Below are 57,120 nucleotides of genomic sequence, written 5' to 3'. Positions count from 1 at the left end.
TCGGCCATGGCTCATCCCCTTCACCGACCACCAACGCGTCCAACTGCGTGTCTTCCACCACCCGCGGCATGGCGGGGCCGGAGAACGTCAACGGCAGCTTCAAGTCTTCCCCATAGAGCTGCATACGCATGGAGTTGAAGGTCGGATGTGGCCCGCCCATGACCGTGAAGATCTTGTCCTTGTACGTCGCTTTGATGGCCCGGTTGGCCCGGTACATGACGTTGCTTTCACCGGTCTTGGCGCTGTACGCGACAATGTCCGGCCGGATCGCCCCGACTTCTTCCATGAGGTTGTCGTGTTCGAGAACATTCAGGAAGGTTTCGTGCCCCTCCTGCTTGGCCATGGCCGACAACAACTCGATGTTCATTGGGTCAATATAGTCTTCCTTGACCATCACGAACATGATTTTCATAACCGTATCCTTCTCTCTATCGCACAACCGTCACGCGCGCGACTCGATCCGTCGCACGGCTCCGGCATATTTACGACGCTCCGTGACCCGGACTTCCCAGAAGAGCTCGCCGAGGGTACTCAGCACGCTCACGATGTTCTTCAGTTTGAATGCCTTCGACCGGCCATGTTGGCGGGCCTGTAGGGGCATAGGGACTTCGACATAACTGCAGCCGGACCGGATCAGACGGACCAGGATCGCCGCCATGTAGGCAAACCCGTGCGTCCGCATGGGGATGGACTGCAGCAAGGACCGTCGGTGGACGCAGGGACCGTTGAAGTAGCGCAGCCGAAGCCCAAACAGGACATTGACCAGGGCGACAAAGGTGGCTGAGATCGCCTGGCGGCTACCACTCCGCACCGCAGGGGTGGAAATGTAAGGAACGACGATGTCCGCCTCGCCCACTGCGTTCAGAATCGTGCGAATCGCTTCGCCCGGGATCTCATTGTCCCCAGGAAACATCGTGACGTACTCCATGCGAGCCAGTTCCACTCCTCGGTTGTAATTGTACCCAAATCCCATGTTGCGCGGGTTGTGGATCACTCGGATGTGCGGGTTCCCGGCAGCCAACTCATCGGCAATGGCGCCCGTCCGATCGATGCTGCCATCGTCAAAGATCAGCAACTCGTAGTCGGCGAACCGGTCGCCGATGGCCCCCAGCACCGTGCCAACCGCGTCAGCGAGGTTTCCCTCTTCGTTCAGAGCCGGGATGATGATGCTCACGGTACAGTTCATAAATAAGCCGATATCAGAACGGACCGGTAAAGGCCTTGTCGGGCACATCCAGCGGCGTTTCGTGCTGAATACCCAGCTGCGCCTCCGTGACCTCCTGCAGCCCCAGCATCGTCCGGACGCCGTTCACGATGTGCACGGTGCGTGGATAGAAATGCTGCGCAAGGGCCGGGGTGCTGGGTGAGGGGAGATCGGGAAAGGTCACCCGTTGGGGAGCAGCCTTCAACGTGCCATAGGTCCGCTCGGCCACCAGAGCCAGCACTTCCGCGGCAAATCCCAGCGACCGCCACGCTCCGTCCACCGCCAGCACCCGGCCGGTCTTCTGGACGGACCCAAGGATATGCGCTGTGTCGAGGGGGCGGAGGCTGCGCACGTCCACCACCTCGGCCTCGATGCCGTCCCTGGCCAGCAGGTCGGCCGCACGCAGCGACTCCAGGACCATGTAGGAGGTGGCGACAATCGTAACGTCCCGGCCCGGCCTCGCCGTCCTGGCCTTTCCGATCGGCACCGTATAGTGCCCCTCGGGGACCGGCCCGAAGATGTTGTGAAGCCACCGGTGCTCCAAGTAGATGACGGGGTTATTGTCCTCGATGGCGGCAATCAAGAGTCCCTTGGCGTCATAGGGCGTCACGGGCATCACCACCTTGAGCCCGGGCACGTGGGCAAACATGGCTTGGAGGCTCTGCGAATGCTGGGGTCCCTGGCCCCAGCCCCGGCCGATCATCATGCGAATGACCAGGGGCATCGCGTCTTTTCCGCCGAACATATAGTGCCAGTTGGCGGCCTGATTGATGATTTGTTCCACCGCCAGGAGTGCGAATTCGATCCGCTGGTGCACCATGATCGGCCGCATCCCGACGAGGGCCGAGCCGATGGCCACCCCCGTCATGCCGTTTTCCGACGTCGGCATATCCATCACCCGATCCGACCCATACTTTTGCTGCAGCCCCGAGACGGTTCCAAAGATGCCCTTTGGGTCAGCCGGGACGTGCAGGCCCATCAGGTAGACAGACGGATCGCGCGCCATGCAGAGGTCGGTCGCCTCGTGGATTGCCTGAAAGAATCTGAGGTCTCTGGTCATGATGTCTCGGAGTGAAATCCGCGGGTCACGGTGCGTACAAGTGCGCCCCCAGGAGCTGCGGATCGGGGAATGGGCTCGCCTTCGCAAATGCTACCGCTGCTTCGATCTCGTCGGTGAGGGTTGCCTCGACCCCATCGAGGTCCTGCTGGGCGACAAGCCCCCGTTGCAGCAGGCGTTGTTTGAGGCGTGCGACCGGGCAGCGCGCCTTCCACTCCTCGAACTCCTGCTCCGAACGGTACCCGACGTGATTGTCGTAATGAGGCCCGCAATGCTCCCGCCAGCGGTACGTTTTGAATTCCAGGAACGTGGGGCCGCGTCCCGCCCGCGCCTTCTCCGCTGCCGCCTTGGTCAACCCGTAGACCGCCTCGACGTCGTTCCCATCGCCCTGCAGGCTCTCCAGTCCGTATCCGCGAACCAGCTCATAGATTTCCCTGGTAGAAGGCTGACGCACGTCCAATGAAGAATAGACCGAGAAAAAGTTGTTCTCGCAGACGAACACGACCGGCAACCGTTTCAGCACGGCGAAGTTGACTGCCTCATGGAAGACCCCTTCTTCCGTGGCCCCATCGCCCAGAAACACGATGGTCACACGGCGCTCCTTGCGCAGCAGGGTCCCGAACGCGGCTCCGACCCCGATCGGAATGGTGCTGCCCACGATCGGTACAGCGCCCAGAAATCCCACAGACCGATCCACCAAATGCATGGAGCCGCCCTTGCCCTGACAACAGCCGGTCACCCGTCCGTAGAGTTCCCCCAGCATGGCCTTCAGGTTCCCTCCCTTGGCCAGGTAGTGGGCATGGGAACGGTGGGTGCTGAACGCATAGTCCTCGGACGCCAGGGCCGCGCAGACACCCACGGCCACGGCCTCCTGTCCGACACTGAGGTGGACGGGGCAGCGCATCTGCTGCTCCGGATAGAGCTCGGCGATCTTCTCCTCCACCGTGCGAATGCGAAGCATCCGAAAATAGAGGTCCCGGGCTAACCCAGCGTCCATAGCGAGCGCTTTCCCCATGTGCTATAGGATTGTGCCAAGAAGGGTAAAGAGAGAGGAGGAGAACACTATGACCAGTATGAGAGCACGGTACTTGCCCGCGCCTCGCATCTCAACGAAATGGCCGGAAGTTAGTCACACCACCCCCCTAGACGGCTCCTCAAGGCTTGCCTCATCACGAACGACAGGGAGAGATGCTACACGCCAATCGGCTCTTTCCTGCGAACGGGAGAAATGAGCGCAGGAGTACTCTCCGGATGGGCTTGGGTCGAGGGCTTTTGTGCATTGATCACAGACATCTTGGTATGCTCCGGCGGAAGCCCCCATCCACTCGTCACGTACTCCTTTTCCATTGGAACTGGCATACGCTCTTTCAGAGCGGGATTGAGCGCATGCATGAGCGGCTGGGTCATCCAGCGAGGCAAGTATGCGATCAGCAGATTTGTCGCCACGTTAAGTGCCACCCTTGTTACGTGATAGAGCTCTACCGGCTTGAAATACCATCTCTCCGGAAGGCTCACCCATCCGACCCCTTTTTGTCTTGTGAGAATGGCCAAAATCGGCTTCAACTTGAGGTAGGTCCGGAAGTTATAGCGGATGATGTCGCGCTTTAACTCAAACTCGCCCATGGTTTCAGGGACATATGGAAGTGGTATCTTATCGAAAATACTCCGAGTTGCCGAAAGGGTGCTGTTAAAGTTGGCCCAACCGGGCAGCTTTTTCACGCGTGGCGAGTCCTTAAGGTCAGTATAGAGGGGAGTGCCTGGATAGGGGATCAAGTTATTGTATTTGGACATCTGGACATTGAGACTCTGGACCAATTTGTATGTGTCTTCCCGTTCTTGAGCCACTTCCGTCGGCAGTCCAAAAATCATAAACAACGAAGTCTCGAACCCTGCCTTCTGACACCGCTTAACGGCATCAATGTGATCCGCGACCGTCTCGCCTTTTACAATAATCTTGGCGAGTCGCTCACTGCCTGTTTCCATGCCAAACCCAACATGCACGAAGTTGGCCTTCCGCATGTGGGGAATGATTGGATCTGGAATATTATCTGCTCGAGTCTGAATCGAAAAACTACATTTCCGATGGAGGCCCCGCTCGACGATCCGGTCGCAGACTTCGATCACACGCCGTTGCATAAAGCTGAAATTGTCGTCATAGAATAAAATCTGCTTCTGCCCGTAGTCCTCGATCAAAACTTGGAGCTCTTCTACGATCCGTTTCGCAGACTTGTACCGATACGAGGTTCCCGTCAGCATCCGCTGACTACAATAGGTACACTTGTAAGGACAGCCCCTAGAGGACGTGATAAAACCCATCTCGTAGCGCGGGTGTGTAAACATGTCGTAGGGAAACATCGGCAAGCTATCCAGATCCGGAATCAACGGCGCTTCGGGATTGTGCTTGATCGCTCCATTTTGCCGGTAGGACAAGCCCCCGATATCATGCCAGGGCTTCCCCCCACGAATGGCCTGATACAAATGCAGCAGGGCTTGTTCCCCTTCCCCTCGGACCACGATGTCGATGGTGTCATGCTCTAGGGACTCTTCAGGAAGAGCCGATGCGTGCAAGCCTCCCGTGATGACGATGGAATCCGGATACAGGCGCTTGACCATCTTCGACATCTCATAGGCCCGTGCCACGTGAGCCGTGAGGCAGCTGAATCCGATGACATAGGGCTTATCGAGACCCTCCAGAGCTTTTGCCAATGAATCAGGGGTGACGTCCGTGACCTCTTCGTCCAGAATGTTAACCTTGATGCCATGCTGTCGGAGATATCCCGCCAAACTGCCAACAGCCACCGGGATACCGATGGGGACATAACGGGAAAGGAACCCTCCGAACTTTTCGGAGGCCGGATTTATCAGCAGCATGATCTTCCTCTCTTTATTGAAGCGGCGCGAAGGCTACATACGGCTTCGCGGAAATTCTAGGATTTGCATTCACCCGACGCGACCATTGAAACCAGGGCGAAGGTGATAACCGAAAGTAGCAGAAGGTAGGGTACATGCCATGGCATAGGCTGTCAAGATTTTTGCCATTTTTCTTAATATTTCAATGCTTAAGCACGGTGGCCGGAACGAACCTTTCGCTTTCCCCCACTTGATTCTACTGGGACATTTTCGTTACACTGCGCCCCGTTTTCCCAAGGAGCCCGCACCCGCATGGACACACAGCCCAAGCCCTGGATCAACTGCTACCTGGTTCAAGACAAGTCCTCTCATGAGGGGTCTGGGGGTGGGTTCACTGTGGTCAAATTTTTCCATCTTGCAGTGGAAAATCGTTCTCCGGCTTTCCTGCAAAAGGTAAGCGCCCACTATCGATTAATGAAAGGTGATGAATGCTTTCAGGAGGACGACTTATTCGCCGAAAATATCGCGCCAGGGGCAACCGTCATATCCGAGACCTTCATCCGGGATAGCACCGTATTTGACCGAATAGAATGGGTGGGCGACATCTCAGTGCAAGCGGATCAAGAGGTTCCCCTAAGCTGGATCACCTTCAAGACCACTACAACACGGACTTTCAAGCCAGGCTGCTTGATCACCGTCCTGCTAGGACTGTTCGCGGTACTCGCATACATCCTGCTTCAGGGTTAGAACCATGCGGGCCCGGCTCAGGCTCAGATAAAGTTGACGTGTGCGGGGGGATGCTGGAGGTCCCACAAGTAGCGGTTGACTTCATCCATCCGGCAGTTCTGACGGCACTCAGAGATGTTGAGTTCGTGGCGGACGTGATGGAAGCTCCGCTGCCTGACCTCGCCCTCCCAGATCTCAGTGAAACTCTTCTCATTGATATTGCCGTAGCAGAAGCGGGGATCTTCCAGATAGGCACTGCAGCCGTAGACGTCCCCGCTCGCCATCACGTAGGCCCAGAAGAAGGGGGTGGCTTGGCAGACCGAATAATGCCGGTCCCCTTCCAGCAGTTTTTCCATGGTCCGGCGGCGGAAAATCACCTTAAATCGGTTGTCCTCCAGCGCGATCAGCTCGTTCTCCATGGGGAAAATCCTGCTGTAGTCGAAGTCCTTGTAGTCTTTCTCCATCGTGCCGGGACTCAGAAGGTGCTGGGAGTAGGGCTTGATCACCACGTAATCAGCCCCGGCATCTTTGGCCCTCAATGCCAGCGTGACGGCCTCGTGCTGATTCTCCGGAAGCAGGACCATCTGCACCCCGATCGTACAGGCATAGCGGTTGGCTTGCTTGACTTCGGCGGCCTTGGCCAGGTTCCGAAACACGCGGTCGAAGTCATCCGCCTTGGTCTGGTGGATCGCCGCATAAGTCTCTCTGGTGCCAGCGTTGACACTGGCCTTGATCCAGGTGACGGAACCCAGCGCCTCCTGGATCAGGTGCTCGTTGAGCGCCACCGCGTTGGTGGTCAGCGACACGTCGATCCCCACCTTTTTCGTGTGCACGATGATCTCGCCGATGTGCCGGTGCAGGAGTGGCTCTCCCTCGCCTGCATACATGATGCTCTTCACGCCGCGTTCGGCCATCTCGGCGACTCGCCGTTTCAGCAAATCCTTTTCCAAACTTCGGGTCTTGTAACCAATGTAATCCACCGCACAGAAGGTACAGCGGTGGTTACAGGCTCCGGCCGTCGCGATTTCGACATACAAAGGGTAAACCGACTTGGCCTTTTCCCATTCATCCCCGGCCGCTTTCCATTGAGCAATGCGGTCGGGATGGTACATCAGCTTATGAGAATCAATGCGGTACAGGTCCATGATCGCTTCCGGGAAATGTGATAGAGATAGCCGCCGCCTTAGTGAAGCCACGGTCGACAGCCCTGAGGGCGGTCAGCCTACAGCCTAAAGCCTCGTCAATGCAAGCTCAATCTTGCCACGTGGAGGCGCTACCCCCCAGGCCCCAGGCATAGGATACGTTTGCAGCGAGCGAGGACGCCCGCAACCAAACGCCCACGACCCGTCGTCCGATACCATCCATTCTCTTCGATCAGGTACCCGGCCTGTACCATACGGGCCAGCCGGCGACCCAGCATCCAATCATGCCGATACCGCCCGGTTAACTCCTCCAGGGTGAGCCCCTTCTCTGGGCTTACGGACAACTCGATCATTGTCCTGGCCCCCACGGAACTTTCAGCCATGTAAATGAACTGGGCATACCCCATGAACAGAAAGAAATACAGGAGCACCCCACAAGTAAAGGTCAGTCCGTCCGATGCTGCGACGAAAGGCGCCGGCCATAAGGCACTATCGTCTGGCAGCGCGGCGTACAGCCCAGCATACACCGCCAGTCCTGCAATCCAGATGGTAACAAGCACCGTCGCGCGACGGGTTACTTTGATTGAATGAAACACCGCCACCTGGACGATGAAATAGACCGCAAACGCCAGCAAGCCCGCGACCAGCCCCCGCATTACCCACCTTCTCCCAGCTGCAGGAAGCGCTTTACAAAGGCGAACATCGCGGCCGCTGATTGCCCCTTGGCGGTATTGCAAAATCTGCCTTCTTTGACAACGATGCGGCCGATTTCCAGCATTTCTCCGAGCCGGCGCCGCAACACCGTCTCCATTGAATAGCGCGCCACAATATCTGGCCGGCGGAGCCGACGCTCGGGCGACTGTTCGATTTCAATCATGATGCGGCCAGAAAATCCCCGATCCACGAGGAAGTAGAACATGCAGTAGCCGATAAACAGGAAGCCGTATACCAACGTCCCATTGAGCAGATCGACGCCCCAACCGGCACCCGTGGAGGAGGCCGACAAGAACCCCAGATCCGACGGGGTCATCCTATGAAACGCGATCATGCCCACACCGATCGCTGCAGCCAGTCGCACCATAGCCACGAACCGTCGTTCTGGCATAAACCAGCGAAACAGGGCGGCATGGGCCACCAAAAAGATCAGGAACCCGCCCGATGCCAGGAACAGTCCCTTCAACATCAGCGAGCCGTCTTGACGTCTGGCCGTGTCATTGCAAGCAGGCCGGTCCAGCTTACGGAGCGGTCAGCCAGGAGACATCCAAGACCGACCCCGTTGATCGCCAGCCAATGGCTCCCATGGAGAAGCGTAGCATATACGGCCGCTCTGGTTGGATCGGCGCCGGCCACCAGCGCCAAGGCAGCCACGCAGAAGCCGTGAAACGTACCTACGAACCCTGGCGCTGAGGGAATGGCCACGCCGAACAACACGATCACCCAGACCAGAATCGCTTGCACAGCGGTGAGCGGCAAGGCCACGCCCCTCCCCATCGCATAAAAAGACGCGATGGACAGGCTCCAGACGAGGACAGACAGGACAATGACCATTAGCCACTGCCTTCCGCCTTGGAGGACACAGAGCCCATCCAGGAAGTGCCGCCCCTGCTCCACCGCGCGCAGAACCCAGGGACGACCGCTTTTGCGGGCCCAAGCTTCACCGGCCGATATGAACTGCTCCCGTCGGTAGATCACCAGAACGAACCCCGCCGCAAGAATGACCACCCCGGCCAGCACCACCATACCGGCACGCCCGAGCAGATCGGCTGTCCCGCTGCCCAAAGCCGGAGAGAACATGAGACCGAGTCCGAGTAGAAGCAGCGCCGTCACCACATCCGCCAACCGTTCAATAAAGACGCTGGCCAGAACGCTGGAGGTACTCGTCCGCTCCCGGCGCGCCAGGACCCAAGCTCGCACAATCTCGCCCAAGCGGGCCGGCAGAAGGTTGTTGGCCATCATGCCCACAAACGTCGCTGACACCAACGACCAGTATCCGATGATGCGTTCCTCGCTGAGCAAGTAACGCCACCGCATGCCGCGGAGGACCAGACTGGAAAGAGCCACCAGAATGCTGACCGCCACCCAGCCACCACCGACCTGGGCAATATCGCCGGCCATCGCGGAGAAATCTACTCCACGGAACGCATACCACAAGCAAATTGCGCTGATGAGAACACCGGGAAGCAGATGAAGGAGCGTCCGTCGAGACATGAAGCTGCCAATCAATGATCGTTCACGTGCTGCGCGGTGGGCACTACTTCAGCAGCGCCGTAATAAACTTGTACAAAGGCACCGGCTCCACCGCCGACCGGTTGCCCACGATGCGCACCGCCAGTGCGCCCACGGCGTTGCCGATAAATCCAACCAAGTCCATTGGCATACCGGTAGCCACGCAGGGCGCCGCCACCGACAAATAGGCATCCCCAGCGCCCACCCGATCCACGATCTTGCTAGAAAAAACCGGTATCTCGAAAAACCCATCCTCGGCCGCATAGCTCATGCAGCCCAGATGTCCCCGGGTAACCACGGCCCGCCGACTCCTCAGCTTCGATGCCGTGCCCGTGATGAGGTTGCGAAGATCGTTCACACGGTCATGGCAGGCCAGACGCATTTCCGGCTCGTCAATGCAGATGAAGTCGGCGCGCGGGTACTTGGTGATCAGATTGTAGCCGGCGTTGGCACTGTTGGTCTGGGTGTTGACGGCTAAAAAACGGGCCTCAGCGCTGAGCGAGTTGATGATCTCCGGACCCATCAGGCCGTGGCCATAGTCGGCCACGAGAACCAGGTCATACTCACCAATCACACTCTTGAGATAGGAGCAAATCTGCCGTTCGATATGAGGCGGAATCGCACTGTCGTCAAGAAAACAGACTTCAAACATCTTGGACAGGAATGTATGGTCCAGGTAGCGACGCTTCACGATCGTGGAGGAATCGTCGCGGTGGAAAAATTGAGCCGTCACGTTGGGCTTGAGATGGGTGCGCACGAATTCCTCGTGGGAATCCTTGGATCCAAGGCAGGTTACCAGGTGCACATCCTCACAGAAGCCGGCAATGTGGTTGGCGCAGGCCAGGACCCCGCCTGCGAATACCTCATCTCGCAGATACTTGGTAGTCACCAACAGTTCCTTGGGCGACTTGCCCATGGCCTGGCAGTAATGATACTCATCGATGATCGCCTCGCCGATCACCAACACCTTTAGCTTGCGGAGGGTGTCGAGCTGCTTGATGACCTCTCCCGCCGAGTACCGCTGTCGGAACCCCTTGAGAAACGCCTGCGCATCGTCGGGATAGACGTCGAAATGGCTGTTGAGCAGTTCGGTGGAGCTGAAGGTGATTTCGTTGGTGAAATGAATGCGTCCGCCACCGGCCTTGACCGCCGCCTCCTCGTGCGCGATCATGCCAGTGACGTCGCTCTCCGGCGCGGCATACTCACCGCCCTTGACGTAGACGGTCGGTTTGAGCAACTTGATTACTTCCACCGCACTGGGCCACCGGTTGACCGCTACGAAATCCACGGCCTGGAGCGCCGCCACGGATTCCGCCCGTAGCCGCTGGTTGAAGACGGGCCGGCCTGGTCCCTTGTTCACAAACCCGTCCTGGGTGATCGTCACGACCAGCACGTCGCCTTCCCGTTTGGCCGCCTCGAAGTGCCGGATGTGGCCCGGGTGAATCAGGTCGAACACGCCGTGGCAGTGCACAATCGTCTTTCCATGTTGGCGAAGCCTCGTGAGGATGTCCGCCAATTCCTCCAGTTCCTTGACCTTGTTCGTCACGTCCAGCGCTTTCATGACCCCCCCGCTGTCTGGTGCATGCCTACTTGCCCAGATACTGGAACCATTCCTTGGTCGCGCCGGCAATGGCCTCCGGCGTCCAGACCGGCGCCATCCGCCAGTCGTCGATGGCAGTCAGCAACCGCGCGACCCCCTCCTCGAACGTTACCTCAGGTTTCCATTGCAACTGTCGACGGATCTTGGCAGTGTCGGCAAAGGTGCAGTCCGGTTCCCCGGGACGTTTCGGAATGTGACTCACCGAGCCGCCGAGCAGTTCGACCAGTCGGTTCACGCTGTAGGTCCCGCCGGACCCTACGTTGAAGATTTCCTGCTGCACGTCCGACTCGGCCGCGGCCAGAAACGCCTTCGCCACGTCGGTCACGAACGTAAAGTCCCGGGTTTGCGTGCCGTCTCCCACAACCGTAAAGGGTTTGCCGTTCAGCTTCTGTGCCAGGAACACGCCGAAGACCGCCCCGTAGGTCCCCGACGTGCGGGAGCGCGGGCCATACACGTTGAACAGCCGCAAGGAGACCACGGGGAGCTGATACACCTGTCCCCAGTGCAACGCGATGCGCTCTCCCAGGGCCTTCGTCAGTGCATAGGGATACTGGGGGCGGAGTTCCGCGGTCTCCGGGGTCGGAAAGGCATCGGGAATTCCGTAGCAGGAGGAGGACGCCGTGTAGAGGAAGCGCTTGACACCGGCAAGACGCGCAGCCTCCACCACCGAGACCGTGCCGTCCACGTTCGCTCGGTGATACTCCAGCGGCCGTTGAATCGACGGGACGATGTCGGCCAGGGCCGCCAGATGGAATACCCAGTCCACCCCGTCAAAGTGCGGGCGAATCGCCTCCGCATCCCCCACGTCCACCCGGTGGAACGACAACCCGGCGCTGCCCTTCAGATGGGCGAGGTTTTCCAGACGGCCGGTGGACAAGTTGTCCAGCACGATGACCTGATGCCCGCGCTGCAGCAGCAGTTCCGCGAGATGGCTTCCGATAAAGCCGGCCCCGCCGGTTACAATGACGTTCACGATCCCACCCCGCTCCCTTGATGTGTTCCGATCCGCGCCGCTTGTCCAGCGCCGGTTCGATCGCACGACTTACGCCCGTCCGACCCTTCCCCCTGCAGCGATCATGCGCGCCACCAGACGATCCACTACGGCCGGGGCGATCAGATTGAGCATCAAAAACAGCTTCCGGCGGACCGGCTGGACGATCACTTCCGCGCGGGGCCGCCTGATCAAGTCCACAAGCCGCTCTGCCACGCGTTCCGCCGACTCTACCGGACCGACCAACCCGCGGTGATGCTCGGTGCGCCGGCGCGCCGCGGAAAAAAACTCGGTCCGGGTCGCGCCAGGACAAAACAAACTCACTCGGATGCCGCTCCCTAGCAGCTCCGTGCGCAATGACTCGGTCAGCCCCACCACGGCAAACTTCGAGGCGCAGTAGGCGCCCAGGTAGGGCGAACCGCGGCGGCCGGCCGTGGACGCGACATTAATGATATGGCCGGATCCTTGGTGCCGCATCACAGGCAATGCGGCGCGAATGCCATGAAACGTCCCTTTCAAATTGATGGCCAAGATCCGGTCGAGGTCCTCAGCCGTCGTCTGTTCGACCGTGGCGAAGAATCCGACCCCGGCATTGTTCACCAAAACGTCCATCCGCCCGTATAGATCAGCGCAGCCACGAACAGCGGCCTCCATCGCCCCGGGGACCGTCACATCGCAAGGGAACATTTCCGCGGCACCCCCGCACGCCCTGACTTCCTCCACGACCGCCGCAAGCCGGTCCGTTCGGCGGGCAACTAACGCGAGCCGAGCACCGGCGTTCGCCAATGCCAACGCCGTCATTCGCCCGATACCGCTGGATGATCCCGTAATGAGCACCGCCTTGCTTTGGAGCGTGCCTGGTGTCACGTAATACCCACAGCGCAAAGATTTGCAACAGCTCCGCCGCAACATGGGCTCGAACGAGTGAGCCCTCAGTGAGCCCTCATTGTCGGGCCCTGGGACGCGGAGCTTCAGCCCGGCGAGTCAGGTTGGGAGCATCCCTCCATCGCCAGGCAACTTTTTTGGTTAAAAAGGCCACGTCTCCAAGCGTGCGCGGGCCCAACGTACAAATATCAATGGGGCGAATCGGGGTCCGATGCCCAGGAAGGCCAAAGGAATCAGCAAGAGCCGGCCGCCGACATACCACCAGCGCCAATCACGCAGCCGGGTGGGAATCCAGACAAAAGAGAGAGGCTCACGCCGCAACAAGGCCCGGACCTGTAACAGTTGCAGTCGATTCGACACGCACAGCAGAGTCTGGATACCCTTCTGCCTGGCCGCCGAAGCCACGTTCTGCGCCTCCTGAACCGTATCCAGTGAAAGCGTTGAAGACGACAGATCCCCGGAGCAGATGACGACTTCGGAATCGACCCCGCGGTCGAGTAGCTTCCCTCTGATGATCCGTTCGACCGACTCGGGATAGCGCGCCGTGCTGCTCCCATAGAGCCAGATAGGGAGCCCCCACTGACGGTGGAGCTGGACGACTGTTTCAATTCTCTCGTCGGCTTCGGCGGTGTCCGGATAATGACAGAGCAGCCAGATCGCTGCGTGCGTTCCAGCCGGTAAACATCCCAGGGCTGCATCAGCACGTACGATATCGTGACAACTAGCTTCAGCGGTCTGCGATAGGGAGGGGAGCATCGGGCGGCTATATCGGCATGACATCGGCGGCATCAATCTCCACCGCTGCCGCCTGCTTGATGAGGTGAACGGACAAGACCAAGCGATACCGTTTATCTTTCCGAAGCAGCACGCCCCGCACCCCCTCAAGCGGGCCACGGATGACCTCGACGGACATCCCCTCCCGCAGATAGGGGTGTGCGTCATACGGCAGCGCACTGTCCATGAGGGACTTCAGTGAGTTGATTTCCCCATCAGGGATCGGCTGCGGCTGTATCCCGCTACCCACGATGCTTATAACGCCGGGAACGGTGAGGATTGGAAGGCGCTCCTGCCAGGAGAAGCGTGCGAAACAGTAACCGGCAAACAAAGGGACTTCTATGGTTTTCTTGCGATCCTTCCACTGGCTTACCCGCATGAGCGTCGGTAGTAATGGCTCGCCCCCTTGCTTTATGAGCCGATCTCGAACGAGCTTTTCATGTCGTGATCGCGTCCGGAGTGCATACCACTGCGGGCGATCCCCGGTCTCAGGCACAGCTTCGCCCTCTCACTTACAGTAAGGAAAAAATCCGGCAACTCCGTTTCTCCGCTCAAAAAGCGGAGAATACACGCTCCACTGCCTAGGCCTGACCGACAGACAACCCCTCGTCAACGAAGGGCTTGAATTAACTGTGCCACGACTACCGCATGGCCATAGGCCACGGGAATCGACCTTACCTGGTGGCCTGAGGTGAACGACTCGCTCCCTGAGGAATCACACGACCGTCTGCTGGCCTGCGGCGTGGGAAAACGCGGGGGATGGCTATCTCTTCGGGTGCCTCGTTGTTGTGCAATTATCAGCAAGCTCTTGGTGAATTTCGATCTTATCGCCGGGCCAACGCAGCCCCCGCTCATTCAACAAGAGGCGACAAGCGAGCAGCTTTCCACGGACAAGGGAATTGGAACCCAATAAGCAGACTTTCTTTTCGCATTTTTCTGAAGAATAGTCAAGAGATTGGATAACTTCATCGACGATACCGGTCCAAGGTTTTTACCGGTATTTTTTGGGTCTATCCACAGCCCATTAGCCCATCATTGGGGGCATGAGGCATGCCCCCTAACTAACCAGAGGAAGAGGATTATTTCAAAAACGGAGGGTGACCATGGTCCAGACAGTACAAGGGAACCGGAGCCAGGGCCTTGGTACCAGGCACCACCTCTGTCCCTCCGTCGGCGGCAGGTCTGAACAGGTCGAGGGCCTGGCTGTAGTGATAGGCGCAGCCGCTTGGGGCCAGTTTGGCCTTGAGGTCACTCGGCGACTCCCAGTTGGCGGTCAGGAGGGCCGTGCGGGCCGGGTTCCGCCGGCTGAACATGAAGGACAGATGGTCCGGGTACCAGTCGGCCCCCCCGGTCGCATAGGAGACGAACAAACGGGCCTTGGCCGCGGCGGCGAGATCCGCCAGGTATCCGTTGGTCAGGTAGCCGTTTTCCCCCACCTCCAGCCACCGCCCCGGATGGGAGAGACAGGCATGGGCTGCATAAGACCGGAGCTCCAGCAGCTGTTGCTGGGAAGCACAGAGGGTGGCGATCGGCCCGTATTTCCTGACCAGCCCGTCGATCACCCCCTCTTTCAGCGCCGATCGGCCGTTGTTCGTCGGCCCGCTATCCACGTGGATGAGCGTGTTTCGCCCCCGATCCGCGATCAGGTAGCAATTACGGGGCATCTCCAAGTCACAGGGGTCTTCCCCAAAAAAAGGCACGGAGACAACGGCGCCCCCCTCAAAATTCCAGGCTTCTCCATGTGCCAGTTCGATCACCTGGGTAAAGCCCAGCTCCCGCAGCAACGCCAGATAATCGAAATACAGAGTCCGGCGGTTCCGCCGGCTGGGAATGACGATCGGGATGTCTTTGGGAAGGTGCAGGAGGGTGCGCGGGTCCACATGGTCGTCATGATCGTGCGAGAGAAAGACCGCGGCGGGCCGAGGCAGCAGCGAGGTCCAGAGGGAGGGGACTGGAGACTCGGCAAACCAGGGCATCAACCAGGGATCGAAGAGCAGGAACTGCTCTTGCGTCCGATAGAGCAGGGCCGCATGGCCCAGATGGAGCAAATCCCGATCGCCCGTCGCAGCCAGCCACTGGTCCCGCACCGTCGCCTTGTCCGTCACAGCGAGGCAATCCTGAGCCTTGAGCGCTTCCAGAAGCCTCGTTAAATGCCGCTCCACATCTCGCCCTGACGCGGTCACCACTGTCTTCACCTCGGCGACCCGATAGCTGCCGTCCAGAAAGCCAAGCAGTTTGCCGATCATCGGCGCGATGGGCCGGTCGAACGGGATCGGCATGGCTTGCCGCTTGACCGCATTAAAGACGCGCAAGCCCGTATAGGTCATCGTCGCGGACTTGGTTGGGTCCAGAGGAAACTCCCATTGGAACGTTCCGGCCGGCCGACGTCCGCAACGGATGTGGGCGCTCAGGTGCGGGCGCGAGGCGACGAGTTCCGCATAGGCATCCTCCAGTCTCACCCGCAGGGAGGGATCATCCAGCGGAGCCCGACGGGAAAACACATCGCTGATCGCGGTTTCGATCGCACTCAGCAGCAGGCTATGGGCTTCCTGCAAGCTGGCGACGACCTCCGGCGCCACCCCCCCGATAAAGGGAAAGGGCCCGGGGGGCTCCGCACTTTCCAGTTGGACCCAAGCCCAGGGCGCCAGGCCGAGATATTGGTCGCTACGCAGGCTGTTCCAGAAGTTACTCATCGTCCCCGCTTGGCAAACTCCTGATGCCTAGTTGTCCCGATCTTTCACGCCGGGTCCGCCCGCGCTGATCGTCGGTTCATAGAGGATCTGGACCGTATTCCCATCCGGATCGGCGATGTAACAAGAATAGCTCCCATCGCGGTGGCGCCGAGGGCGATGGACGATCGGGATGCCGTCTTGCTCCACGCGCTGGAACAGACGGTCGACCGTCTCCGGACAGTCCACGACGATCCCGAGATGGTCCAGGAGCTGGCCGTGCGACGCGTGGTATTGGGACAACTCCCCCGGCGGAATTTGATGCAAGGCCAGGTTATCGCGTCCGGAACTTAAATAGAGGTTGTCCGGATCAGGCGCCCAGACGACGTTCATCCCGAACAGCCCCTCATAGAAGGCCCGTGAGCGAGACAGGTCTTTCACCCGCAAAGCCAGATGCCAGAGTCCTTTGACGCCCGACGCCCCCATGCACAGCCCCTCCGCTGCCTTTTCAGAATGGCTCAACGAAACTCATAGTAGGCGTGGGGGCTCGAGCAGGTCAATCCGAAATTTGCCTTATGCCGTCCCCCTGTCCAAGCCGTTGGACAGGGCTCACGCTCGACTGTCGATTCAGGCAAGAGGCTGTGATACCATCATCCCGATTCTCGAGGACCGCTAACAAGAGGAGTGCCATGTCATCCACGAAGCAGGCAGTCACACTAGCTGTCATCGTTTGTGCGCTCGGCCTCGGTGGCCAGGCATCGGCCGAACCCCCGACATCAGTTCCCCCGTCGAGCGAAGTCACCAAGGGCGCCGACCTCGTCGGCAAGGACGGAGCCCCGATGGTCCCGGTGCCGGCCGGCTCGTTCCCCATGGGCGTGCCCAAGGGCGACCGGGACGGAGGACGGGACGAGTATCCCCGCCATGAGATCTACCTGGATAAGTATTATATCGACAAGTTCGAGGTGACCAACGGGCGGTACCTGGAGTTTATCAAGGCCACGGGCCACCGTCCACCTCAGCATCCTCAGAACCCGAAGCGAAACCTGTGGCAAGGATCGCTGATGCCGGAATCGGTGAGCGACCGGCCGGTGATCAACGTGGACTGGTACGACGCGGAGGCCTATTGCAAATGGGCCGGGAAGCGGCTCCCCACCGAAGCCGAATGGGAGAAGGCAGCCCACGGGACCGAGTCGAGCCGCTTTCCCTGGGGCAACGTCGAGCCCACCCACAAGCATCTGAACTTCAACCAGCGCTGGCAGGGGGAAAAGACCCTCATGCCGGTCGGCAGCTACGAGGCCGGCAAGAGCCCCTTCGGCGCCTACGATATGGCCGGAAATGTCTGGGAATGGGTCGCCGACTGGTATGACCCCGCCTATTATGAAAAGAGCCCTCCGCGCAATCCCCATGGTCCAGAGAGCGGAACACACAAAGTGCTCCGGAGTTCCGGCTGGCAAGTCGAGACCCCGCTGGTTCGGATCTTCACGCGCGTGAAAAGCGATCCGCTGATCCGCAACGAATCGACCGGCTTCCGCTGCGCGGCCGACGCCCCGGCAAAGTAATGGGTCCCTCCGGCTTCAACGGCCTGCGCGTCGCGGCCTTCGAAAGCCGGATGGCCGAAGAGATGTCCCGCTTGATCAGCCGCTACGGCGGACAGCCGTTGATCGCACCGGCCTTGCGGGAGATCCCGTTGCAACACAATCCGGAAGCCCTCGCGTTCGGCGAACAGCTGCTCGCCGGCGCCTGCGACATGGTGATCCTGCTCACCGGCGCCGGCACCAACACATTGTTCGAGGTGCTGCAAACCCGCTACCCCCAGGACCGGATTCTCGCCGCCTGCGCACGTCTCAGCCTGGTGGCCAGAGGTCCCAAACCGGTCGCTGCCCTCAAAGCCCTCGGGCTCACGCCCACGATCACCGTGCCGGAGCCGAACACCTGGCGAGACCTGCTGCACGCCCTCGATGCAGACCGGCCCTTGCACGGCCTCCGGATCGCGGTCCAGGAATACGGAGTGTCGAACGGAGAGCTATTGCAGGGGTTGCGGGAACGGGGAGCTGAGGTGACGCGAGTCCCGGTCTATCGCTGGGCCCTGCCGGAGGATGTCGGGCCTTTGCGGGAAGCCTTACAGCGCATCCAAACCGGCCAGGTTGACGTGCTGCTGATCACCAACGCAGCACAGGTGGAGCATGTGATGCAACTGCTGACGCAAGAGGGACACGCGCAGCTGTTCCGGCACGCTCTGGACCGGATGGTCGTGGCGTCCATCGGCCCCACCGCCAGCGAGCGGCTGCGCGCTCACGGATGGCCTGTGGATGTGGAACCCTCCCACCCCAAGATGGGCATCCTGGTCAAAGAAAGCAGCGAACGGGCCCAGGCGCTGCTTGCACGGAAACGGTCAGCGTAATCCCGCCGGTTGCGCAACAGACGGTGCGTTGATTCCATGAGGATGCTCAAAATGGCCAACCAACAAGGCCGCAGGGCAGTTCGACCCCCGAGGAGGTACATACCAAGCTTCGCTTGAGCCGCTCGCTTCGATCATATGCGAGCGGATAGTCACTTTGCCTCTAGCCTTGCCGTCCGTCGAGGGGGACGAGCAACCGAGAACGAGGTTGGGGGCCATTATCGGCATCCTATTTCGCGCAACGGAAGCCCAGCCAATTCATCTTGGTGTTGGGATCTGTCCCGTTTCGCTGGGCCACGCGCACGCTGGGAGTGCTGTCGATCCAGCCTCCGCCACGGAAACTCTTCTGCGTCCCCTTCTCCGGACCTTTCGGATTTCGATCGGGTGCCGTCTTGTAATAGTCCTTGTCGTACCAGTCGGCCACCCATTCAGCCACGTTGCCCGACATTTGAAAGACGCCGTAGGGGCTGGCCCCATTATCATACTTGTCCACCGAAATGATCGGCGGATAGAGCAAGAGCCGCTCCGGGCGATCCCGGACCGGCCCGGACAGTCCCGTCCGGCCGAAATTCGAGCGGCTCAAGCCGGCCGCCTGATTCCCCCAGGGATAGATCCGCCCATCTTCGCCCCGCGCCGCTTTCTCCCATTCGGCTTCGGTGGGGAGCCGCTTCCCGGCCCATTTGCAATAGGCCTCGGCATCGAACCAGGAGACATGCATGACCGGGTGATTGGCCATGGTGTCCTGGAAATTGCCCCCATCGTAACGCCAATCGATCAACGGCGACCGGCCCATGGCCAGCACGAATTTCAGGAACTGCACCGTCGTGACTTCGTACTTGTCAATGTCGAAGGCATCCAGAAACACCTTGCGTTGCGGCATCTCGGTCAGATAGGCATACCGGTCCTCTTTTTTGTTGCTGCCCATCAAAAACCAGCCTTCCGGCACCGATACCATCTCATCCTTGGCCGGCAATTTTGCCCGCTCAGCGGCAAGGGCCTTGCCTGCCGGCGTCCATTCGACCGTGATGTCCGCCACGTCGACCCCTTCCCCACGGACGAGCCCGCCCCCACAGAGCATCGCGACCAGCAATCCAATGATGGCAACCCTCTTCTTGTTCATGATAGCGTCTTTCCATTCCTCCCTGACAATCACGACCACGTCACATCGTCGGCTTCACATCGTCCTTCTTGACCGGCTCATCGAACTGTTCCAGCGGCTGAAAATTCACCGGCAACTGAAACAGATAATCCGTCACCTTGCGCAGCTTCACGTTCTTGTATTCCACGGTCCAACTGCCGTCCTTCCGCGCCAGCTTCAACGGAAACCGGATATCGGTGGCCAGCCATTGATAGTAGGCGACATCCTGGCTTCCCTGCCGGACCGTCACTTGATACAAGGTCGTGGGGTGCCCGTCCAGGGTTTCCGTTCCGATCTCTTCTCGCGCGATCTCTCCCTCCAGCCGCTCCGCGACTTTGGGCGCCTGTTCGGGATCATACGGAAGCGTCTTGAAATGCTTCATGCGCGAGAGCAGGAGCCACATGACCTGTTTGTCTTTGCGCACGATCGTGACGTTCACCGGCCCCAGCTCATGATGCTCCAGCCGCCACATGCTGTCCCGGTAGTAGATGTTCGCCTTCCGGCTATGGCCGTTGACCCTGGTGTACTGGTCCGCCGTAAATTCCAGGGCCAGAGCAGGCGCTTCGCTCGTGACCCAGGAAGCCACGAGAACGATCAAAACAAGCGTGCGCGTCATCACAACAGACCTTACCATAGCAAGGGAGGCCATTCTATCTCTGACTGTGCCGGCACCCTTCGAGCCGGTGAGACGACCGGGACTCCGATTCAAACCGCCGCCGAGTGGGTACCGCAAGAGGTGCGGGAGCAGGGGCTCAGCCGACCGCCGTCACTTCGCCTTGATACATTCGATATCCAGCTTGATGAAGACCTCATCACCCACGACCAGCCCGCCGTTATCCAGCTGCTTGCTCCAGTTCATCCCGAACTCCTTGCGGTGCAGCTTGCCTTCCGCCGTGAAGCCCGCGCGGGTGTTGCCCCAGGGGTCCTTGGCCACCCCATTGAACTTCCCCACCAGCGTGATCTCCTTGGTCACGCCCAGCAAGGTCAGCTCGCCCACGGCCTGGTAGTCCTCGCCGGTCTTGCGGTAGGACTTCAGCTTGTAGGTCATCGTGGGAAACTTCTCCGCGTTGAAGAAGTCTGGTCCCCGCAGGTGCGCATCCCGCTTCTCGTGGTTCGTATTGACCGAGGCCGTCTTGATCGTCGCGTCGATCGTCTTGACCGTAAGGGCCTCCGGGTCCATCTCGATGAACCCGCTGTAGTCCATGAACCGCCCCGTGGTCTTGGAGACCACCATGTGCGCCACCCGAAACTCGATCGCACTATGGTCCCGATCCACGTCGTACCGGGCCGTCTCGGCCAGAGCCGACTGCCCCAGCCCGAGCACCAGGCCCAGCATCAGCCCCAGGGCCGCCTGCCAGCCGGCCTTGTTTCGTCGCCTGCGCCTCATGGATTCCTCCTTGCCTTGCTAGGATCACCGTCAACGCTGGAAAGGCGACAGACTACCCGGCTTGGGTCGGAGGGTCAAGAGCATGGCACGCATGGAAGGGCTGTGCGATAATGAGCCCGGGAGTTTACCGTGAAAGCGCTCGTCAAAACCAAGCCGGAGCCGGGCCTGACTCTGATGGAGGTTCCCGATCCCCGCCCCGGGCCGGCCGAGGTGCTGATCCGGGTGAAGGCCACCAGCCTCTGCGGAACCGACGCGCACGTCTACCGCTGGGATGAATGGGCGCGGGGGCGCATCCACCCGCCCCGCATCCTCGGCCACGAAGTCTGCGGCGAGGTGGTGGAGCTGGGCGCCGGCGTCTCGTCGGTCCGCGTCGGAGACTATGTCGCGGCCGAATCCCACATCACCTGCGGCCAATGCTTCCAGTGCCGGACCGGCCAGGCCCATGTGTGCCGGATCTACCGCCTGCTGGGCATCGATGTGGACGGCTCCTATGCGGAGTATGTCGTGCTCCCCGAACGGGTCCTCTGGAAAACCTCCCCGGACATTCCCCCGGAATTGGCCTGCGTGCAGGAGCCCCTGGGGAATGCGGTCTATGCGGCCCTGGTCGAGGACTTGTCCGGCCGTACGGTCCTGATCAGCGGATGCGGCCCCACCGGTCTGTTCGCCACGGCCGTGGCCCGCGTCTCCGGCGCCGCCACGATCATCGCGACCGATATCAGCGAATACCGGCTGGGGCTCGCCAAGCAGGTGGGAGCCGACCATGTGCTGAATGCGAGGACCGACCGGCCCGAAGTCATCGCCGGCGCGATGCTGGACCTCACGGGCGGGGATGGGGTGGACTGTGCGCTCGAGATGTCCGGCGATCCGGGCGCGTTGCACCAGGCGTTCCGATCCGTGAAAAACGGAGGCCGCGTGACCCTCTTCGGCATTCCCACCGGACCGGTCTGTTTCGACCTGCCCAACGAGATCATTTTCAAAGGGATTCGCGTCTACGGCGTGACCGGCCGGCGGCTGTTCAACACCTGGTATCGGTTAGCCGGGCTGTTCAAGGCGGGGCTGAACATCCGGCCGGTGATCACACATCGACTGCCGCTGGCCGACTTCGCGCAAGGGTTCGACCTGATCCAGTCGGGGCAATGCGGCAAAGTGGTGCTGTTCCCGTAACCGGACGTGAAGCATGAGGCGTGACACGTGAGGAAACGATCTCGCCGCTCCTCGCCCCGCCCCCCCTTCACACCTTACCCTGTACGACTCACGGCTGCGGCGGCGCGTCCAGCACCTCACGCACCTTGCGCACCAGCGTTTCCGGCGAAAAGGGTTTGTGCAAAAAGTTCGTCCCCGGGTCGAGCACGCCTTGATGGACAATGGCGTTGTCCGTGTAGCCCGACATGTAGAGGACTTTCAGCGCCGGGCGCTGCGGCGCCAGCCGATCCGCCAGCACCCGCCCGCTCATTTCCGGCATCACCACATCCGTGAGCAACAGATGGATCGGCCCTTGGTGCTGGTGGCTGACCACTAACGCCTCGGATCCGTGGCGGGCCTCCAGCACCTGGAAACCCGCCTCCTCCAACGCCTCACGCGCCAAGGCGCGGACCGACGCCTCGTCCTCGACCAACAGGATCAACTCCGCGCCACCGACCGATGCCGCATGAGCGGCCGCGGCAAGCGGGGACCGCTCCATAATGTCCATGACCCGGGGCAGGTACACCTTGAATGTCGTCCCCCGCTCCACCTCGCTGTAGATCCAGACCGTCCCGCCGCTTTGCTTGATGATCCCATAGATGGTGGACAGCCCCAACCCGGTGCCCTTCCCCTTTTCCTTGGTCGTGAAGAAGGGTTCGAAGAGACGCGCCTGGGTCGTTTCGTCCATCCCGTGTCCCGTATCGCTGATCGCCAGCATCACATAGGGGCCCGGTTCCACAGCCATGTGCCGACTCGCATAGGCTTGGTCCAGTTCGACGTTGGCCGTTTCGATGGTCAACTTGCCGCCCTCCGGCATCGCGTCGCGCGCATTGACGGCCAAATTCATGATCACCTGATCGACCTGCCCTGGATCGGCCTTCACGCGGCCCACGCCCGCGCCGAGGACGGTCACCAGGTTGATCTGTTCGCCGAGCAACCGGCGGAGCATGGAGTCCATGGCGGACACGCTCTCGTTCAGGTTCAGCACTTTGGGCTCCAGCATCTGCCGCCGGCTGAACGCCAGCAATTGGTAGGTCAAGGAAGCGGCCCGTTCGCTGGCCCGCTGGATCTCCTGCGGATAGCGCCGCAGCGGATCGTCCGGACTCAGGCGGCGCAGCAGAAACGAACTGCACCCGTTGATCACGGTCAAGAGGTTGTTGAAGTCGTGGGCCACGCCGCCCGCCAGACGCCCCACGGCATCCATCTTTTGCGAGTGGCGGAGCTGTTCTTCCAAGCGCATCCGCTCGACGGATTGGCCGATCTTGAGCCCCACGTCCTGCATCATGTTCAGCAAGGCCTCGTCCGGGTGCCGGACCTCCTGACTGAAGAACTCCAGCACCCCCAGGATCATATCGCCATGCCGGATCGGAAAGCCGAAGGCCCCGTGCACCCCCTCTTGTTTCGCAATCGGCGCTCGGGGAAAGTTGTCGTCCCTGGTAACGTCCAGAGTCCAGACCGGTTCCCCGCTCGCCCAGACCCGGCCGGGCAGCCCCACTCCCGGCGCGAAGGTCATCTGGCTGGTGACCGTCTCGAATTCTCCCCGTCTCGTGGAGGCTCCACGCCAGATGTCCAGGCAGCGCAACACGTTGGCGCGCGAGTCCACGATCCAGAACGCCCCCATATCCCAGCCCAAGCTCTCGCCGATCGCCTGCAGGACCTGCGTGCCTGCCTCATTCAGGGTGGGGGACTCGGCAAGAGCCCGCGTCACTTCGTACTGGGCGGCCAGGCAGCGCTCCCCGCGCTTGCGCTCGGTCACGTCACGGAGAATGCCGCTGAAGAAGGTCTTCGAGCCGGCGGTCCACATGCCCAGCGAACATTCCAGGGGAAACTCCCGGCCGTCTTTCCGCAATCCATAGGCCTCCAAGGTAGTCCCGATCAGGCGCGATTCGCCGACCGCCCGCATGCGCTCCAGCCCCCGACGGTGGGGCTCCCGGTAGCGTTCCGGCATCAGGATCGTCAGGGGACGTCCGACCACCTCCTCCTCGGCATAATCGAAGAGGCGCTGCGCCGCCGGGGTCCATGAGAGAATGCACCCCTCCCCGTCCGCGATGATGACCGCATCGGCGGCCGACTCCGCCACCGAGCGGAACCGCAGACCGGATTCGCGGATCTGATCGACAAGCGCCGCTTCTTCGATCGCGGCGCCGGCCATGGCCGCCAGTGCGCCGACCACTTCGGCGTCGATCTCCGTGAACTCGGCCGCCCCCTGCTTCTCCGTCAGATAGAGGCTCCCGAACAGCCGGCCGTGGGCGCGGATCGGGACGCCCAAGAACGACCGCATGGACGGGTGGTGCGGAGGAAACCCGCTGAAGGCATGATGCTGCGTGAGATCGCGGAGCCGGATGGGGCCCTCCACGTCCGCCAACGCGCCCAAGAGGCCGCGCCCCTCGGGACGCCCGCCGATCGCCCGCTCGGTGGCCTCGTCCATTCCCACCGTGAGGAAGTCGTCGAGGCCTACGCCGCCCTCGCCGAAGACGCCGAGCGCGCCGTACCGGGCCGCGGTCAACTGCGCCGCGGATTCCACGACCACGCGCAAGAGTCGGCGTCGGTCCGTTGTGATGGTCACGCGCTGCGCGACCTCCACCAGCTTCAACAGCGCCTCGGTCCGCTGCCGCACCAGCGTCTCCGCTTGCTTCCGCTGGGTCACATCGCGGAACACCAGCACTACGCCGGTGATCGTCCCGTCGGCATTGCGGATCGGCGCCCCGCTGTCGTCAATCGGATGTTCCGCCCCATGCTTGGCGATCAGCACGGTGTGGTTCGCAAGCCCCACGATCGTCCCTTCGCGGAGCACTTTGGTGACGGGACTCTCGACCGGATGCCTGGTGGATTCATTGACGATGACGAAGACCGTGTCCAGATTCTTCCCCGACGCCTCCTCCTGACTCCACCCGGTCAGCCCCTGCGCCACGGGATTCATGAAGACCACCAGGCCTTGCGCATCGGTCACGACCACCGCGTCGCCGATGCTGGCCAGGATCGTAGCGAGCCGCTGCCCCCGTTCTTCCGCCGTGCTCCATTCGGCCCGCAGGCGCCCGGTCATCCAGATCAGAAACCCGAGCATCGGCAGCCACACCACGGCCCCGCCCAACCCCAATTTCAAGAGGACGGACCGGATCGGGGCCAGAATGTCGGCCCGGTCCGCTCGCACCAAAATCCCCCACCGAAAGCCGGGAAATTCTCCGTGTCCGTCGGTCCGCGCAAAGCCGGTCACGACCGGCACATGCCGGCGCAGGTGCTCCTCCTCGACATAGCCGGACCCGGTCGCTTGACTCAACAATGCGGACGACAGGCCTTCCCGTCTCAGATTGACCCGTCCTTCCTCCCGCAGCAGAGAATCGGCGATCACCGTGCCGTCGCGGCTGATGAACTGCCATTCGACCTTGCCGACCCCGCCTCGCTGAGACTGGAAATCGGTGACCGTCCGAGCGAACACTTCCTCCAATTCGGAAAGCCCGACACGCACGCTCATCACGCCGAGCCACTGTCCCCTTGAGTCGACAATAGGGGCCGAGAATCCCACGCTCGGGCTTCTGCTGTCCTCCCCGGTTTGCTGCACATCCTGCATGAAGACGGCCTTGCCGTCACGGACCGCCTGAAACCAACGCTCTGCGCTCCGGTCGAGGCCCACATCGGCCGGGTTGGTGGCCGCCACCAACCGGCCTCGGCGATCAGCGACACCGATCCACCGATACACCAGATGCAATTCCTTCATCCTGTTGAGGTGCAGCGCCAGCGTTGTCGGATCTTGCATATGCGGAGCAACAGCCGCGGCCGCGACCTGGACATCGGCATACCGCTCGAACAGGACCTGATCGAGTTTGTCTGCAATATCGGTCGCGGCCAAAGCTAAGCTCTGGCCAGTCGCCGCCACGAGGCGCGTTTCGATGTAGCGCAGAGCCAGGGCGCCGATCCCTAGCGCAAACACCGTCATCGCGGCGATGAGCAGGGGCACTCGCCGGTAGGAAGATCGTGCAACGGATGGCTGCATGGACGTTGTCCTCTCCTGTTTTCCCGCTCGCTCCAGGCGGCGGACACATGCGCGCAGATATCGAGATGCCTGACGGCTGCGCCAAGCAACACAGCGCGCCAGGGGTACCGTCTCCAACGTCCTTGTTGTGAGGAAATCTATGTCGCGCCCTTACGGGCCAGAGAAACCGCAGGGCCTCAAGGCAGGACAAGAAGAGCCGCTGGGCCATTTGCAAGAAGTCGCTGCAGGCCGCAATCCGTGGTGCATTGCGCGCGCATCCTAGCGGGCGAACCAAGGCGTGTCAACCGCCAAGGCCGCCCAAGATGGGGGCCTGAAAATAATGTGCTTCAACCGCCAGTAATGCATTACAATCGGCGCGAGAGCGAGGGCGAAAAATGGCCTACCGGACGTTCAAACCCGTCATGGATGCGCGGCTCGCCGAGATCCGTGCGGCGGGCCTGTACAAAACGGAGCGGCAGCTGGTGGGCCCGCAAGGGGCGCAGGTTCGGGTTGCCTCCGGCCACGGTCACGCGCCGGACACCGTCCTCAACCTTTGCGCCAACAATTACCTGGGACTGGCCAACCATCCGGAAGTCCTGAAAGCCGCGGCCGAGGGGCTGCAGCACCATGGCTACGGCATGGCCTCGGTGCGCTTCATCTGCGGCACGCAGGACTTGCACAAGCGCCTGGAGCAAGCCCTCTCGACGTTCCTGGGCACCGCCGATACGATCCTCTACAGCTCCTGCTTCGATGCGAACACCGGTCTGTTTGAAACCGTGCTGGACGAACGGGACGCCATCATCAGCGACGCGCTGAACCACGCCAGCTTGATCGACGGCATCCGCCTCTGCAAAGCGCAACGGTTCCGCTACGGCCATTCGGACATGGGGGAGTTGGAGACGGCCCTCAAGCAGGCGTCGGCCTGCCGCCTGCGCTTGATCGCCACCGACGGGGTCTTCTCAATGGACGGGCATCTGGCCCGGTTGCCGGAGATCGTCGGCCTGGCGGAGCGCTACGATGCGGCCGTCCTCGTGGACGACAGCCATGCCACGGGGGTCCTCGGTCCATCCGGACGCGGGACGCCCGACTATTTCGGCCTGACCGACCGGGTGGATTTGATCACCAGCACGCTGGGGAAAGCGCTCGGCGGAGCCTCCGGAGGATTCACCTCGGGCCGCGCCGAAGTCATCGAGCTGTTGCGCCAGCGCTCCCGCCCCTACTTGTTCTCAAACGCGCTGCCGCCGGTGATCACGGCGGCGGCGCTGCAAGCCCTCAAGTTGGTGGCGCAAGGGGAAGCACTCCGAGCCGCTCTGCGCGCACACCAGGCGTTTTTCCGGACCCAACTGACCGGCCTCGGCTTCACCGTGACGCCGGGCGAACATCCGATCATCCCGATCATGCTGGGTGACGCGATGGTGGCCACGCGCATGGCCGACCGGTTGCTCGAGGAAGGCGTCTACGTGGTCGGGTTCAGTTACCCGGTGGTTCCGAAAGGACAGGCGCGGATCAGGGTGCAGATGTCGGCGGCGTTGAGCCACGAACAGCTGGAGCAGGCGGTCAAGGCCTTTGCCAAGGTGGGACGGGAATTGGGAATCATTCGGTAGCCGGCACGGGGCACGATGATGCCCGCGGCGCTGGCCCCTCGATCACCGGGACGGGACTTTCCCTCCATGCAGCCGCTGCCGCTCCTCCATGTAGACCCGGCGCTCTTCGTCCTTGGGTTCATAGCGGCTTTGCGAATAGGAATCGAACCGATCGCCGAAGTAGGCCAGGAAGAAGGACACGAGAACGAGGAGTCCCGCCAGCGCGAGGAGCACCGCCACCCAGGTTTTGTTGGCAAAGATCAGGTATCGGACTTCTTCGAGCATGGTGCGGCGGCGGCGGCGCCTGACCATCGTCACGACCTTGGTCGTTCTCGTCAGGGAGGCCACCGGCCGCGCAGACGAGGTCGCCGTTCCCGCATCGGAGGATGAAACAGCCGGCTTAAAGTCCAACCCGGTCTCAAAAGCTTTCGACGCCTCTTGCGCCGGCATCCCCGGCGCAAGGGATTTGGCCCCCGGCTCCGGAGGCAAGGACTGCGGCCGGTCCCGGACGATCTGAGTCAGCTCGGCCGGATCGGCCAGCTTGAACCGCAGGATATCGTCCAGCGTCAGGATGGACGCCAGGCGCCCGGTCTCATCCACGATGGGCAGTTGGCGAATGCCATGACGGACCATCACGCCGACGGCCGTGCCGATGTCCTGGCTCTTCGTGATCGTCACCAAGGGTTTGGACATGGCGGCGCCCACCAGGACCGATCTGGCATCCTGTCCCGCAGCCGTCACCCGCACCACAATGTCCCGGTCGGTGATGATCCCGATCGGCATCGTCCGTTCATCCACCACCACGACCGACCCGATGCCCCGGGCCGTCATGAGCCGCGCCACGTCCTTCACCGAAATATCCTCCGGTGCGGTATGGACGGTGCCCGTCAAGCTGGCTTTCTTCTCGGTTGCGGTTTGGCTCACGATGCGCTCACCTCCGATCGTTCCCACAAGGTAAGCAAAGCCCAAGCCGAAGGCAAGCCTTCTCTGATTTCGTAACAAGGACCGCAGGATGGGCAAAAGGCCACCGTCACACCCGCCCACCCGCATGCGCCAAGACGCACGCCGTTCCCGTGGCTCGTCCGCAGCGCGCCTTCCATCCGTTTTCTCTGTGCCCTACGCTTCACGCCTCACGATGCACAGGGTTCAAGAGCGATGCGAGAACAAAGCTGGCGGACTTTTTCAACATCCTGCTAGAATCCGCCCATGACGCGGAGCACCAAGCGGCGGTTGCTCGTCAGCGGCGCGCTGGCCCTGGCGGTCGCCTCGCTGTTGACCGCAGCCTACCGCTTGACCTTCTTGTCCACGACCCAGATCCACAGCACCGATTTCCTGTTTGCGTCGCAAGGGACGGACCCGGCGCAGGCCACGGTGATCGTCGGCATCGACCAGCGCAGCTACCGCGCCCTGCTCCCCCGGTACGGTCCGCTGGTGAACTGGCCCAGGACCCTCTATGCCCAGGCGGTGGACCGGCTGCATGAAGCCGGCGCCAGGGTCGTAGCGTTCGATATTTTCTTCGATGCGCCCACGCCGGAAGACCCGACGGTCGCGGCGGCCATCCGGCGGGCGGGGATCGTCGTCACCCCGGTCGAAGCCCAGGGCCCCAAGGACCTCGTCCCGCGTCCCGGTATTGCCCAGGAGTTCGACGTCTTCGTGCGTCCCACCGCCGCGATCAGGGATGCGGCCGTCGCCGAAGGGTTCGTCAACGTGACCACCGACCAGGACACGGTGGTCCGCAGCTTGCCGCTCCAACTGACAGCCGGGCCCGACATCGTGCCGGCGCTGGCCCTGACCGCCGTGGCGCGCTTCGTCCGGCGGCCCGGCGTGATCGACGAACCGGCGGCCGGGGCCCTGATCTTCGGCGCCGGGCGGGCCATTCCCGTCGGACAGACCGGCAGCATGCGGATCAATTTCCTCGGCGGCCCCTCCAGTCCCGAGCATGGCGGCCCGTTCACGATCCTGCCTTTCGCTTCGATTCTGGACAGTTCTTTCAACCCGGCGCTGGTACGGGACAAGATCGTGCTGATCGGCCTAACGATCCGCGGGGTGGATGAGTTTGCCACCCCGACCACGGCGGAGACACGTATGTGGGGCGTCGAGGTCCTGGCCAACGCGGTGGAAACCATTCTCCGTCAGCGGTTCCTGGTCCCTGTGTCGGACGGGACCACCATCCTCTTGATCGTCGCCTCGGCCGTCCTGGCCTCGCTGCTGGTGGCGGTCGGCGGCCCGCGCCATGCCGCCCTCGGGGTGATCGGGGCCCTCGGCCTGTATTGGTTGGCCGCCGGCCTGCTGTTTGACAACGGAGTGGTGCTCAATCTCGTCTACCCGCCCGGCGCGCTGCTGCTCGGCTTCGCCGCCGCCATGGTCTACCGCGTGGCCTTCGAGCAGGCGGAGCAGAAGATGATCCGGGGCGTCATGGCCCGCTATCTGTCGCCGTCCGTCAGCCACTGGGCGCTGAAGGACCCGGAGCGGCTGAAGCTGGGCGGCGACACCAGGACCATGACGGTGCTCTTCTCCGATCTGCGCGGCTTTACCACCCTGTCCCACGCGCTGGAACCCCAGGCGCTGGTGGCCCTGCTGAACGAATACATGACGGCGATGACCGAGATCGTGTTCCGGCACGACGGGGTGCTGGACAAGTATATCGGCGACGCGATCATGGCCTTCTGGAACGCCCCGATGGCACAGCCGGACCATGCCCGGCGCGCCTGCCGCACCGCGCTCGACATGATCGCACGGCTCCGCTTGCTGAACGCCGACTGGCAACGACGGGGCCTGCGCAACCTGGATGTGGGGATCGGCATCAACACCGGTCCGATGGTCGTGGGGAACATGGGCTCGCGGGACCGGCTCGCGTACACGGTGATGGGGGACACGGTGAACGTCGCGGCGCGGCTGGAGGGCCTCAGCAAGGAATATGGGACCAGGCTCGTGGTCGGCGAGGCCGTCAAGGCCGAGGCAGGCGAGGCCTTTCTCTACCGGTTTCTCGACCTCGTCGCGGTGAAAGGGCGGGCGGAGCCGTTGGCGGTCTATGAAGTGTTGAGCCGGGCGGGCGAGCTCGAACCGGCGAGAGCGGCCTTCGTGACCGCCTACGAGCGGGGCATCGCGCTCTACCGATCCCGGCGGTGGGCGGAGGCGGCGGCTTTGTTCGAAACGATCCAGGCCGACATGCCAGAGGACGGACCCAGTTCGCTCTACCTGCGCCGCAGCCGGGCCTTGCTGGCTTCGCCCCCGCCCGAGGATTGGAACGGGGTCTACGTGGCCCAGCACAAGTAAACGGTATCAGCGGCTCCCGCCTGCTGACGCCAGTTCATCCGGTGCGAGCAGGATCTTCCCCGGCAGCGGCCCGGCCAGCGGCGTGAACGCCGACGCGGCCCCGGACCGGACCTTGGCCTGCTTGGGATCGCCGCTCGTGGTCTGGTCGAGGACCTGGTTGATGCGGGTGTGCAGACGCTGGCCTTTCGCGATAGTCCCGGACAGAGGCTGAAGATACGTCAGCGTCCCTTTGAAGGACCCGCTGAGGGTGATATGGAAGGGACCGTCCTCCTTTCCTTCCAGCACGAGCGTGAAGGGGCCGGGCACGCCGGCCGGCACTTCGACGGTCCGCGTCCCTCCCTCGCCTTGGCCCGTGAAGGACCCGAACACCTGATTGACTTCCACGCCGGGCGCCACGAACCCCGCCACCCGGACTTCGTCGTCCATCAGCACCAGCGGGAGCACGTTCGACGAGGCCACGACGGCGAGCACGCTCTGGTGCACGGCGAAGGGCTGCGGCGTCGGAGCCGCCGCGCCTTTCACGACCGCCTTTTGGCCGGGCGACAAGGTCAGGGTCCGCCCTTGTCGATCCGTGACGGTCAAGGGCCCGGCCTTGGTCCAACAGGTGAAGGTTCCGTCCGCCTCCTGCTGGCTGCCGATGAGCCCGTCGTGCACCGTGGCCGTCGCCGTGTTGGATTCCAACGAGAAGCTGGATTTTTGATCCGCCAGCCGGACCACCCGGGCCCAGACCTTGCCGAGATTGATCCGGATGGCGATCGTCGAACGCGGCTTGCCCACATCGGCCTGCTTGACCGCCACATCGCCGTTCGGCATGACCGTGAGCGTACTCCCGTCCAGGAAGGTGATCAAAGCCTCCGCGTTCGGACCGGTCAGCACACGGTCCCCCGCCGCCAGATTCATCCCGTCCGTCGCCGGTTGAGCCTGGGTGCCTCCCCCCGCTATACATTGGACCGTCCCCTTCAAAATCGTCAGTGTCGCCGTGTCGGAGACCGGCTTCGGCCCGCCCTGCTGTGCCCAGGCGTTCGGACCTCCGAACGCGAGGCCGAGGAGAAGGCTCAGAAGCAGCCGGGAAGCGAAACGGGCAGCGACGCTCACCTGGACGTACTGTATGGAGGAACGCCGAACTGGGTTCATGATGTCCACCTCTCGTGCGGGCCGGACGGCCGGGACAGGGCGCATGGCAGAACGACGCGTCCAGCTTCCGCCGGACACGTCGCCCTGTCAAGAGAAACGGCGGTTCAAGGTAGGGGCCGTTCGAAAGGAAGTGTTCGGTTCTCAGTGACCAGCTCAAGAAACTGATGACCGAGAACTATTGAGGCTTGCGCCTGAGGGTCTGTTCGAAAACCCGCTATTCTCGGATCGCTCTGGCCCGCTTTTGCAGATACGCGTTGCGGACCGCTCCGTAGAGGTCCACGACGGTTTCCTCCACGCCTTCAAAAGTCGTCTCGATGTTGATGGCCCGCTCGTTCGCCATATACCCGGCCCGGATGCCGATCTGGGCAAAGAGGATCGTATCTTCATTGGTCACCACCTGCGGCCAACTCTTGACGTCCACGAAGGGGAACAGCAGGATGTTGAAGGGATCGAGGGCCAAATCGACCACGAAACCGCTGATGTCCCGGACCGTGTAGGAGCCGAGGATCGGGATCACCAGATAGGGACCGGGCTTCGTACCGTAGGCTCCCAGAGTCTGACCGAAATCTTCGTCCGGCGTCGTAATCCCATAGGCTTCCTTGGCGAAATCGAAATAACCGCCCCACCCGAAAGAGGTATTGAGCAGGAACCGGCCGAACTCGATCCCGGCGCCTTTGAACTTGCCTTGGAACAAATTGTTGATCAGGCGGGGCACCGTGCGCATATTGTGGAAGATGTTGCTGAGCCCGTGCTCCGCGCCATCCGGCACGACTGTATCGTAGGCCGTGGCCACGGGTTTGACGATCCATTCGTCCAGCTTGCGGTTGAACAGGAACGTCTTGACGTTGAGCACTTCCCAGGGATCGTATTCTTCCATTCCGTCGGCCGAGCCTTCAGCCTTGGCAAACGGATCGTAGTTCTCATCTTTGACCGGCTCGCTCGTCACGGGCTCCGCTGTGGGTGCTGCCGGCGGCTCGGCCGCTTGGGCCTGTGGCGCAACGACTTTCTCAACCGGAGGCGGAGGGGCTTCCGGCTGAGCAGGGCTCGTTTCCTGCGGGCTGAGCTGACTCGGGGCCTGGAGGCCCTGGGCCGGACTCGTGTCATGGGGGCCAAGATGGCTGGCCCCGTCAGCCTGGGCCAGCACCGGAGGGGTTGCCGACCGATCTTCGGAAGAGGACGGCACCGCGGAAGAGTGCTCCGACTGCACCGATGGCATCGTGACGCCGGACAGCGCGTCCATCAGGCTTCGTCCGTCCCCATCCGTTCCTGCCACCGAAACGGTCACGGAAGGCAGGCCCAAAGTCGCGTCGAGGCTGCCCAGGGAATCGGAGCCGGTGGCGCATCCGCTCAAGCCGACCACCCCCAACGCAAAGCCCGCACCGAACATCCAGCGAATCATCAGCTTGTCCTGCACCGCGACCTCCTATCTGCAACGGTCTATCGTGTGGGGCGACGGAGCCCCAATCAGATCGGCGCACTTTACCAAAAGAGCCCCTGGAGAGCCAAGTATTGTTTGAATCGGGGGCGCTCATCTCACCCTGACGACCTGTTCCGCAAACTGCCGCAGCCGTTGGAAATAAGCCCGCCCGCCGACCACATAGAGGTCGTTATGGTCGGCCCCCGGAACCAGGTAAAAGTCCTTGGGCGCCCGCGCCGCGTCGAACACTTGCCGGCCCAGCTCGGCGGGGATGATCTCGTCCCGCCCACCATGAATGACCAACACGGGCAGGGACAATACCGCCAACCGGTCGGTCAGGTTGAACTCCGCCCCCAGCAGCCAGTCCACCGGCAGCCCGAAGTAATGGGCGCGGGCCACGGCTGCAACGGACGGAAAGGCCCCCTCCAGGATCAGCCCGGCTGCCTGCCGCCGGACCGCCACATGCCCGGCCACAGCTCCACCGAGCGAACGGCCGAAGAGCAGTAGGCGTTCCGGAGCCACATGCCTGCTGGTGGCGAGGTAGTCATAAGCGGCCAGCGCATCCTGGTACATCCCCTCCTCGGTGGGCCGGCCTTGGCTGCGGCCGTAGCCGCGGTAATCGAAGAGAAAGACGGAGAAGCCCAATCGGTACAGTTCGACAAGATTCTCCAGCCGGTGGATGATGTTCCCTGCATTGCCGTGACACCAGAGCAGGACCACAGGCGTCGCCCGATTCTCCACGTACCAGCCGAAGAGCTTCGTCCCATCCTCGGCCTGAAACCAGACCTCCTGCAGCGGCAATCCGCTGACACGGGCCCAGTCCCGGTCGATCCAGGGCGCCGGATGGTAGACGAAAAATCGGTCGAGGAGACTCATTTGTTTCTATCCATCACTATCAGGATGCTCAAAAAGACCAGCCAACGAGGCCGCAGGGAGTGAGGGCCCCGAGGCGTACTGAAAAAGTACGTTGAGGGGGTCGAGCGACTGAGAACAAAGTTGGGGGGCTTTTTCAGCATCCTGGCACTTCAAAAAAACGCCTGTACATAGAACACCGCCTCGCTGTCGTCATAGCGGCGGCTGAACTCGAACCGTACCGCAAGGTTCTGCTCCAACGTGTAGCGCGTCCCCACGAAGTAGCGGAAATCCTCCGATCGGTAGCCGAGCGGATACTTCAAATACGTCGTGGAGGCTAAGACCTTCCAGCGATCCGTCAGCGTGGCCAACAAGCCGGCCGTGCCCCCGCCGCCGATCCGGTGATTCTCCTGGTAGGCGTGACTCCAGTTCGCGTCCACCTCCGCAAAGGCAAAGGCCACGACCCGCCGCCACCAGTGAGTCTCGACGGCCCCGCCGAGGCCGCCGTTGACATTCATGTTGCCGCAGTAGCCGCAGCCGGGCCGGTTGACGGTCTCCCAGCCGGTATTCACCTTCCACGAGAGAGCTTTGAAGTCCCCGTCCATCGGCGTCAGCGACACGATATTCACCGGCGTGAACCGCTCCAGCCTGGTCTGATTGTGCGGTTGGTAATGGCGAACGCTCAGCGCCACGATCTGGATCTGTGAATCCGGGCTGTACCCCTTGTCCGGGTCGAGCAGATCGTGATACGCCGCGCGGACGCTCAGATCCTGGAACAATTGACCCCTGCGCCAGCCGACCCCCAGGTCGGCACGCGAGGTCTTGTGGCCCTGCTCCGGCGAGACGACATAGGGCTCGACGTGGAAATCCTCCGATCGAATCCTTAACTCGCTCCGTGCCAGCAAGATGTTTCGATTGGCTTCCTTGTAGCTCTCGGCACGTGCTTCATCCGTAACACGGCGATACCGGAAGTAATCGGAGGCGAGATCAAGCACAAACGCCTTTCGCGCCATCGGGAGTGACGCAAAGGCCTCCGATTTGACGACCGACACGTCCGCGATGATCTGTCGGAACCAGCGGAGTTCGTCGTCGCTCAGCACCTCCCGCTTGCGCCTGATCTGCGTGCTCCGCGACGGCCGGTAGGCAATTTCGCCGACCAGGCCAGGCTGCTCGATCAACGCCCGGATCGTATCGGCCGGGATGGTAAACAGGACGAACCGGTCCGTGAGATGCCAGGCCGGGTTCGCATATTCGAGCAACGACAGGATGTGGTACGCGCAGTTTTCTTTCAAAAAGAAGTAGTCAAAATAAGCGTTGCCCAACTCCCAGGCATGCATCAACAACCGTCGGATTTGGTCATCCGTGAGGTTCAGCCGGTACTCCCAGATGTCTCGGTTCTCGATGTCCCGATATTCCTGCACCTTCAGGTAATAGGGCATCGTGGAGAAAAACCCCTTGTAGCCGCCGAGCAACCCATCGATCGCGTAGGAGAAACCCGGGTCCGGCGGGGCATCGGCGGCATAATTGATCGTGTAAGCCAGGATGCGGGTCTGTTCCGTTTGGCCTTTCTGGTCCACGCGCAGGAACGTGTGGCCGAACATGGAGGCGGGATTGTTCATGAATGACGAGGGGAAGATCATCGTCAGGGACTGGGCATTCATCTCTTTGAACCAATTGTCGAACCGCTCGCAGCGCAGGGGAGGCAACCGGCGGTCGTCGAAGGTCAGCTTCTCCTTCAGCCAGTGGTAGCGGGCGACGAAGGCGCATTGGGCCGGTTGCTTGGAGCGGCCGACCAGCTCCTCTGAAAAGAACTGTCTGAGTGTGGCGTTGAGTTCGGCTTGCGGATCGGTCTTGCCGTCGGGGGAGAGAAAGAACCCAGGATCGTCCGCCTCGCTGGTGACGCCGCCGAAAAGATTGGGCTTGTAATGGAGCAGGAGATGCCACTCGCGCTGCTCGGCAAGCTTGGCTTGGGCAGCGCGTTGGATCAGTTCAGAAAGGTGCGAGTGCCCTGTGTCTGCCGCATACGTTGGGGCCACCCAACAAAAGACGCACCAGAGCAAGAAGGAGTAGGCGGGTCCCCGGAGAACGATCATGACTTCCGACGATAGTGCCGTCGGTATTTCTCCGCCGCCTCCGTGAGCCGGCCGTCGTGAGACAAAAACTCGGCATCGCCCCGATCGAGAACTTCGCCATAAGAGGCCAGGTGGATCGCATCCATACCGCGCAACGCGTATTGCACCGCCAAGAGACCGGCGCGCGCATACACAGGAGCAGACAACGAGATGACAAGTACTTGCAACCAGCCGTCCCTGAATCGAGAAAGCAGACTGTGAAATTCCGTTTTGGTGATCGCTCCCTCGCGGTGGCGACGGCCAAGAGCGGCATGCGCCTCGGGATAGGCGATCACCGAGGTAGCGACAATTCCAGCGGATTCCACCCTGGCGATCACGTCGCCGGCGCCCGCCTCTTCCATGAACAACTTCAGCAGGCTCGATGTATCCAGGTACAAAATCATCCGCGGTCTTCAAGCACGGCATCGGCAATGTTGGCCGGGCCCTTTCGAAGTTTCATGGGTCGAACCTGAGGTTTTCCGCCATGCCATTCAGCCTGTCCGGCACGGAGCAAATCATGGGCAATCCGCTGATCGTCGGAAACCTGCAGCCCCGACAGCTCGGCAACCGCGCGGCGGCGGTCGAGGATACGAATCCGCTCGCCTCGTTTGGCCAGCCGCACATATTCGCTGAGCTTGGCCTTCAGCGTCGCGATGTTCACGCTTCGCATACACCCTCCAATATGGTCACGAACCTATATGCCAGATGACTATATTCTTGTCAAGCCGGCGCCTCTGGCAAGCGTTGAATCTGAGTAAGAGAGACGTGCGAGGAATGAGAAAGAGAGGGCTCCCGGCCGTACGGCCGGGAGCCCTGAGAAGCTTAGCGGGTGGAGACCTTGGCCAGCACCGGATGCTGGGCCATCGCGTCGTGGAGCGCGGTCAGCATCGCCGCCGTAGAGGTCTGCCCGGCCTGCAGGAGCTCCCGATACCGCTCCTGGCTCAATGCAAAGAACGCAGGCTGTTGCTCAACCGGCACCCCCATCAGCGTTGCCAGCGACGCCAGGTGTTCACCGCGGCCTTGCGCCATATCTTGTGAGAGCCCCTCGAAATTACTGGCGGCAAAGACTTCCGCTTTGTGCTCCGCCATCACCACACCATCGTTCGTGCAGCCAGAGGTCCCAGAGCTGATAGCGAAAGTCTGGGTAGTAAATAGAACCCCGAAGCCAGTGTTGGTTGTGGCCATCAGGACCTGGGGCGCGATATTCTTCTGATGCTTGTATTCGCTCCAAACCAGCTTACCTAGACCACAACCAGGACCGTTATCAGGATTAGCAGCCAAGGCCAAGCCGCCCTGCACCAAGATGAACGCCGCTGCGAGTTGCAGAACGAGAAGCTTTTTTGTCATTCCAACCCTCCTTAGTTAGATGAACGAGTAAAGAAGCCGCCCGGGCTTTTGCTGAGCCGGAGCAGAGCATAGCACGGCGAATCGGACACTCCAAGAAAGAGGGCCATATCTGGCCGGCTCGGGTTCACGCTTTTTCCCCTCACCCGTTTGTCTAGCGAGGCAATGGAGGTTACTGAGATGTCGTCAGAAGTTTCGCCGCCGTGCCCATGATGGCAATCTCGGTTCTGTAATAGAGCGACAGGTACGAGGTGAGCGAGGTCGTGATTTTGGCGTTCAGGAGCACGTCGCCGTTCTTCTGCCGGAGCGCATCTTGCTTGGCCTCCTCATAGAGTGTCTTGTCGGCCCAGACGGCCCAGAACCAGTGGCCGGCCGAGGCGGAACCATAGACCGGGCCCAGCTTTTCCACCACGGCATTGGCGGGCAGCAGTCTGTCCTGGGCGATGTTCGTCCCCATCACCGTCGTACAGCCCGTCACGGCCGCATAACAAGCCACGAGCAGCAGTAGCCGCCTCATCGTCGGGGCTCCCGTTCAGATTTGGAGGGCAGACTGCCAGGCGGCACTGAAGGCACGGATTGCGCCGTGTCCACCTTGACAACGGTGCCTTCCGCTTTCCAATGCACCCACCAGAACGTCAGCAGGTCAATCCCGGGAATGCCTGCGCGGACTGCGTAGAACGACAGCACATAGTCGGTGAGCAGATCGCCCTGCTTTTTTTGGATAGCATCCCGGACGGCCGCTTGCTGGCTGTTCGGGTCCAGCAGATCGGGCAGCCCACCGAAGGTGGCTTCAAAGTGGTCGGCGGTACCCTCGGCCTGCCCGAGAGGAACGATCTTGGCATCCCCGGGAATCTGATGCGATTGCGTCGTCGGAAAGACGGCAAGCGCCGACGTGCAGCCCGAAGCGCCACAAGCCAGCAACAACATCAATGCAGACGGAAACCACTTGTTCATCGGCCAGCCTACGCGTATCATTCTGACGTGCGATCTTTTTACGCCGGGGCCTTTGGTCTGTCAAGCGAGCCGCTTGACCAAGGGAGTCAATTTCTCCATCGTGATCGTTCACGACTTACCGAGAGGAGGCGCGTATGTTTGCCGACCGCCCGATCCAGCGAACCATCCTGCTCACCGGCGTCCTCATGGTGATGGGCCTTGGTTTGTTGCCCGCTTCGGCCTGTGCCGCCGATGCCAAGGCCATTGACGCCGATGTGGACGTGACCTTAAAAGATTTTGCCGAAAAGATCACGGGCTCCGACGAATTTCTCAAAACCGCCAAGGGCGTTCTCGTGTTTCCCGCCATCTACAAGGCGGGATTTATCTTCGGCGCGGAATACGGCGAGGGCGCCCTGCGCATCGACGGCAAGACCGCCGATTACTACAATACCGCGGCCGCCTCCTTCGGCTTTCAGATCGGGGCGGAAAAGACCGCGCTGATTCTGATGTTCATGAAGGACGCGGCGCTGGAAAAATTCAGAAAGAGCGCAGGCTTCGAGTTGGGGGTGGATGCCAGCGCGACGCTGGTCACCGTCGGCGCCAAGGGGTCGTTGGATACGACAAAGCTGGCGGAGCCCATCTTGGCCTTCGTCCTGAACCAGCGGGGCTTGATGGCGGGGATCACATTGGAAGGCGCCAAGTTCACGAAGCTCGACATGAAATAAACGCGCGGGCGTCTTATGCCTCGGGCCGGTCAGCCAGTGCGATGTGTTTCGTCGTGATCGCACCGGACTCGATGGTAAGAATTCCCAGCCCGCGGGTCAACCTGAAGCGCTTAGGGCCGGCTGAGCCGGGATTGAAGAGGAAGGACTTGCCCAGCCACTCGGCCTTCTGCTGGTGCGTGTGGCCGAAGATGCAGATGTCCGGCTGTTCCCGCTCCAGAAATGCCCGCCCCCCTTTGGTCAGTTTGCCGCCTTCGTAGAGGATGTGCCGGAGAGCGATCCGTTTGCCGCCAAGCTCCATGACCGTTTCGCCCGGAACTCCGCTCTGCTCGTAGCCGTCCACATTGCCCGACACGGCCGTGACCGGGGCAATCCGCTCCAGTTGCTCAATGAGCTTTTTCACCCTCCCACCCCGGACGCGCCAAGACGCGTCCCCTCCCCGTGGCCGACCTCCGATGTCCCCCGCGTGCAGGATGTGATTGACGCCAACGAAATGCCGCAGGATGGCTTGGTCGAACAACCCATGGGTGTCGGCAATCACACCGATGCGAATCGGTCCGGGCTTTGGACTCATCGCAACACCCTGTCTTACAGCCCCGCCTGCACCGCGCTCCAGTCGAAGGTAAACGGCTCCGGGTCCTGATGGGACAAGGATGATGCCTCGGCCTTGAGCCGTTCGGCGCGGGCCGCGCTCATCGGATGGGTCGAGAGAATTTCGACTTGCAGCTTGTCCGATTCCGACAGGCGGTCGAAGAAGCGGATCATGCCGTTCGGCGCGATCTTCGCCCGGTGCAGCAGGTGCAGGCCCTGGACGTCCGCCTGCGTTTCCTGCTCCCGTCCGAATTTGAGCGTCAGCAACTCGACCCCCAACCGTTTCGCCAGGCCCACCAGCCCCTGTTGATCGCCCACGACAATCGTCACCACCGCCATGATCCCCGCCGTCTTGACGATCCGTTCCAGCCCATGGCGCAGCAGCACATGGTTCAGCTCATGGGCCAGGACGCCGGCCACTTCCTCCGGACTTTCTGATTTTTTGAGCAGCCCTGTGAACACGACCACATAGCCGCCGGGTAGGGCGAAGGCATTGACGACGTCGCTTCGAACCAGGGTGACCTCGAACTTGTAGGGGTTGCCTGGAGCCGCGTCGGCCAGTCGCTTGGTGATCTCCTGCACCGCCGCCACCGCCGGCCCTTCCTTCACGATCGTCTGTCCGGCCAGGAACTGGCTTCTCGCCGCCTCCCCGATCGGTTGCTCCCATTCGACGGGAATCCGGTTCACCGCCATCTGCACGAGGGCATCGGAGCCGAGCCAGAGCAACAGGATAAGTCCAACAATGGACCCGAGCGCCACGAGCAAGAGCGTCCGCCGGCCGTGTCTGGCACGGCGCACCTGTTGTGCGGTCCGTTCCACATGGGCCGTCAATTCAAGCGGAGCCGCCTGCCGGAACGTTCGGATCAGGTCCGGATCTTTCAGGTAGAGCGTGCGGCCGGCGTTACGAGATTGCCATTTGAGAACAAGGTGATCATGGTCGAACCCGCCGGCATCGATCGAGAAGCTGGAGAAGGGAATCGTCTCCGCAGATGCTTCGCCCAAGTGAAGTGTCAATCCGGTCGGAGAGACTTCGACATGGCACGGAACGCCGGCGCCAGGCAGGTCATCCCCGAAACAAAGAGCGTTGGGGAAATTTTTCACGGTGAGAGTTTACTGTCCAATCGAGTCTTTCAAGTCCGTCAAGTTTGAAAGTCTGTGGTTCGACCGCCGTTTTGCGCCGACTTGTGGACTTTTCAACTTTCCGACTTTCCAACTGTTCTTTATTCGGAGACCGGAATGAACTGCCTGATCCAGTTCCCGAATCCGCCGGGATTGCGGCTCTGGATGTAGACGACACCGGGACCGCGGAAGCGGCAGACGAGTCCTTCGCCGGAGGTGAAACTGGCGATCCAGCCGGCGGCGGCCTTTTCGATGTTGTACGAGGTCGTGGCGGTCCAGGCCACCAAGTGGCTGTTGTCCACGATGTATTCCTGATCCGGCTTGAGCTCGACCTTGTGGATGGCCCCGAAGCTGTTCAGGACCAAGGTGCCGGTCCCGCTCATGCGGAGGATGAAAAAGCCCTCTCCGCCCAGCAAGCCACGGCTGAGGCTTTGCATCTTGCTCTCGATTTTCACGCTGTCCGCCCCGGCCAGGAATCCGTCCTTCTGGACCAGATATTCATGCACCCCATCCAGTTCCAGCACGATGATGTCGCCCGGCACGGTGGGGGCCAGGAGCACTTCCCCGGCGCCGCGCGTCGCCCGCAACGTCTGGAAGAAGAATTTTTCGCCGCTCAGCATCCGGCGGGACAGCGCGCCGAGAAACCCGCCTTCCATTTTGCTTTCTATGTCCACCGTGGGCGAACAGGCCACCATCGCGCCCGATTCGGCCTTGACGGTCTCGCCCGCAGTCAGCTCCAGCCGCACCATCGGAAACGCCCCCGGATACAAGATTTCGCTTTTCATCGCATCAGTCTCCTCTTCTTCTCTTCCCTCTCCTGCCACCCAGGTGCGGAAGGGACGGTCGCCGGGCGAGGCTGACGCCACGGCGGGCATGTGTCATGGTGGCCTGAAAGCTGCCGGGCGCCGTTCCTCTATTCCGATGAGGCGAGCCGGCCAACAGCATGACATGGGCGGCGACACGGTTCCATCGCATCGCGGCAAGCCCGAGCCTGACGACCGTCCCTCGCCGCACCGCCCTACCCCGTGACCCAGCCGTAGATTCGATGGCTCGGCTCGGTCGCTCCGCCGCGATAGGCCATCTTGATCCGGCTGAGCGCATCCTTCGGCAGGTCATTCCGCTTTGCCGCCACGTCCACCCCGAAAATTTTTGCCGCGTTCAATCCGAAGATCCGTGCTTTGACCTCCCGCGTGAGCGGCGCGAAGCCCTTCTGCTGGATCAGTTCATCCGGGATCTGGAAGCGCCGGAAGGCTTCGATCTGCCATTGGGGCGAGCCATACCAGATCGAGTCCGTCCCCCACACCACATGGTCCGGACCGAAGGCGCCGAGCACCTCGCCCAGCAAGTGGGCGCAGATCCCCGGATGGGTCGTCACCAGCTGCGCAAAAGTCCCGCCCAGTTCCATGAAGATGTTGTTGATCTTGGGCTCGGCTTGCTTCATCCGGCAGAATTCGCTGGCCCAAGGAATCTCCCCGGTCCGCTCGAAATTGATCGCCAGCCCCGCGGCGCTGCGAAAGCCGGAATGGTAGACCAGAAACTGAATGTCCGGAAAATCCTTGGCCGCCTTGATTAGATCCTTGGGATGGTTGTAGTCCTCCACCGGTCCGAGAGGCAAGCCCTTATGGACACAGACGCGGGGCACGCCCAAGGCCCGCGCCTTCTCCAGCATGGGATAGGCGATTTTCTCATCGTCCATCCACCAACCAGCGTCATGGCCCTTGGGCGGTGCGCCCGTATAGCATTTCCAGGCATCCACCTTCAGTTGTGCCACCTGCTGCGCCATGAAGTCCCGGTCCTCCCGCCCCAATTGCGGCGTCACCAGCCCATGGGCCAGCATCCGCTGCGAGCCGGCGACCCGGTTCACCTCGTCCCGGATGTGCGCCATTTCCTTCGGCGGCACGACGGCCAGTTGCGGATAGGGGCCGGGCGGCGTGCTGATCAACCCGATGGACGTCTCACTGTCGAGAAACACTTCGCGCAGAAAGTTCTCCCAGGACAGGTCCGCCAACGTGCCCCGGTCCCCGGCCAGTTTCGGATTGAGCCCGGCCTCGCGCGCCCGTTTGCGGATCGCCAGCAGCCGGTCTTTCGTCACGGCTCCCTTGCGTTCCGCCTCCTCGTTCAAGGGATCATAGGTGGACCCGACGTAGTGCGTCTGGACATCGAAGATGAAATAGGGATCGCCTTGCCGTTCGGCAAAAGCCGCCGCCTCGACCAACTCCACATCCAAGACGTCGAAGAACTTGCCGAAGACCGAGTTCATCGCCAACAGGGCCGCGGCCATGCCGCCGGTCGTCCGCAGGAAGTCGCGCCGGCTCAGACCCAGCCGCTTCCCCGCCCGGTCTCCGATCGCCTCCACCAGCCGTTCGACCTGCGCCTGCATCGGCGTTTGGGGCAACGGAGGACATTCCTCGTTCGACACGAGTCTGGTGGGGATCGGCGCGCACGTCGTGGCGCCCTGTCGCATCCCCGGTCCGATCGTAAAACGGTGCCGGTTGATCATGGTGCCGGTCTCCGTGGGTGAATCGCAGCTCTCGGGTGATTCTGTGGAAAAGCCCCGGTCGAGTCAAGCGGGAATAGCCGTCAGCGCTCAGCGATCAGCCACGAACTGAAGGCTGAGGGCCGAAGGCTCATCGTTTCCAATTCAGGCCGAACCGCCGGTTGACAAACCGCCAATGGCGTAGCAAGCTGAAGCTGTTTCTGTGAGGGCTTGCCATGGCACCGGGGTAAGACAGCCGGGCCCTTCGATTCTCTCGTTCATCCTCATCGGCACCTCCGATCAGGCCTTCTTGGGCTTTGCCGCCCGAGAAGGCTTTTTTATGTCCTCAACGAAAGGAGTGACGGCCATGAAGACCTATCTTGCTATTGTCGGCGCGGCGCTGCTCGTCGCGCTCCTGGCCACGGTCGTGTTCGCCAACCCCGCCTTGCTCCCGAAGCACCCGGGGTACCCCTCAGGGGGTGAGTTCGCTTATGACAAGGGGCAATCCAACCAGACAGGGGAAAAGGCCCTGCAAGAGGCGGCGGGTTTTGACGACCAGCATGCCGTGCAAAACCTGAGGGATGCCAACAATCAACGGATCGTTCAGAAGGAAGGAGCGGGGCGACTACCGAAGGTGCAGGGGCCCAACATCAAGATCGAACCGCCGGTTAATGAAGCCACCAGGATGGGCAAGTAAGGGCATCAGCCGGCCGGCGTGCAGGCGACTGCGCGCCGGCCGGCCCGATCGACGCATCATTGGACGACATAGCGAACGGCCAGCAAGCCCGCGAACAGATACATCAGCCAGTGGGCGTCCCGTAAGCGGCCGGTGACGAGCTTGAGGACCGTATAGGAGACCAGCCCGAAAGTGATCCCGTCGGTGATGCTCACGGTGAGCGGCATGAGCAGGATCGTGAAGAAGGCCGGGATGGCTTCCGTCGGATCGTCCCATGGCACTTCCTTGATCCCCCGCAGCATGAAACTCCCGACCAGGATCAAGGCCGGCGCGATCACGGGATACAAATGCGCCCCCTCCGGCGTCACGTAGCCCCCGCCCACCATTTTGGCCAGCGGCGCGAAAAAGAGCGCCAGCAGGAACAAGCCGGCAGTCATCACATTGGCCAACCCGGTCCGTCCGCCGGCCGCCACGCCCGCGGCGCTCTCGACATAGCTCGTGACCGTAGAGGTGCCCAGCAGCGCGCCGACGGTCATGCCCGCCGCGTCCGCCGTCAACGCCTTTTCGGCCCGGGGAAGCCGGCCGTCCTTGAGGAACCCGGCCTGCTGACTCACTCCCACCAACGTCCCGATCGTGTCGAAGAGGGCGAGGAAGAAAAACACGAACACGATCAGGAGTCCCTGATGCGAGAACAGGTCGCGCAAATCCAGCTTGAACAGCGTCGGGCGCAAGGAGGGCGGCGCACTGAGGATGCCGTGATAACTCACCAGCCCCAGAGCCAAGCCGGCCAGCGTCGTCACCGTGATCCCCCAGAGGATGGCCGCCCGGTTGCCCCTGGCCAGCAGCCCCGCGGTGAGAACCAGCCCGAACAGGGACAGGAGCACCGGCGGCGAGCCGAGGCGGCCCAGGCCGACGAGAATCCCGGGCCGCGCCACGACGATGCCTGCCCATTGCAGACCGACGAAGGCGATCAACAATCCGATGCCGACCGAGATCGCCTGCTTCAACGAATCCGGCACCGCGTTCAGCAACCGCTCCCGGAAGCCGAACCGCGACAGCCCCAGAAATAAGAGGCCCGACACGAAGACCGCGCCCAGCGCCATTTCCCACGGCACGCCCATGCCCCCGGCCGCCACCGCGCCGCAGACGGTGAAAGCGAAGTAGACGTTGTGCCCCATGGCCGGAGCCAGCGCGATCGGATAGTTGGCGGAGAGTCCCATGAGCAGCGTCGCGAAGGCGCTGGCCAGGCAGGTGGCCGTCATCACGGCGCCGAAGTCCATCCCGGTCGTCGAGAGGACCGCCGGCTGCACGAACAGAATGTAGGAGAGGGCCAGAAAGGTGGTGGTCCCGGCCAGGACTTCGGTCCGGACGGTGGTGCCGTTCGCCTGCAGATGAAACCATCGCTCCAGCATCGGCTCGTTCCTTTCCTGCCGCGCCGCCGATGCGTCACGGGCAAAGCCGGACCGGTCAGAGGTGGAAGAACGATGGGGAATCGGTCACCGAAGCGCGCCGCGGCTCCCGCCTGGACGGATGGCCCAAGACCGGGACCAGCACAGGAAGGACGAGCCTGCTCGACCCACCCCGCTATGCGGGGGCCGGCATGCCCAACACCTCGCGGACCTTCTCGATGAGCAGCGCCGGCGTAAAGGGCTTGGCCAGGAAGGCCATCCCGCTCTCCAGCACCCCGTGGTGGGTAATCCCGTCCGCGGGGTAGCCGGAGATATACAGGACCTTGATCGAGGAGTTCGCCGCGGCCAGGCGCTGCGCCAGCTCACGCCCGCTCATCCCCGGCATCACCAGATCGGTCAGCAAGAGGTCCACCGGCTCTGTGGACTGCTCCAGGACCCGAAGCGCCTCGGCGCCGTTGGACGCGACGAGGACGGAATAGCCCTGTTGCTCGAGAATTCTCCGGGCCACGCCGCGAATAGCCTCCTCATCTTCCACGAGCAAAATGGTCGGCGAAACCGAGGGCGCGGCCGCAGTCCGGCGAAGTCTCGACAACGCGACCGGAGTCAGCAAGCTCGGCAGATATACCGTGAACACCGTCCCCTGGCCCGGCTCGCTCGACATGGTGATCGCCCCTTGATGCTGGGTCAACACTCCGTAGACCGTCGTGAGGCCCAACCCCTGTCCTTCCCCGAACGGCTTGGTCGTAAAGAACGGCTCGAAACATCGGGCCTGCGTCTCCGCATCCATGCCGAACCCCGTGTCGAAGACCGAGAGCACGGCATAGGAGCCGGGCGGCACGGCATGGCCCGTTTCCTCGACCCTGACTCTGGCCGTCTGGAGGCTCAACTTGCCCCCCTGGGGCATCGCGTCGCGGGCATTGGTGACCAGGCTGAGAATCACTTGCTCCATCTGCGCGGGGTCCGCTTTGACCAGGCCCAGATCTTCAGCCAGGGTCATGACGAGCCGCACCTGCTCGCCCAGCAGGCCCTTGAGTTTGGGCGTGAGGCGCGTCAGCAGAGCGTTGAGGTCCAGCTCGTGGGGCTGGGTCACCTGATTGTTGCCGAACGCCAGCAGACGCTTGGTCAGGGCCACGGCCCGTTCCCCGGCCTCCTTGATCTCGTTCACGCTGGCCCATCGCGGCCCCGTCCGGTCCAGATCCTCCATCAGCATGGCGCTGTGGCCGGCGATCACGGTCAGGAGATTGTTGAAGTCGGCGGCGAGAGTGCCGGCCAGCCGGCCAACGGCTTCCATTTTTTGCGTCTGCCGCGCCTGGGCCTCTATCGATTTGCGCTCGGTGACGTCACGGAGGGACCCGGCGATGCGCACCACCTCGCCTTTCTCATTCCACACCGCCTGCCCGCGAAGATCGAACCACCGCACCGGCCCCAGCTTCGTGCGCATCCGGCATTCCTCGTCGAAGGGCATCTCCCGCTCGATGTGGCGCCGCAAGCCGTCCATCACCCGATCCCGGTCCTCGGGCAAGAGGCACAGCGTCACGCTGCGCAAGACATTCTCAAACTCCTGTTCCTCAAATCCCAGCAACTCCTTGAAGCGGGGCGAATACCAGACCGGAGTCTGCGGATCGTACCAGCGCTCCCCCGGTATCACCTTGGCATCCCACAGCCCGTCCCGCGAGCCCTGGACCGCTAGATCGAAGGCCTCTCGACGTTCCGCCAGTTGCGCCTCCGCCTGCTTCCGCGCCTGGTGGCCCGCCGCCACACGCTCGACCACGGCCAGGCGGAGCGCGAGGACCGCCTGATCGATCGGCTTGATCAGGTAATCGTTGGCGCCGGCGTCCAAAATCATCGCCAGTTCCTGGGGCTGATTCCGCGCCGTCATCACCAGGATCACGCTCAGGTCGCCCTGCGGCAATTGCCGGATTCGGCGGCAGAGATCGAGGCCGTCCGCGCCCATACCCGGCAGATCACGGTCCAGCACGATCAAGGGGGCCAGTCGGTTCCGGCAGACCCCCCAGGCCGACTCGGCATCCTGAAATACGGTCACCTCGTGGCCGTATTTCTGCAACGCTTGGTCGATCTGACGGCTAATACGCGGGTCGTTGTCCACCACGAAGACATTCATGGCTTCCCTCACCGACGGGTACATTCGACCGGAGGCTGATGGGAACTTCTTAGGGAGAGGTATTGTAGGAGAATCCCCGGTCGGCTTGCAACTGATTGGGCAAAACGGGGGCGGCTCATGCCGAGGGACGGACCGATTGCCGCCGGCGCACCGCAAGAACCACCGCGAGGCCCACCAGCGAGACCCAGGCCACGTGGAGAAGCCCGTCGTGAATCGTGCCCGAGAGGCGTTGCCATTCGTCTCCGAGGAGGTAGCCCAGCCAGATAAAGCTCAGGGACCAGAGCAACCCGCCGCCGTAGGCAAAGGCGGCAAAGACCGGGAACGGCAAGCGGGAGGAGCCGGCCACGAAGGCCGTAAGGTGACGGAGGCCCGGCACGAAGTACCCGAACAGGAGCCCATACTTCCCGCGAAGCCGGTACCAGGCCTGCACCGCGTGCAGCCGCTCCGCATCGAGCCCCACCCGCGGCCCCAACGAGCCGGCGAGAGAGTGGCCGAGCGTCCGCCCCAGCCAATAGCTGAGGCTGATCCCGCAGGCGCTGCCGAAAAAAGCCGCGGCGAGCGCGGGCGCAGCCGCCAGTTGGTGTTTGAACGTGAGGTAACCGGCAAAGAGAAGCAGCGTCTCATCCGGGACCGGAAGCCCGACAATCCCCAGCATGAGCAGCAGGAACAGGGCCGGATACTCATACCTGGCGATCCAGTCGATGAACAGGGCCTTCGCATCCATGATCAGAGAAGAGCTGATGGCATATAGCTTATGGCAAGAGGCTGAGCGTGATTCCGGCCATCAGCCATTCGCTATACGCTCTTATCCAACATCCACCGGCTTGCCCAGGGCGGCGGAGCGGTAGGCCGCTTCCGCCATGGCCACGGCGCGCAGGCCGTCCTCGCCGGACACCGGCATCGGGGCCTTGTCCTTCAGACAGCGCGCAAATGCCTCCAGCACGATCTCGATCGTCGGGCGATCCGGCACGGATTCCACTTCCACCACCTTCCACCCCTCGATCCTGGTCAGGGTGCTGGTCCCCACGTCCGCCGTCAACTGTCCCTTCTGCCCGATGGCTTCCGCGCGGCAGAGGCGGCCTCCGGAGACACGGGACAACTCGACAAAGCACGCGGCGCCGGACGCCAACGTGAACCGGACTTGCGCCAGGTCTTCGACTTGCTTGGTGTGCCGTCTGGCCGTCTCGGCCCGAACCTCGATCACGTCCTGCCCGGTCAGGTACCGGAGCAGGTCGAAGTGGTGGATGCCGATCTCCAGCACCACCCCGCCGCCGGCTTTGTCCTTCTGGTCCAACCAGGCATGAGGCGGCCGCTCCGCCCGCATGCACAGGGAGAAAAATTCCACCGGGCCGATCGTCGCCAGCTGTTCGCGCAGCCGACGCAGCACCGGCGTGAAGCGGAGCGTCTGGGCGGTCATGAGCGGAACCCCGGCGGCCTGGGCCGCCTCCACCATGGCTGTGGCCTCGGCCGTCGAGCAGGCCAAGGGTTTCTCGATCAAGAGGGCTTTGCCGGCCTGGGCCGCCGCCAGGCAGATCTCCCGATTCAGCGACGGGGGCGTCACAACCAGTACCGCCTGCACGTCGGACCGCCGCAGCAGATCCCGCCAGTCGGCATAAAAGGGAATGCCATGCTCCTCGGCAAACTGCGCGCCCGCCCGGATATCCTGACGCGACACGGCAACCAACCGGCAGCCTGGCACTCCGGCCAAGAGATGCTTGGCATAACGAGCCCCGTGGCGCCCCAAACCGATCAATCCCATCCCGATGCTCACGCGATTCTCCCCTAACAGGCTGTTGAAAAACTATTTTGGACCCACTCGGACACCAATGGCTCGATGGCCGGGGACGACATGAGAATCCCCCGCAGGATGGTCAAAAAGGCCCTCCTCCGGTTCGTCGTGCGTGAAGCATGAACAAGACGTTTTCTGCGCTCCCTGGTCGGTTCCGGAAACTGAGTACTGACAACCGATTACGCTGCTTGTTTGAGGAGCTAGAAGTACGCCAAGACCGTTGAAAAATCAACCGAGTCGGCCTCAAGTTCTTGCCGAGCCGAGCCGATGAGGAAACAGGGCGGGGTGGGTCCTGAGCCCGTGAGGCGGACGGACGGCTGCGGTCGATCCAGGGGTCCGCCCCCTCCGTAAGCCAACCCCGAGCAACGAGCAAAATGAGATTGAAGGAGGCGCCGTGCGGGTCCTGATCGCCGAAGCAGACGCGCTCGCACGCCGCGTGCTGGAAACTGCTCTCACCCAATGGGGCCACGAGGTCGCCGGCTGCGCCGACGGGGTGGCGGCCCTCCAGTTGCTGCTCGGAGCAACGCCCTTCGACTATGCCCTGCTCGATTGGAGCCTGGCCGAACTCGACGGCCCGAAGATTTGCCGGGCGGTCAGGAAGCAGTCTGCGGTGCAGACGTATCTGTTGCTCTTGTGCAAGCCGGACGCGGACCAAGTTCCCCTGGCCGCGTTGGACGCGGGCGCCGATGATGCCCTGCTCAAGCCGGTGGATGCCGACCAGTTGCAGTTTCGTCTCCATGCCGGCCAGAAGGTCTTGGAGTTGCGTCGGGAACTGGCCTCGGCGCAGGAGACGCTTCGCGTCAAGACCCTACAGGATCCCGTGACCGGCCTGTGGAACCGCGAAGCCCTGACCGACAGCATGGACCGCGAGTTGGACCGGGCCCGGCGCGAGGGCGCCCCACTGGGCTTCGTCCTGCTCGATGTGGACGATTTTCGCCTCGTGAACGATACGCTCGGACGGCGCGCCGGGGACGGAGCCCTGCGCCAGGTGGGTCAACGTCTCCGTCGCTCCCTGCGCCCCTATGACGTCCTGGGCCGCTACGGCGGCGACCAGTTCCTGGCCATTCTGCCCGGCTGCGACGAGCCGCTCGCAACGGCGCTGGCGGAGCGCCTGCGCACCTCGGTCTCCGCGCAGCCGATCGCGTTGGACGAAGGCACGATCCGCATCACGCTCAGCGCCGGCATCGCAGCCGCGGGCGGGATGCAGGAGCGGCGCCCGGCCGATGCGCTGGCCTGCGCGGCCGAAGCGGCCTTGTACAGGGCCAAGCAGCCGGGGCAGCACAGCCTGGCGGTGGCCACGAAGGGTGCCTGGCTGAACATCTCGACTTGAGGAGTCCTTATGAAGCGCGTGCCCTTGGATGAAGCCGAGCCGGGCATGGTCTTGGCGAAGCCCGTCACCAACCAGACCGGCGTGACGGTTCTTCCCGCCGGGACCGAGCTCGACCAGGACCTGCTCAAGCGGCTCGATCGGATGAACCTCAACGCCGTGTACGTCGAAGGCGCCGCCGGCGCGGCCGCCGCCAAGAGTCCGGCCGACTTGGAGCAGGACCTGCATCGACGATTTCGACAAGTGGCCGGCGATCCGACGCAAGTCATGATCCGCGAGGCCGTCCGGCGTCACCTGCACACCGTCCAGCAGGTCGCCCAGGCGGAGGCCGCCGCAGGAGGAACCGCATGAGCAGCCTGATCACGACCGCCCCCCACGATCCGGCGGCCATCAAGCGCCAGATTGAAAAAATGGGCGAGCTGCCCACCCTGCCGCATGTGGTGCAGAAGATCGTCCTGATGAGCAACCGCTCGGACACGTCGGCCGAGGACCTGGGCAAGATCATCGAAAAGGATCAGGTGCTGGCCGCCAAGGTGTTGAAGCTGGCCAACTCGCCGTTTTACGGGTTTCCCTCCCGCATCGCCTCGGTCAGTCACGCGGTGGTGGTGCTGGGGTTGAACGTGGTGAAGGGGTTGACGCTGGGCGCCACGGCGTTCGACATGATGAAAGCCGCCGGCATGGAGCAGCTCTGGCGCCATTCGCTCGGCGTGGCCATGATGGCGCACATCCTGGCCGCGCGCAGCGGGATCAAAAACCCGGATGAACTCTTCGCCGCAGGCCTTCTGCACGACCTAGGCAAAGTCGTGCTGCAGGCCAAGCTGCCGGAGCTGGGCGCGCAGATCGAGCGCGTGCTCAAACAAAGCGACGGCTCGCGCACCCAGGCGGAGCAGGAAGTCCTGGGCCTGACCCATGCGGACATGGCCGGCTGGCTGGGCGACATGTGGCACCTGCCGAGCACGCTCAAGGACCCCATGATGTTCCATCACCATCCCATGCTCGCCCGCGACGCGGACATGCAGACCGCCGTCGTCCACGTGGCCGACGTGCTGGTGAAAGCGCTGGGGTGCGGGGATTCGGGGGACGATCTGGTGCCGCCGCTCAACCAGAAAGCCTGGAAGCTCATCAACCTGGACGAGGCCGGGTTGGATGAGTGTCTCAACAAGGCCGCCCAAGAGTTCGAGACCATCGACGACTACCTATGACGACCACGACCATCGCCATCGAGTTCCGGCCATCCGGCCCGGCTGTGAAGAGCCGGCGATTGGGATCTCGGCAGAACGTGTCGGGAAAGGAGTGAGGCATGAAGCGCATGCACTTGGATGAAGTCACCCCGGGCATGGTCCTGGCCAAACCGGTCACCAGTCTGACCGGGCAAATGATCGTGCCCGCCGGCAAGTCGTTGGATGCCTCGCTGATCGCCCGCCTACGTGACTTGGGGCTGACGTCGGCCCACATCGAGAATCGTCACGGCGAGGAAGGAGACCCGGTCAAAACGCTCGCCGAGTTGGAGCAGGCCCTCGATCATCGGTTCAGGAAAGTGGCAGGCGACGCTGAATTGGCACGCATGCAGGAAACCATCCGGCGTCATCTCCGTGCGACGCACCGCACGACCGTTTGACCGGAAGGAACGACGCAGCCATGTCGACTGTGACTGCCACAGAAATCCGGCGTCGGATCGAGAAGGTCGGGGACCTCCCCACCCTGCCCCTGGTGGTGCACAAGATTGTCTCGATCAGCAACCGGCCCAACTCCTCCGCCGAAGAGATTGCGCAGATCATCGAGAAGGATCAAGTGCTGGCTGCAAAAGTCCTGAAGCTGGCCAACTCGCCCTATTACGGGTTCCCGAAACGGATCGGCACGGTCAGTCACGCAGTCGTGATTCTCGGACTCAACATCGTGAAACGGATGGCGATCTGCGCCTCCGTCTTCGATATGATGATGGCCACGGGGATGGGCCAACTCTGGCGCCACTCCCTGGCCGTCGCCATGACCTGCCACACCCTGGCAATGCGGGCCGGCCTCCCGCATCCGGAAGAGGTCTTTGTGGCCGGCCTGCTGCACGACCTCGGCCAAGTCGCCCTCTACTCGAAAGCGCCGGATCTGGCGGTGCAGGTCGAGCAAACCTTGCACGGGAGCGACCTCTGGCGGACGGAGGCCGAGCAGGAGATCCTCAGCCTGACCCACGCCGAGATGGCCGGCTGGTTGGCGGACCACTGGAGCCTTCCCAACTCGCTCAAAGAGCCCATGATGTACCACCATCAACCCACGCTCGCGCGTGATGCCCCGCTGCAGACGGCAATCGTCCACGTCGCGGACATCCTGGCCAAAGCCATGGGCTACGGCGCCATGGACAACCAACCGGTGTCTCCCTTGGCGTCGAAGGCCTGGAAGCTGGTCAATCTGGATGATAACGCGCTCGCCGCCTGCGTCGACATCGCATGGCGAGACTTCGACACCATCGACGACTTTCTGTGAATACTATGGCAGCCACGGCGACACGACGCGTGCTTCTCCTGCACAACGACCCGGACGAAGCCTCGACGCTGGCCGGCCTCCTCGGCCGGGCCGGATTTGAGGTCGAGTCCAACGACGGGGGCGGCCTCGCCATGGACGAGTTGTTTCACAACCCGCCGACCCTGGTCCTGGCGGCGGACGGAGCCGGCGGCCGTTCCGTGGAAACCCTGGTGCGCGATCTCAAAGCCGATCCAATCCTTGGACGTCTCCCCATCGTCGTGCTCATCCGCGAAGTCCGTGTGGACGACGTGGACTGGGGCGCGCTCACCGTGGACGATTACATCACGATGCCCTACCGGCCGAACGACGTGGTGCGCCGGCTCCGGCTCTGCCTGAGCCGCATGGCCCGTTCATTGGATGCAAACCCGCTGACCAGGCTCCCGGGGAACACGTCCATTCTCTGCGAGACCACCAGGCGGATCGACAGCGGCCACCCCTTCGCCCTGGCCTACCTGGACGTGGATAATTTCAAGTCGTTCAACGACCGTTACGGCTACGGCCGCGGCGATGAAGTACTGGTGGTGACCTGCCGCCTGCTGACGACGGTGGTCAGCGAACTGGCCGGGACCGAGGGATTCGTGGGCCACGTCGGCGGCGACGACTTCGTGTTCATGAGCGATCCCGCGACGATCGACGCCATCTGCCAGACGGTGATCAAGCGGTTCGATCTGGTCATTCCCGATTTCTACGACCGGGAGGACCGCCTGCGCGGCTACATCGACTCGGTGGACCGCAAGGGAAATCGCGAACAGTTCCCGCTCATGACGCTCTCCATCGCCGTGGTCACGAACGAGTTCGCCCCGATCAAGCACCCCGGCGACGTCAGCAAAATCGTGTCCCAGTTGAAGAAGCAGGCCAAGGCCATGACAGGCAGCTTCTACCTGAAGGATCAACGCATCAGCGACCGGCAGCTCGATCCCGCCGACGTCCCGGTCGGCCTTCCTCAGTAGGATTTCCCCCCTGCGTTAGGGTATGATGCCCCCGATGGTACAGTTCTGCCGCGTACGGACCAATCAGCCGCCGATCGCCCCGACCTCAGGATTTTTCTCCCTCACGCTCGCCGCCGGCCTCCTCTGTCTCGGCCTGGTCGGCTGTGCGGCCGAGATCCAGAAAACCATCGTGGTGCAACCGGTGGAATCCAAGCTCACCGCCTACAACTCCGTGGAAATCCCGGAGCCGAAGAATCCGGCTGCCCCGGCCGAAATCACCCATGACTTCCATGAGAAGATGCTGCTGCACATCGGGACGATGGGCAAATTCCGTCGTGTCGCCGCCGCCATCACGGGGGCCAACCAGCAGACCCTCATCATCCAGACCACCGTCACCAAGTGGGACACAGGCAACCGATTTCTCCGCTGGATGGGCGCCGTGACGGAGCTCGTCGGCGGGATTTACGAATCCTACGCGAAGCAGCAAATCGGCACCGTGTCCGGCACGGTAGGGGATGGATTCCTGCTCGTCGATGTGCAGTTCGTGGACAAGAATGCGCAGCAAATCCTCGGCAAGCTGACCATCAAAGCCCTGGCGGATTCGCCGGACAGCTATCGCGCCGCCGAAGATCGGGCGGTAGACGCGCTGCTCGCCTACATGAAGACCCGCCTCTAGCAGGCTGTCGGGGGAGAAGGCGCCATGTCAATCACCCGCAACGAAGTCGACCTTCGGAGCTTCAACAAGAAAGCGCGATTGCCGTTCGAACTCCGACTGAAGGACTTCGAGATGGCGATGCAGGACATTTACGATTTCTTCTACGACGTCAACCGAGGCCTAGTTCAGCGCGGACTGCTCCGGCTCGATGACATGCTCAGACCTGCCATCATGTCAGGCGTTCTGTCCGACATGCTCACGGCAAGTCTCGCTAAACACTCTCGCACGTTGACCGTGAACCTTTACCACAACGGTCACCCTGATCTACTGGTCAGCGGAATCTATCCAGACAACAAGGTCAAGGCTGGCTCCGAGGGTGTCGAAATCAAGACGACTCGGAAAGCCGGCGGCGCCGTCGATACCCACGGCGCCCGCGATCAGTGGATGTGTGTGTTCGTCTATGACGTGGACAACTCAACAGAGCCCGCCAGGGATAGAGCGCCGATGACGGTCACAGAGATTTACCTGGGAGAAGTCGGCAAGGAAGATTTTCGAAAGAATCAGCGAGGAGAATTGGGGACTCGGACGGCGACCTTGCACAAAAGAGGGATTGAGAAGCTCAGGCAAAACTGGGTCTATAAGCTCAAACTGTAATGAGCTCCGTTCTTGAAAACCGACAATTTCGGCAAGGCCTTCCGAGCCATCTCGAAATAGTGGGGATCTTTTTCAATCCCGATGCTGGCATATCCCATCGCCTCGGCCGCAGCAAGCGTTGATCCCGCCCCACAGAATGGGTCAAGTATGATCCCTTCTCCAAGTGGAAGCACACCCCTCACCAACGTGCGCAGAAACTGTTGAGGCTTCAAACTTGGGTGCGGCGCGAGTTCCCTTTCAGACTTGTGGGTCGGCGCCGACGCGATAACATCCCCGAACGGCTTTTCTAGAGACGGTCTCCGGAACCCTCCCGTCCCCCATTTCCGAAGATTGTCTTGCACTCTTCCCTCAAGGGGCTTCCGGAATAACAACCACGGCTCCCACATGGATCGAGGCATCACGCTGACTTCTGAAAATTCCTCGTGAGCCGCTTTGGGCCTATCGCCCCCCCTCATCGTCATGACAAGGCGCACGATTTCTCCTCGTCGTTCTAAACCTGCACGCACCAACGCGCTCGAAACCAGGTACGAGAGCAGCGGGTTCGTTGCAACGATAACGTTCGCCCCCGGCACAAGGACAGGAATAAGAATCTGCGCCCATTCGAAGAAGAACAACTCCAGCGCCCGAAGGTCTTGGTCCGATAGTACCGTGAAGCGAGGAAGCGGAGATCGTTGGACACCGTCAAACGAAGGAGGAATGCGCCAGACCCCTCCCTTTCCGCTTCTCAGCTTAACCTGCTGCTCAGGGCTATATTCAAAAAGCCCGTAAGGAGGATCGGTGACGACGGCATGAACGGAGTTGGGCTGCTGTTCGCGCAGCCATTCCAAGCAATCGCTTTCGAGGATCAGCGCTCTACCGGATGAGAAACTGCGCCGATACGTGACTTGAGGATCGGCAACCTTCTGAGCGCTCCGCCCTCTCACATTAGTCTTCAGCCCGTAATATCCTCGAGTCGTGCGCACAAATAATGAGGGCGTATTAAGTCTCAGGTAGGAACGAACGCTGGAGCGAGCGGAATTGCCGATGAGGTGTGCTACATGCTGCTCGATGGTCTGAAGAGGAGCCCCGTCCGGCCTCGTCGAAAGAACGGAAAGGATCGCATCTCTCACTTCTCCCGGTCGGCGCTTGGTCTGCACAGCTCGCTTGTACATGCCCGAGAGAATATGACGTCCAGACGTCTTTGTCAATCCCCGACAGGAGGATTCAGATAAACCGGGCTGCAGCTGCCGCTTCCGTATGGAAGTAGCAGAACCGCGAGCGGGATGCGCTGGAGAAGTGGGGGAAAGAC

General features: G+C 62.1%; 55 protein-coding genes (1 of these 55 cut by a window edge). 16 read left to right on the top strand and 39 right to left on the bottom strand.

Annotated features, from left to right (window positions below; translation table 11 throughout):
• The 5 genes from EPO61_00860 to EPO61_00840 form a co-directional block, all read right to left on the bottom strand.
• Positions 1-412 carry the 5' portion of a radical SAM protein gene (locus tag EPO61_00860; GenBank protein TAJ10861.1) on the bottom strand. It extends 1,382 nt beyond the left edge of the window, so only the first 412 of its 1,794 coding nucleotides appear in the window; its start codon is at positions 410-412; the stop codon falls past the left edge of the window.
• 30 nt (positions 413-442) lie between these two features.
• Complete coding sequence (locus EPO61_00855) at positions 443-1,234, bottom strand: glycosyltransferase family 2 protein (protein ID TAJ10860.1); 792 nt, start codon at positions 1,232-1,234, stop codon at positions 443-445.
• Positions 1,200-2,264, bottom strand: coding sequence for an alpha-ketoacid dehydrogenase subunit beta (locus EPO61_00850; protein TAJ10859.1), 1,065 nt, complete (start codon positions 2,262-2,264; stop codon positions 1,200-1,202). Before EPO61_00850 ends, EPO61_00855 begins: the two co-directional genes overlap by 35 nt.
• A 25-nt stretch (positions 2,265-2,289) precedes the next feature.
• Positions 2,290-3,258 (bottom strand): thiamine pyrophosphate-dependent dehydrogenase E1 component subunit alpha, encoded by a 969-nt coding sequence (locus tag EPO61_00845; GenBank protein ID TAJ10858.1) that lies wholly within the window; start codon positions 3,256-3,258, stop codon positions 2,290-2,292.
• A 194-nt stretch (positions 3,259-3,452) separates the two neighbouring features.
• A complete protein-coding gene (locus EPO61_00840; GenBank protein ID TAJ10857.1) occupies positions 3,453-5,132 on the bottom strand; it encodes a B12-binding domain-containing radical SAM protein in 1,680 nt (559 codons plus the stop codon).
• A gap of 291 nt (positions 5,133-5,423) precedes the next feature.
• Between EPO61_00840 and EPO61_00835 the strand changes: the two genes are divergently transcribed.
• On the top strand, positions 5,424-5,858 hold the full coding sequence (locus EPO61_00835; GenBank protein ID TAJ10856.1) for a hypothetical protein: 435 nt from the start codon (positions 5,424-5,426) through the stop codon (positions 5,856-5,858).
• Positions 5,859-5,881: 23 nt separating this feature from the next.
• Here EPO61_00835 and EPO61_00830 read toward each other — a convergent pair whose 3' ends face one another.
• The 11 genes from EPO61_00830 to EPO61_00780 all read right to left on the bottom strand — a co-directional run bounded on the left by EPO61_00830 (position 5,882) and on the right by EPO61_00780 (position 16,610).
• Positions 5,882-6,985, bottom strand: coding sequence for a radical SAM protein (locus EPO61_00830; protein ID TAJ10984.1), 1,104 nt, complete (start codon positions 6,983-6,985; stop codon positions 5,882-5,884).
• A 125-nt stretch (positions 6,986-7,110) separates the two neighbouring features.
• A complete protein-coding gene (locus EPO61_00825; protein ID TAJ10855.1) occupies positions 7,111-7,635 on the bottom strand; it encodes a hypothetical protein in 525 nt (174 codons plus the stop codon).
• Positions 7,635-8,162 carry a hypothetical protein gene (locus EPO61_00820; protein ID TAJ10854.1) on the bottom strand — a complete coding sequence of 176 codons (528 nt, stop codon included), beginning with the start codon at positions 8,160-8,162 and terminating at the stop codon, positions 7,635-7,637. The genes EPO61_00825 and EPO61_00820 overlap by 1 nt, the downstream gene beginning before the upstream one ends.
• Positions 8,162-9,187 carry a flippase-like domain-containing protein gene (locus EPO61_00815; GenBank protein TAJ10853.1) on the bottom strand — a complete coding sequence of 342 codons (1,026 nt, stop codon included), beginning with the start codon at positions 9,185-9,187 and terminating at the stop codon, positions 8,162-8,164. Before EPO61_00815 ends, EPO61_00820 begins: the two co-directional genes overlap by 1 nt.
• Positions 9,188-9,230: 43 nt before the next feature.
• Positions 9,231-10,766: a cytidyltransferase gene (locus tag EPO61_00810; protein ID TAJ10852.1), complete on the bottom strand. Its 1,536-nt coding sequence runs from the start codon at positions 10,764-10,766 to the stop codon at positions 9,231-9,233.
• Positions 10,767-10,791: 25 nt separating this feature from the next.
• A complete protein-coding gene (locus EPO61_00805; GenBank protein TAJ10851.1) occupies positions 10,792-11,778 on the bottom strand; it encodes an SDR family oxidoreductase in 987 nt (328 codons plus the stop codon).
• Between the two features lie 69 nt (positions 11,779-11,847).
• Positions 11,848-12,708 (bottom strand): SDR family NAD(P)-dependent oxidoreductase, encoded by an 861-nt coding sequence (locus tag EPO61_00800; protein TAJ10850.1) that lies wholly within the window; start codon positions 12,706-12,708, stop codon positions 11,848-11,850.
• A gap of 114 nt (positions 12,709-12,822) precedes the next feature.
• Complete coding sequence (locus EPO61_00795) at positions 12,823-13,437, bottom strand: hypothetical protein (GenBank protein ID TAJ10849.1); 615 nt, start codon at positions 13,435-13,437, stop codon at positions 12,823-12,825.
• 7 nt (positions 13,438-13,444) lie between these two features.
• Complete coding sequence (locus tag EPO61_00790) at positions 13,445-13,951, bottom strand: UpxY family transcription antiterminator (protein ID TAJ10848.1); 507 nt, start codon at positions 13,949-13,951, stop codon at positions 13,445-13,447.
• Between the two features lie 583 nt (positions 13,952-14,534).
• On the bottom strand, positions 14,535-16,148 hold the full coding sequence (locus tag EPO61_00785) for an MBL fold metallo-hydrolase (protein TAJ10847.1): 1,614 nt from the start codon (positions 16,146-16,148) through the stop codon (positions 14,535-14,537).
• 27 nt (positions 16,149-16,175) lie between these two features.
• Positions 16,176-16,610, bottom strand: coding sequence for a VOC family protein (locus tag EPO61_00780; GenBank protein ID TAJ10846.1), 435 nt, complete (start codon positions 16,608-16,610; stop codon positions 16,176-16,178).
• A gap of 89 nt (positions 16,611-16,699) precedes the next feature.
• On the opposite strand from EPO61_00780, the gene EPO61_00775 reads away from it, so the two are divergent.
• Positions 16,700-17,683 carry a formylglycine-generating enzyme family protein gene (locus EPO61_00775; GenBank protein ID TAJ10845.1) on the top strand — a complete coding sequence of 328 codons (984 nt, stop codon included), beginning with the start codon at positions 16,700-16,702 and terminating at the stop codon, positions 17,681-17,683.
• 62 nt (positions 17,684-17,745) lie between these two features.
• Positions 17,746-18,525, top strand: a complete 780-nt coding sequence (locus EPO61_00770) for a uroporphyrinogen-III synthase (protein ID TAJ10983.1) — start codon at positions 17,746-17,748, stop codon at positions 18,523-18,525.
• A 226-nt stretch (positions 18,526-18,751) separates the two neighbouring features.
• Here EPO61_00770 and EPO61_00765 read toward each other — a convergent pair whose 3' ends face one another.
• The 3 genes from EPO61_00765 to EPO61_00755 form a co-directional block, all read right to left on the bottom strand.
• Positions 18,752-19,600, bottom strand: coding sequence for a formylglycine-generating enzyme family protein (locus tag EPO61_00765; protein TAJ10982.1), 849 nt, complete (start codon positions 19,598-19,600; stop codon positions 18,752-18,754).
• Positions 19,601-19,682: 82 nt separating this feature from the next.
• Positions 19,683-20,276: a hypothetical protein gene (locus EPO61_00760; protein TAJ10844.1), complete on the bottom strand. Its 594-nt coding sequence runs from the start codon at positions 20,274-20,276 to the stop codon at positions 19,683-19,685.
• 150 nt (positions 20,277-20,426) lie between these two features.
• On the bottom strand, positions 20,427-20,996 hold the full coding sequence (locus EPO61_00755) for a polyisoprenoid-binding protein (protein TAJ10981.1): 570 nt from the start codon (positions 20,994-20,996) through the stop codon (positions 20,427-20,429).
• A 180-nt stretch (positions 20,997-21,176) separates the two neighbouring features.
• Here EPO61_00755 and EPO61_00750 point away from each other — a divergent pair, with 180 nt between their 5' ends.
• Positions 21,177-22,211 (top strand): L-threonine 3-dehydrogenase, encoded by a 1,035-nt coding sequence (locus EPO61_00750; protein TAJ10843.1) that lies wholly within the window; start codon positions 21,177-21,179, stop codon positions 22,209-22,211.
• Positions 22,212-22,299: 88 nt separating this feature from the next.
• Here EPO61_00750 and EPO61_00745 read toward each other — a convergent pair whose 3' ends face one another.
• A complete protein-coding gene (locus tag EPO61_00745) occupies positions 22,300-26,220 on the bottom strand; it encodes a PAS domain S-box protein (protein ID TAJ10842.1) in 3,921 nt (1,306 codons plus the stop codon).
• A gap of 374 nt (positions 26,221-26,594) precedes the next feature.
• Here EPO61_00745 and EPO61_00740 point away from each other — a divergent pair, with 374 nt between their 5' ends.
• The gene (locus EPO61_00740) at positions 26,595-27,803 is read left to right on the top strand and encodes a glycine C-acetyltransferase (protein ID TAJ10841.1); all 1,209 of its coding nucleotides are present in this window, start codon (positions 26,595-26,597) and stop codon (positions 27,801-27,803) included.
• Positions 27,804-27,845: 42 nt separating this feature from the next.
• Here EPO61_00740 and EPO61_00735 read toward each other — a convergent pair whose 3' ends face one another.
• On the bottom strand, positions 27,846-28,832 hold the full coding sequence (locus EPO61_00735; protein ID TAJ10840.1) for a CBS domain-containing protein: 987 nt from the start codon (positions 28,830-28,832) through the stop codon (positions 27,846-27,848).
• 156 nt (positions 28,833-28,988) lie between these two features.
• Here EPO61_00735 and EPO61_00730 point away from each other — a divergent pair, with 156 nt between their 5' ends.
• Positions 28,989-31,058 (top strand): adenylate/guanylate cyclase domain-containing protein, encoded by a 2,070-nt coding sequence (locus tag EPO61_00730; GenBank protein TAJ10839.1) that lies wholly within the window; start codon positions 28,989-28,991, stop codon positions 31,056-31,058.
• A gap of 6 nt (positions 31,059-31,064) precedes the next feature.
• Here the strand turns inward: EPO61_00730 and EPO61_00725 are convergent, their stop codons facing one another.
• The 9 genes from EPO61_00725 to EPO61_00685 form a co-directional block, all read right to left on the bottom strand.
• Positions 31,065-32,237 carry a hypothetical protein gene (locus EPO61_00725; protein TAJ10838.1) on the bottom strand — a complete coding sequence of 391 codons (1,173 nt, stop codon included), beginning with the start codon at positions 32,235-32,237 and terminating at the stop codon, positions 31,065-31,067.
• A gap of 169 nt (positions 32,238-32,406) precedes the next feature.
• Positions 32,407-33,606 carry a VacJ family lipoprotein gene (locus tag EPO61_00720; GenBank protein TAJ10837.1) on the bottom strand — a complete coding sequence of 400 codons (1,200 nt, stop codon included), beginning with the start codon at positions 33,604-33,606 and terminating at the stop codon, positions 32,407-32,409.
• Positions 33,607-33,720: 114 nt separating this feature from the next.
• The gene (locus EPO61_00715; GenBank protein TAJ10836.1) at positions 33,721-34,485 is read right to left on the bottom strand and encodes an alpha/beta hydrolase; all 765 of its coding nucleotides are present in this window, start codon (positions 34,483-34,485) and stop codon (positions 33,721-33,723) included.
• A 149-nt stretch (positions 34,486-34,634) separates the two neighbouring features.
• The gene (locus EPO61_00710; GenBank protein TAJ10835.1) at positions 34,635-36,554 is read right to left on the bottom strand and encodes a DUF4105 domain-containing protein; all 1,920 of its coding nucleotides are present in this window, start codon (positions 36,552-36,554) and stop codon (positions 34,635-34,637) included.
• A complete protein-coding gene (locus EPO61_00705) occupies positions 36,551-36,976 on the bottom strand; it encodes a PIN domain-containing protein (GenBank protein TAJ10834.1) in 426 nt (141 codons plus the stop codon). Before EPO61_00705 ends, EPO61_00710 begins: the two co-directional genes overlap by 4 nt.
• Positions 36,973-37,242, bottom strand: a complete 270-nt coding sequence (locus tag EPO61_00700; protein ID TAJ10833.1) for a hypothetical protein — start codon at positions 37,240-37,242, stop codon at positions 36,973-36,975. Before EPO61_00700 ends, EPO61_00705 begins: the two co-directional genes overlap by 4 nt.
• Before the next feature lie 152 nt (positions 37,243-37,394).
• Positions 37,395-37,919 (bottom strand): DUF3015 domain-containing protein, encoded by a 525-nt coding sequence (locus EPO61_00695; protein ID TAJ10832.1) that lies wholly within the window; start codon positions 37,917-37,919, stop codon positions 37,395-37,397.
• 169 nt (positions 37,920-38,088) lie between these two features.
• Positions 38,089-38,433: a hypothetical protein gene (locus EPO61_00690; GenBank protein TAJ10831.1), complete on the bottom strand. Its 345-nt coding sequence runs from the start codon at positions 38,431-38,433 to the stop codon at positions 38,089-38,091.
• Entirely contained in the window at positions 38,430-38,870 is a 441-nt protein-coding gene (locus EPO61_00685) for a hypothetical protein (protein TAJ10830.1), read from the bottom strand. The genes EPO61_00690 and EPO61_00685 overlap by 4 nt, the downstream gene beginning before the upstream one ends.
• 134 nt (positions 38,871-39,004) lie before the next feature.
• Here EPO61_00685 and EPO61_00680 point away from each other — a divergent pair, with 134 nt between their 5' ends.
• The gene (locus tag EPO61_00680) at positions 39,005-39,574 is read left to right on the top strand and encodes a hypothetical protein (protein TAJ10829.1); all 570 of its coding nucleotides are present in this window, start codon (positions 39,005-39,007) and stop codon (positions 39,572-39,574) included.
• Between the two features lie 13 nt (positions 39,575-39,587).
• Here EPO61_00680 and EPO61_00675 read toward each other — a convergent pair whose 3' ends face one another.
• The 4 genes from EPO61_00675 to EPO61_00660 form a co-directional block, all read right to left on the bottom strand.
• Positions 39,588-40,124, bottom strand: coding sequence for a metallophosphoesterase (locus EPO61_00675; GenBank protein ID TAJ10980.1), 537 nt, complete (start codon positions 40,122-40,124; stop codon positions 39,588-39,590).
• Positions 40,125-40,159: 35 nt separating this feature from the next.
• The gene (locus EPO61_00670) at positions 40,160-41,164 is read right to left on the bottom strand and encodes a M48 family metallopeptidase (protein ID TAJ10828.1); all 1,005 of its coding nucleotides are present in this window, start codon (positions 41,162-41,164) and stop codon (positions 40,160-40,162) included.
• A 218-nt stretch (positions 41,165-41,382) separates the two neighbouring features.
• Positions 41,383-42,066, bottom strand: a complete 684-nt coding sequence (locus tag EPO61_00665; protein TAJ10827.1) for a TIGR00266 family protein — start codon at positions 42,064-42,066, stop codon at positions 41,383-41,385.
• A gap of 233 nt (positions 42,067-42,299) precedes the next feature.
• Complete coding sequence (locus tag EPO61_00660; protein TAJ10826.1) at positions 42,300-43,781, bottom strand: amidohydrolase; 1,482 nt, start codon at positions 43,779-43,781, stop codon at positions 42,300-42,302.
• Positions 43,782-44,124: 343 nt separating this feature from the next.
• On the opposite strand from EPO61_00660, the gene EPO61_00655 reads away from it, so the two are divergent.
• Positions 44,125-44,454: a hypothetical protein gene (locus EPO61_00655; GenBank protein ID TAJ10825.1), complete on the top strand. Its 330-nt coding sequence runs from the start codon at positions 44,125-44,127 to the stop codon at positions 44,452-44,454.
• Between the two features lie 56 nt (positions 44,455-44,510).
• Here EPO61_00655 and EPO61_00650 read toward each other — a convergent pair whose 3' ends face one another.
• The 4 genes from EPO61_00650 to EPO61_00635 all read right to left on the bottom strand — a co-directional run bounded on the left by EPO61_00650 (position 44,511) and on the right by EPO61_00635 (position 49,735).
• Complete coding sequence (locus EPO61_00650; GenBank protein ID TAJ10824.1) at positions 44,511-45,845, bottom strand: NCS2 family permease; 1,335 nt, start codon at positions 45,843-45,845, stop codon at positions 44,511-44,513.
• A gap of 172 nt (positions 45,846-46,017) precedes the next feature.
• Complete coding sequence (locus tag EPO61_00645; GenBank protein TAJ10823.1) at positions 46,018-47,988, bottom strand: response regulator; 1,971 nt, start codon at positions 47,986-47,988, stop codon at positions 46,018-46,020.
• A gap of 91 nt (positions 47,989-48,079) precedes the next feature.
• A complete protein-coding gene (locus EPO61_00640; protein TAJ10822.1) occupies positions 48,080-48,688 on the bottom strand; it encodes a DedA family protein in 609 nt (202 codons plus the stop codon).
• A gap of 81 nt (positions 48,689-48,769) precedes the next feature.
• Positions 48,770-49,735: a Gfo/Idh/MocA family oxidoreductase gene (locus tag EPO61_00635; protein ID TAJ10821.1), complete on the bottom strand. Its 966-nt coding sequence runs from the start codon at positions 49,733-49,735 to the stop codon at positions 48,770-48,772.
• Between the two features lie 412 nt (positions 49,736-50,147).
• Here EPO61_00635 and EPO61_00630 point away from each other — a divergent pair, with 412 nt between their 5' ends.
• The 8 genes from EPO61_00630 (at position 50,148) to EPO61_00595 (ending at position 55,832) form a co-directional block, all read left to right on the top strand.
• The gene (locus EPO61_00630) at positions 50,148-51,083 is read left to right on the top strand and encodes a diguanylate cyclase (GenBank protein ID TAJ10820.1); all 936 of its coding nucleotides are present in this window, start codon (positions 50,148-50,150) and stop codon (positions 51,081-51,083) included.
• 9 nt (positions 51,084-51,092) lie between these two features.
• Positions 51,093-51,431 (top strand): hypothetical protein, encoded by a 339-nt coding sequence (locus tag EPO61_00625; GenBank protein TAJ10819.1) that lies wholly within the window; start codon positions 51,093-51,095, stop codon positions 51,429-51,431.
• Entirely contained in the window at positions 51,428-52,282 is an 855-nt protein-coding gene (locus tag EPO61_00620; protein ID TAJ10818.1) for an HDOD domain-containing protein, read from the top strand. Before EPO61_00625 ends, EPO61_00620 begins: the two co-directional genes overlap by 4 nt.
• Before the next feature lie 98 nt (positions 52,283-52,380).
• Entirely contained in the window at positions 52,381-52,698 is a 318-nt protein-coding gene (locus EPO61_00615) for a hypothetical protein (GenBank protein TAJ10817.1), read from the top strand.
• A gap of 20 nt (positions 52,699-52,718) precedes the next feature.
• Positions 52,719-53,555 carry an HDOD domain-containing protein gene (locus EPO61_00610; protein ID TAJ10816.1) on the top strand — a complete coding sequence of 279 codons (837 nt, stop codon included), beginning with the start codon at positions 52,719-52,721 and terminating at the stop codon, positions 53,553-53,555.
• The gene (locus tag EPO61_00605) at positions 53,519-54,544 is read left to right on the top strand and encodes a diguanylate cyclase (GenBank protein TAJ10815.1); all 1,026 of its coding nucleotides are present in this window, start codon (positions 53,519-53,521) and stop codon (positions 54,542-54,544) included. Before EPO61_00610 ends, EPO61_00605 begins: the two co-directional genes overlap by 37 nt.
• A gap of 34 nt (positions 54,545-54,578) precedes the next feature.
• Positions 54,579-55,199, top strand: a complete 621-nt coding sequence (locus EPO61_00600; GenBank protein TAJ10814.1) for a hypothetical protein — start codon at positions 54,579-54,581, stop codon at positions 55,197-55,199.
• Between the two features lie 24 nt (positions 55,200-55,223).
• The gene (locus tag EPO61_00595) at positions 55,224-55,832 is read left to right on the top strand and encodes a hypothetical protein (GenBank protein ID TAJ10813.1); all 609 of its coding nucleotides are present in this window, start codon (positions 55,224-55,226) and stop codon (positions 55,830-55,832) included.
• Here the strand turns inward: EPO61_00595 and EPO61_00590 are convergent.
• Positions 55,814-56,983 carry a site-specific DNA-methyltransferase gene (locus tag EPO61_00590; protein TAJ10812.1) on the bottom strand — a complete coding sequence of 390 codons (1,170 nt, stop codon included), beginning with the start codon at positions 56,981-56,983 and terminating at the stop codon, positions 55,814-55,816. The genes EPO61_00595 and EPO61_00590 overlap by 19 nt on opposite strands.
• Between the last annotated feature and the right edge of the window lie 137 nt (positions 56,984-57,120).

Source organism: Nitrospirota bacterium, from assembly GCA_004296885.1.
Taxonomy (GTDB): Bacteria; Nitrospirota; Nitrospiria; order Nitrospirales; family Nitrospiraceae; genus SYGV01.
Note: the sequence above shows the minus strand (reverse complement) of the source record. Positions and strands in the feature narration are given on the sequence as shown.

Bases quoted from the DNA above. Each gene is read 5' to 3' on its own strand.
- EPO61_00855 (TAJ10860.1), bottom strand. From the start codon at position 1,234: ATGTGCCCGACAAGGCCTTTACCGGTCCGTTCTGATATCGGCTTATTT.
- EPO61_00850 (TAJ10859.1), bottom strand. From the start codon at position 2,264: ATGACCAGAGACCTCAGATTCTTTCAGGCAATCCACGAGGCGACCGAC.
- EPO61_00845 (TAJ10858.1), bottom strand. From the start codon at position 3,258: ATGGACGCTGGGTTAGCCCGGGACCTCTATTTTCGGATGCTTCGCATT.
- EPO61_00840 (TAJ10857.1), bottom strand. From the start codon at position 5,132: ATGCTGCTGATAAATCCGGCCTCCGAAAAGTTCGGAGGGTTCCTTTCC.
- EPO61_00835 (TAJ10856.1), top strand. From the start codon at position 5,424: ATGGACACACAGCCCAAGCCCTGGATCAACTGCTACCTGGTTCAAGAC.
- EPO61_00825 (TAJ10855.1), bottom strand. From the start codon at position 7,635: ATGCGGGGGCTGGTCGCGGGCTTGCTGGCGTTTGCGGTCTATTTCATC.
- EPO61_00820 (TAJ10854.1), bottom strand. From the start codon at position 8,162: ATGTTGAAGGGACTGTTCCTGGCATCGGGCGGGTTCCTGATCTTTTTG.
- EPO61_00815 (TAJ10853.1), bottom strand. From the start codon at position 9,187: ATGTCTCGACGGACGCTCCTTCATCTGCTTCCCGGTGTTCTCATCAGC.
- EPO61_00810 (TAJ10852.1), bottom strand. From the start codon at position 10,766: ATGAAAGCGCTGGACGTGACGAACAAGGTCAAGGAACTGGAGGAATTG.
- EPO61_00800 (TAJ10850.1), bottom strand. From the start codon at position 12,708: ATGTTGCGGCGGAGCTGTTGCAAATCTTTGCGCTGTGGGTATTACGTG.
- EPO61_00795 (TAJ10849.1), bottom strand. From the start codon at position 13,437: ATGCTCCCCTCCCTATCGCAGACCGCTGAAGCTAGTTGTCACGATATC.
- EPO61_00785 (TAJ10847.1), bottom strand. From the start codon at position 16,148: ATGAGTAACTTCTGGAACAGCCTGCGTAGCGACCAATATCTCGGCCTG.
- EPO61_00780 (TAJ10846.1), bottom strand. From the start codon at position 16,610: ATGGGGGCGTCGGGCGTCAAAGGACTCTGGCATCTGGCTTTGCGGGTG.
- EPO61_00775 (TAJ10845.1), top strand. From the start codon at position 16,700: ATGCCGTCCCCCTGTCCAAGCCGTTGGACAGGGCTCACGCTCGACTGT.
- EPO61_00770 (TAJ10983.1), top strand. From the start codon at position 17,746: ATGTCCCGCTTGATCAGCCGCTACGGCGGACAGCCGTTGATCGCACCG.
- EPO61_00765 (TAJ10982.1), bottom strand. From the start codon at position 19,600: ATGCTCTGTGGGGGCGGGCTCGTCCGTGGGGAAGGGGTCGACGTGGCG.
- EPO61_00760 (TAJ10844.1), bottom strand. From the start codon at position 20,276: ATGACGCGCACGCTTGTTTTGATCGTTCTCGTGGCTTCCTGGGTCACG.
- EPO61_00755 (TAJ10981.1), bottom strand. From the start codon at position 20,996: ATGCTGGGCCTGGTGCTCGGGCTGGGGCAGTCGGCTCTGGCCGAGACG.
- EPO61_00745 (TAJ10842.1), bottom strand. From the start codon at position 26,220: ATGCAGCCATCCGTTGCACGATCTTCCTACCGGCGAGTGCCCCTGCTC.
- EPO61_00740 (TAJ10841.1), top strand. From the start codon at position 26,595: ATGGCCTACCGGACGTTCAAACCCGTCATGGATGCGCGGCTCGCCGAG.
- EPO61_00735 (TAJ10840.1), bottom strand. From the start codon at position 28,832: ATGCGGGTGGGCGGGTGTGACGGTGGCCTTTTGCCCATCCTGCGGTCC.
- EPO61_00730 (TAJ10839.1), top strand. From the start codon at position 28,989: ATGACGCGGAGCACCAAGCGGCGGTTGCTCGTCAGCGGCGCGCTGGCC.
- EPO61_00725 (TAJ10838.1), bottom strand. From the start codon at position 32,237: ATGCGCCCTGTCCCGGCCGTCCGGCCCGCACGAGAGGTGGACATCATG.
- EPO61_00715 (TAJ10836.1), bottom strand. From the start codon at position 34,485: ATGAGTCTCCTCGACCGATTTTTCGTCTACCATCCGGCGCCCTGGATC.
- EPO61_00710 (TAJ10835.1), bottom strand. From the start codon at position 36,554: ATGATCGTTCTCCGGGGACCCGCCTACTCCTTCTTGCTCTGGTGCGTC.
- EPO61_00705 (TAJ10834.1), bottom strand. From the start codon at position 36,976: ATGATTTTGTACCTGGATACATCGAGCCTGCTGAAGTTGTTCATGGAA.
- EPO61_00700 (TAJ10833.1), bottom strand. From the start codon at position 37,242: ATGCGAAGCGTGAACATCGCGACGCTGAAGGCCAAGCTCAGCGAATAT.
- EPO61_00695 (TAJ10832.1), bottom strand. From the start codon at position 37,919: ATGACAAAAAAGCTTCTCGTTCTGCAACTCGCAGCGGCGTTCATCTTG.
- EPO61_00690 (TAJ10831.1), bottom strand. From the start codon at position 38,433: ATGAGGCGGCTACTGCTGCTCGTGGCTTGTTATGCGGCCGTGACGGGC.
- EPO61_00685 (TAJ10830.1), bottom strand. From the start codon at position 38,870: ATGAACAAGTGGTTTCCGTCTGCATTGATGTTGTTGCTGGCTTGTGGC.
- EPO61_00680 (TAJ10829.1), top strand. From the start codon at position 39,005: ATGTTTGCCGACCGCCCGATCCAGCGAACCATCCTGCTCACCGGCGTC.
- EPO61_00665 (TAJ10827.1), bottom strand. From the start codon at position 42,066: ATGAAAAGCGAAATCTTGTATCCGGGGGCGTTTCCGATGGTGCGGCTG.
- EPO61_00660 (TAJ10826.1), bottom strand. From the start codon at position 43,781: ATGATCAACCGGCACCGTTTTACGATCGGACCGGGGATGCGACAGGGC.
- EPO61_00655 (TAJ10825.1), top strand. From the start codon at position 44,125: ATGAAGACCTATCTTGCTATTGTCGGCGCGGCGCTGCTCGTCGCGCTC.
- EPO61_00650 (TAJ10824.1), bottom strand. From the start codon at position 45,845: ATGCTGGAGCGATGGTTTCATCTGCAGGCGAACGGCACCACCGTCCGG.
- EPO61_00645 (TAJ10823.1), bottom strand. From the start codon at position 47,988: ATGTACCCGTCGGTGAGGGAAGCCATGAATGTCTTCGTGGTGGACAAC.
- EPO61_00640 (TAJ10822.1), bottom strand. From the start codon at position 48,688: ATGGATGCGAAGGCCCTGTTCATCGACTGGATCGCCAGGTATGAGTAT.
- EPO61_00625 (TAJ10819.1), top strand. From the start codon at position 51,093: ATGAAGCGCGTGCCCTTGGATGAAGCCGAGCCGGGCATGGTCTTGGCG.
- EPO61_00620 (TAJ10818.1), top strand. From the start codon at position 51,428: ATGAGCAGCCTGATCACGACCGCCCCCCACGATCCGGCGGCCATCAAG.
- EPO61_00615 (TAJ10817.1), top strand. From the start codon at position 52,381: ATGAAGCGCATGCACTTGGATGAAGTCACCCCGGGCATGGTCCTGGCC.
- EPO61_00610 (TAJ10816.1), top strand. From the start codon at position 52,719: ATGTCGACTGTGACTGCCACAGAAATCCGGCGTCGGATCGAGAAGGTC.
- EPO61_00605 (TAJ10815.1), top strand. From the start codon at position 53,519: ATGGCGAGACTTCGACACCATCGACGACTTTCTGTGAATACTATGGCA.
- EPO61_00600 (TAJ10814.1), top strand. From the start codon at position 54,579: ATGGTACAGTTCTGCCGCGTACGGACCAATCAGCCGCCGATCGCCCCG.
- EPO61_00595 (TAJ10813.1), top strand. From the start codon at position 55,224: ATGTCAATCACCCGCAACGAAGTCGACCTTCGGAGCTTCAACAAGAAA.
- EPO61_00590 (TAJ10812.1), bottom strand. From the start codon at position 56,983: ATGTACAAGCGAGCTGTGCAGACCAAGCGCCGACCGGGAGAAGTGAGA.